We start from the raw sequence: 56543 nt of genomic DNA, 5'->3' as shown, positions 1-56543 counted from the left end.
TTGAGCACGAACGTGTTGCCGCAGGCCACGGCCATCGGGAACATCCACAGCGGCACCATCGCGGGGAAATTGAACGGCGTAATGCCGGCGCAGACGCCCACCGGCTGGTGAATCGAATACGTGTCGACGCCCGTGCCCACCTGCGGCGCGATCTCGCCCTTGAGCAACTGAGGGATGCCCATGGCGAATTCGACGACCTCGATGCCGCGCGTGACTTCGCCGCGAGCGTCGTCGAGCGTCTTGCCATGTTCCTGCGTGATCAGTTGCACGATCGCTTCGCGATGCGTCTCGAGCAGTTCGCGGTACTTCATCATCACGCGGGCGCGCTTCATCGGCGGCGTGGCACGCCAGCCAGGCAAGGCAGCACGTGCGGCCGCCACGGCAGTGGCGACATCCGTCGCGCCACCCAGGGCTACCTGGCGGATCACGTCGCCCGTGGCCGGGTTCGTCACTTCGCCAAAGCGACTTTCGGCTTCCCCCGAAGCGACGCTTGCGCCGCCAATCCAATGCTCGATACGTTCGGTGCTCACTCGTTGATTCATGTCGATGTCCGTGATAACGCTGTCGGTGGGCAAACGTCCGCCCGAAGCGGGCGTTCGCCGTTTCTGTCTGATGGGTGGCGGGACGCCGCGCCGCGGCCGCCCCACCTTGCTGCCGAGGTCGCTTACGCCGTCTCGCGAATGGCTTCCGCCACGATGCCGAACAGCTCGTCGATCTGCGCTTCGCTCACGATGAGCGGCGGCGAGAACGCCAGGATGTCGCCCGTATAACGCACCAGCGCGCCTTTCTCGAAGCACTTGACGAAGATCTCATGCGCGCGGGCGCCCGGCTTGCCGTCGCGGTTGGACAGTTCGATGCCGCCGACCATCCCGAGGTTTCGGATATCGATGACGTTCGGCAGATCGCGCAGACCGTGAATGGCCTTCTCGAAATGCGGCGCGAGCGTTGCCGCGCGCTCGAACAGGCCTTCGTTCTGATACAGATCGAGTGCCGCGCAAGCGGCGGCGGCTGCCAGCGGATGGCCGGAGTACGTATAGCCGTGGAAGAACTCGATGGCGCCCGCATTGCCGGCATCGACGATGGTGTCGTACACGCCCGTCTTCACCGCGACGGCGCCCATCGGAACGGCGGCATTGTTCACGCCCTTGGCCATCGTCATGATGTCCGGCGTCACGCCGAAATACTGGGCGGCGAACGGCTTGCCCAGACGACCGAGGCCGGTGATGACTTCGTCGAAAATCAGCAGAATGCCGTGCTTGTCGCAGATCTCGCGCAGTTTTTGCAGATAGCCGTGCGGCGGTACGAGCACGCCGGTGGAACCGGCGAGCGGCTCGACGATCACGGCGGCGATGGTCGACGCGTCGTGCAGCGTCACCAGTCGCTCGAGTTCGTCGGCCAGATGGGCGCCCCAGGCGGGCTGGCCCTTCGAGAACGCGGTTTCCTTGATGTTGAGCGTGTGCGGCAGATGGTCGACCGCCGGTAGCAGTTGACCCGAATAGGCCTTGCGATTCGGCGAGATGCCGCCCACCGAAATGCCGCCGAAGCCCACGCCGTGGTATCCGCGTTCGCGGCCGATAAGCCGCGTGCGCTGGCCTTCGCCACGCGCACGATGGTAGGCCAGGGCGATCTTCAGGGCGGTGTCGACCGACTCCGAGCCCGAGTTCGTGAAGAAGATGCGATCGAGCCCCTGCGGGGTGATGGCGGCGATCTTGCTCGCAGCCTCGAACGCCTTCGGGTGCCCCATCTGGAAGGTCGGCGCAAAGTCCATCTCACCGGCCTGCTGACGGATCGCCTCGACGATCTCGGTGCGACAGTGACCGGCGTTCACGCACCACAGACCGGCGGTGCCGTCGAGGATGCGGCGATTGTCCGACGACGTGTAATACATGCCCTCGGCCTTCACCAACAGGCGCGGCGAGCTTTTGAACTGTCGATTGTTGGTGAACGGCATCCAGAACGCCGTCATGTCGAGATTCAGGTCTTTCATGTTCATCGCGGGGACTCCCCAGGGCAAGGCTCGATCAGGAGGTTCCGTGACCGGCACGATGGCGCGCCACGGGTGGATGGGATCGATCCTACGAGAGGCCAACCGATACAGACATGTACAGTTACTCGGAAAATGTATATTCTGTATCGGTCAATCACCTCAACTGTATTGGCAACAGCCGATGCGATGGGCGCGTTGCCGTCCTTCCCCTCGTAGGAAGGATGGTGAGCGGGATCTGTCGAGGGCTGGCCTTGTGCTGCCCTTCACTGTCCGATCCCCTCTGTACGCCCGCTCAGGCGCCATTGGCGACATCGACACCCTCACCACGCTGGCGAATACCGCCGCCCCGACACCATGGTCCAACCGCTTGCTTTCTCCCTGAACCGCGCTCAACCGGAAGCCCTCGTCGACCAGATCGTGCGGGAGGTCGAGCGAGCGCTACAGCGGCAAACGCTGCACGCAGGCACGCGTATGCCGTCGATCCGGTCGTTGGCGAAGGCGCATGGCATCAGCACGTTCACGGTGGTGGAGGCGTATGACCGGCTCGTCGCGCGCGGCACGCTCGTGGCCCGGCGCGGCGCGGGCTTCTTTGTCGCCGGCGTGGCCGACGCGCGAGACACGGGGTTGGCCAGTCCCGGCGGCTCGCTGGCCGTGAGCACCACGGCCAGCGAAGTCACCAACGCGTGGCTGCTCTCGGAAATCTTCGCGGATGACGCAATCGCCGTGAAGAGCGGCTGCGGGTGGCTGCCTGACAGTTGGCTCGACGAAGACGGGCTGCATGGCGCGCTACGCTCGCTCTCGAAAGGACCGGGCGCACATTTCGCGCACTACGGACATCCGCGAGGCTATGGGCCGCTGCGCCAGTGGCTGGCGCGGCGTCTGGGCGAGTTGTCCATCGACGCGCCGCCCGAACACATCGTGCTCACGCATGGCGCGACGCAGGCGCTCGATCTGGTCGTTCGCACGCTGCTCAAGCCGGGCGATACGGTATTGGTCGAGGCACCGGCGTACTGCAATCTGCTGGCGGTGTTGCGTCTGGCGGGTCTGAACGTCGTCGGCATTCCGCGCACGGAGGCGGGTCTCGATCTCGCCGCATTGGAGCAAGCGGCACAGACGCACCGTCCGCGCGCGCTGTTCGTGAATCCGGCGTTGCAGAACCCGTTGGGGACGTCGCTCACGCCGGCGACGGCCCATCGCATCCTGCAGTGCGCCGAGCAGCACGGTTTCTGGATTGTCGAAGACGACATCTACCGCGAGCTGGCGCCTGCGGGCACGCCGTCATTGGCGGCGATGGACGGTTTGTCGCGCGTGATCTACGTGTCGAGTTTTTCGAAGACGATTTCGCCGTCGGTCCGCGTGGGCTATCTGGCGTGTTCGCGCGATCTCGCGCATGAAATTGCGCGCAGCAAGATGGTGGCTGGACTCACGTCCTCGGAAATCAACGAGCGCATCGTGCATGCGATTCTCACCGAGGGGCGTCACCGCAAGCACATCGAACGCCTGTCGGACCGGCTGACGCGTTCGCGCGCGCGTCTCATCACGCAGTTGCAGTCGCACGGGGTGACGCTGCTGGCCCAGCCGGAGGGGGGGATGTTCGTCTGCGGCAGCTTGCCGCAGACGTCGCGACCGGCGCGCGAACTGGCTGAAGCCGCGCTGCTCGAGAGCATCATGTTGGCGCCGGGCGAGTTCTTTCTCGCGCACAACGAGCCCTGCCACTGGTTCCGCTTCAACGTTGCGTATTCGGATGACGCGCGGCTGTTCCGCTTTCTCGATCGGGCGGCGGCGGGGAAGTTGGCTGCATGATCCCAAGCAATGGCCGGCGCGATGTCGGCGACGCAAATGCCGGTTTGCCGTCGACGCCCAACTGACCGAGGCTCGCCGCCAACGTCAGCTTTGCCAGATGCCAGCGCGACCGAGACACGGTCATGGCACGCTCCGCATCGGCCAAAACATTCTGCGCACTCATCAATTCTTCGATATTCCCGATGCCCTCCTGATACCGCCCACGTGCGATCTCGTAGGATTGCTTCGCGTCATCGTACAAACGAATTTCAAAGGCACGGCTCAACGATAAGGCGCGCATCTCACGATGGGTTTGCCATATGCGCGAATAGAGATTTCGCTCGGTAGCCCGCGTTTTCGCTCGAACCAGGTCGACCATGGCATCAGCTTCGCGCGCGCGGCGTTTTCTAAGCCCACCGTCGTAGAGCGGGATACTGATCTGAATCCCGATGCGGGCACTTGATCCGGCCCGTTCAACGGCAAACGAACCGGAGCCGATTTCCTGATTTACGCTGCCAACCAATGTCACCGATGGCCCCCAGGCATGCTGGATGGCCTCCCGCCCGGACGCTTCCGCGCGTATTTCTGCATACGCCTCTCGTAATGCAGGATGGTGTTGCCGGAGTTCGGCCATTAGATCCTCTACCGGCGGCAACGGATCAGGGGGATATGCGCCATCGAATTCCTCGCGCGCCAACGCGAACACAGTGTCCATATCGATGCCGATCAACGCGGCCAGCGCACCGCTTCGCTCGACGACCTTTGCCCTCGCGTTCAATCTGACGAGCGCGTGCCGAGCGTACGCGGTACGGGCGCGCAGCACATCGGCCAATGCACCGACACCGGCCTCGAATCGTGCGCACGCCGCCATAGCACTTCGCATCGCCACACTTTCGCCCCTCGACGCCGTCACAAGTTGCGACTGCGCCTCGACGGCTGCGTAGTAGGCGCGGGCGACATCAAAAATTACCTGCTGAAGCCGAACGTCCTGTAGTGCGGTCGCGACGGCCAATCGGCTTCGCGCCTGTTCGAGACGCGCGCTGCGAGAACCAAAATCGAGCAGCAGCCAACTGATGTTGGCTCGCCAGTGGCCGGTACTCCGAACGGCATCGGCTTTACCGCCAAACCCATCGATATCCGATAAGTCGTTGACTCGCGAGACCTGCCCCCCCGCGTGTGCCGATGGCAAATATGCGGCCCGCGCGACGTCGATGCCCGCCGCGCGGGCGGAAACCTCCGCCCACGATTGGCTGACGCGGGGGTCGAACGCCAACGCCTGGCGTACGGCATCGTCGAGCGTCAGCGCGATGCTCGCGGCCGACGCCTCGAAAGCCTTAGTCGTCGGAAGGCAGCTCGCATGAACGGATAGGCTTGCGGCAACACAAAGAAGGCTCGCCACCATCCATTCCACAGTGCGGATCATGCGCTTTCCGCCGAAAATCATGAATCGATCCGCACGCCAGCTACACACGACGGGCCAAGCGATTGACGGCGGTCAGATGCGATGGTCCCTCCACGAATCTCGATGACCCTGTCCACGCTGGCAATGGTTTGAGGCCGATGGGCAATGACCACACGCGTCATGCGAAGCGACCCGATCGCCGTATTCACGCGTCGTTCGTTCTCCACGTCCAGGTGGCTTGTCGCCTCGTCCAACAAAAGAATAGACGGGCGTTTATATAGTGCGCGCGCAAGCAGAATACGTTGCTTCTGCCCACCGGAGAGCACACCTCCCATATCGCCGACCAGTGTGTTGTATCCCATGGGCATTGCTTCGATATCGTCGGCGACACACGCCACGCGAGCACATTCGCGAACCCATCCGGCGTCGGCCTTGGTGTCGAACAGGCAAATGTTGTCTACCAGCGAGCCCGCGAATAGGGTGTCTTCCTGCATGACGGCACCCACTGCCTGACGAAGCCTGTGCACGCCCATCGTATGCAGCGCCATCCCTCCCAACGAAATCGTGCCGGCGCACGGTACGAGAATGCCGAGCATCAAATACATCAACGTCGACTTACCGCTTCCCGATGCGCCAACAATGGCCACCGACTCCCCTGCCGCTACCGAGAAGGAAATGTTTTCCAGAATGAACGGTTCGTGCTCGCTGTGGCGAAAGCTCAGCGTCGCAACGTCGATACTTGCATCGGCAAGCGGCGCATCGCTCGTAACGGCGTCTCCCGAGGTTTCAGGCGCATGCAACGCGATATCGGCAAGGCGGGCAGCCTGCACCCCCAACATCTTGAACTCGGCGAACTTGTCTATGAGAGAGGTCACCTTAGTCTGAAACTGCGTTTTGTACGCAAGCAAGGCAATTAGCGCGCCGACCGTCAGTTCGCCACCAATAACCAGCGCTGCCGCCATCCAGATCACCACGATGTTCTCGACGCCACTGAGAAAGCCATTGGCATGGCGATTCAGGAGTGTCATCTTCTGAATGCGAATATCTGCATTGACTTGTTGCACAAGAAGCGTCAGCCAGTGCAATTGCCTTTCATCTTCCCGCGAAAAAAGCTTGATGGTCCTGATACCTCGAAGTGTCTCCAAAAAATGACTTTGCTGGCGTGAGGCCTGAACCAGATGCGCCTCGGTTGCCCGAAAGATCGGGCGATGTAGCACCAGTCGCAGTAACGCGTAAGCCGCGACGAACGCCAGCACGACAACGCCGAGCACCGGGCTATAGACAAATATCAGGATGAGCGTCAGGCCAGCCATCACCCCATCGAGCCCGGCCTCGACAAAGGACGTCGTCAGTGTTCTCTGGATCTCGTCAATGGCACCGAAGCGAGACAGCACATCTCCCAGGTGTCTCTTGACAAAGTAGCTCACCGGCAGTCGTACCATATGCGCGAACAGATTGGATCGCCATTGCAGGTTCCACGTGACACCGAGCCGCATTAGCGACCAGGAGCGCAGTGCCCCAGTCGCATGCTGGCAAACAAGCATTAATGAGAACCCGATCGCGAGCGTCATCAGGAGATCCCGGTCCGCATTGAGCAGCGCATGGTCAACCACCCACTGAAGGTAGAAGGGCGATACCAGAACGAAGACTTCCAGCGACATGGCGAGCAAGACAAGCTGCGTCATTGAAGTGGTGAGACCGGTGACGTTGCCGAGCAATTGTCCGATGCGTATCCTTTTTCTTTCATCGCACGCCACGAAATCGATGCCTGGCCACAGTTCGAGCGCGACGCCAGTAAAACATTTCGAGACCTCGGAAAGCGCAACGGTCCTGCGCCCCTGGGCCGGATCGTGAATGACCGCCTCTCGTGCGTTGGCACGAACCAGCACGACAAAGTGATCGAAATTCCAGTGCAAAATGCAGGGCAGCTTCAACTTCCCCAGGGCATCAAGCTCCAGACTCACTGCGCGACTCGCAAGCTGCAGACAACGCGCAATACTGACCACGCTCGCGAGCGTGGCGCCCCGCTGAGAAACCGGGAATCGCGAGCGAAGCGACTGCAGGTCTACACATCGGCCGTACCGCCCTGCGATCATTGCCAGGCGCGCTAAACCGCACTCTGCGGCTTCGGCCTGAAGGATCGTGGGTACCGGCTCGCGAGAAAAGAGATCAAAGTCACGCCACTTCGCCATACGCATCTCCCAGGCTCAAATGCTTCTACCCATGCTCTTTAGTGGATGAATTGCCCACTCGTAGAGCCTCCGGGTCTCGCGCATGATGTCCGCATCCAGGACCATTCCGGCACGAAGCGGCAGTGCCTCCCCTTGCTCGGTTTGCGAATCGGCAATACTCACCTTCACGAGGTAGACCGGTACGCGCGTCCCGAACCGTCCTTCGTAAAGATCGACATCAACAATATCGGTGTGGGGTAATGCGGTGCCGGACACGGAGATAACTGTCCCCCGGAAGTGGCCGAACTTCTGATGAGCAAACGCGCGGTAACGCAAACGCACGCGATCTCCGGCGCTAATGAAACCCACGGCGTTGCTGCGCACATACAGATGCGCCTCGAGCGGCACATCCACGGGCACGATCGACACGACTGGCGCCGACGCACCGACGTTCTGTCCCGCATCGGCAACGACAGCCGTTGCAATGCCGCTCACCGGAGAGACGATCGCAAACTCGCGCTTGCCTTCACTCTCTGCGAGCTCCTGCTCGACGGTGGCAAGATCACGAAGCCCTCTCGTCAACTCCCTTTTCTGCGCCAGCGGCATCGCCTCAAGCTTCTGTCTGTCGGCAGTCAACGCCCTCGCCGCCGTCACACGTTCCCGCTGCAACGTGCCGAGGCGCGCGCGATGTTCCAGATACTCCGCATGCTTCTCTTGTGCCCGCTCGCCCGAAACGTAAGACTGCGCAAGCAGGCGCTCGTATCTCTCCTTGCTCACCTTCGCAAGCGCAACCCGCTCGCGTTGGTTCTGCATCAACGCATCCAGTTTGACAACCTCGTCGGCACGCGCCGCGATCGCTGAGCGCTGCTCGTCCTGCGCCAGTAGATGAAGTCGCTTCATCTCGTCGATATCCACCTTTATCGAGGCCAGACGGGCGGTGATCTGCGCCGCAACAGACGCGTGAAGCCCGGCCCCAGTTCGCTGTCTGCGCTCTGCCGATATGATGTACAACACGTCGTCACGACTGACTCGCTGCCCCTCCGAAACGATTCGCGAGACAACGGTTCCGCTTTCCACGGGATAGACCTTCACGATTCCGGAAGCCGGGACAAGGCGCCCCACGACCGTCACCCTGTGGGAATAGGTGCCAAACGCGAGGAGCGCCACCACAGCGCTCGCCAATACAATCGAACCCCCTATAGCAACCTTGACCGGCAGCGATTGGGTCAGAAGCACATCCCCAAGCCATCTCGGGCTTCCCGCCGCTAATGCCTCATTTCGAAACATATGGTTGTTCGTCACTCTGAGACGCGGAATTTGGCGCCGACATCATCTGGCCTGATCGAGGTACGCATCGGCCTCGATAAAGACAAACCGATTTCGCCGCCCGTCATGGAAAATGACACGTCCGGCGAGCAGGTCCATCCCTATCGCCCCAAAACTCACGACGCCCTTCTCTGATATCGTCGGTACGGGAATGACGGGATGTCGCCTGACATATTTTCCGTTGACCGTGATGTCCACCAATCGGGTTTGCCGCTGGCTGCCAACGACATTACCGAGCAAATCCACATTGGTGATCCGCTGCCGCCCAAGCGCGGCACGACGCATCAAGCTGCCCAACAATGTCGTGCCATACGCGCCCGAGTCCACAACGACGGGGACGCGACCGTCCGGCACATCAAGTGGAATCGCCATGACGTGATGAGGATTCGGAATCGTACCCACCGACCGTGTCTCGTACAGCCCACCGGCTTCAGGAGAAAACCGCTCACTCACGAAAAAGCAGTCGTCTTTAAAGTTGAGCACCGACACGTTGTCATTCGCGAGAAACTGCGGGCTGACGATGCCGGAAAATCCATCCGCCATCAACGGCGTCTCCCCAATCAGATAGAACCGTTGGACACTGCTGTTACCCGTCGCGTCTTCTAATGGCATTGAAGTGATTTTCGCCTTTGTGGATGAGGCAATCGCGTCGAGCGTTTCCTCTTCGTCACCTGCCATTTGATGTCCGGCTTCTCCGATCAACCGGGCATCCCAAAGCACATGCACATTCGATCCGGTATCCAAAAGCAAGTTGGCCGGCTTGCCGTTGACCGTCACGGCGATGTAGGGATCCGACTTTTTTTCGGGATCCCCGTAGTCAATGCGCGAAATGAAGACCGGCCGTATCGCGGGCCAAGGCGCGCTGCAACTTTGGGCGTAGGCCGACGCACCCAACCACGAGGTAAACGCCACCAACACAACAAGCGCCGTGCGGCGAACTGAAGCGACGAAACACATGACCGACATTCAATGAATCTCCACAAAATTCCGGGAAATTTCGTTGACGGGGACGCCTCTCAACGCCAGATATTCAGCACCCTTGATATAGGTCGCTTTGAGGCATTCGCAGTAGACGGTGTGCTGGTCGGCTACACCGTCTTTGCACCGGTGTAGCGGCGTGTCCGCTCTTGTTGCAATTTCGCAGACCTCTTGCCACAAACACGAGCGACATGGGGCGGCTGACGAGCGACGTGCCAGCAGTGCGCTGACGGTCGCGTGCCACGCAAGAAACTCGGAAAACGTGACATCCGCAACATTCATGCGCGCGTAAAAAATGTCGGGAATCACGTTTCGCAAGGTATCGTCGTGGCCGATATCACCACCGCTCGACAATGTGAAGACGACACTTTCATTCACTTCACGCCAGATCTCCGACTTGCGCTTCTCGCCAGCCATGATGGCGTCGAGCACTCGATCAATTGAACGAACACGGACGTTCCCCCGCTCATCCTCGGTCCAGCACTGAAAGAGAGTTTCGCAAAACCGCTTCAGCGCCACCACATCCGCCACCTTGGCCGAGTCATGCGACTCGTCAGGCAGCAAGAACTGGAGATTTTCGATGCCGAGTGAGCGCGTCAGCGTGTCGTACACCAATCGTGCGTCGAACTTCGGATTCATTACGCAGATCGCACCAAACCCCGGAATTCGCCCTGCCTCGGCTGCCGCCCTTATCAACGCAATCTTCTCCACTGTGCGGTCGTAGGTGCCGGCACCGTTCTTGTCCACGCGATTCTCGTCGTGATAGACCTTCGGGCCATCAATACTGACACCGACGTAGATGTTCAAGCGCGACAGGAGGGCGATCCATGCTTCGTCGACAAGTAGCGCATTGGTTTGCACCGTGAATTGCACGGCTGCCGCCTCGCGAAGGCCGTCTTGCAGTATCGTGACAACCTCCTCGAACCGCTCGCGCTTCATCATCAAAGGCTCTCCGCCGTGAAGATCGATCTGGAAGGTCGTTGCCTTGAAGTCAGGCGCCGATGATCGGAGGAAATCGACAAACGCGCGGGCCGTCCGACTCGACATGAAAGGCGGATTCGTCGCGTAGTCCTTGTTTTCCTTATTGAAGAAGTAGCAGTACTTGCAATCGATATTGCAACGCTCAGAGAGCTTGAGAATGACTTCGACGTACCGTTTCACGACACCCTCCTATTAATAAACGGGCACGCACCGAATGGCGCGTGCACCGCTGAAAGCGGATAGATTCGTGACTTCAGATGGCACGGCTCCATGTCGCATTGACAAATACGTTGCCGCTTCTGGCCCCGGATATCCGCTCAAGTTCGCAAATCGGAATCTCCTTTATCGAGCTGCTTTCCCGTGCGGCTTTCTGCTTCTCTGTCAGATGCGCAATGAACGTCTGAGTAGTCATAGATCAATCTCCTGAGAGCCCGCGAAAGGATTCGCCTCGTTGATTGCGGGGCGTCAACAAGACGCGCTACGCCATACCATGTGACGATGAAGACAATGAAGCGCGGGAGAGGAGAGTATTGACCGCGGAAGGTCTGACTTGGAATCGGGAAATTCCGAAAAAAACTGGAGGATTGCAACGCAATTTGCGGTGCGTCGCCGACGTCACGGATTAAGCTAGCGCCCTCACACGCCGAACCCAAACCGCTCCCGATACGCCACCGGCGTCACACCGTACTGGCGTTGAAACGCGCGCCGCAGGTTTTGTTCGTCGCCGAAGCCGACGCGTGCGGCGATGCGTTTGAGCGGTGCATCCGAGTCGAGCAATGAAAACCGCGCCGCCTCCAGGCGCATGCGCTCGACCGCCTTGGCCGGCGTCGATCCAGTCCGCGCGAGATAACTCCGGGCAAACGTGCGCGGACTCATGTTCGCCTGCTCGGCCAGCCGCACCACCGACAGATCGCCATCGAGCCGTTCGGACATCCACGCATGCAAGTCCCCGAACGGTGCCCCCGCCGCGACCTGCGCCTGCAACGGCGGACTGAACTGCGATTGCCCGCCCGCGCGCTTGAGAAATACCACCAGTCGACGCGCCGCCTGCAACGCCACGTCCACGCCGCAATCGTCCTCGACCAACGCCAACCCGAGATCGATCCCCGCCGTAATCCCCGCCGACGTCCACACCGGATCCTCACGCACATAAATCGGATCCGACTCGACCCGCGCCTGCGGAAAACACGCCTGCAACATGGCCGTATCGAGCCAGTGCGTCGTTGCGCGACGCCCATTCAACAACCCCGCCGTCCCCAGAATGAATGCCCCCACGCATACCGAACACACGCGCCGCACGCGCGGGGCATAGTCGCGCAACCACTCGCCCACTTCGCCCGGCACCGCCGGACGATGCGCCACCGCGCCGCCCACAGCGATCAACGTGTCGACGGGCATCGCTTCGAGCGCGCGCATCGGTTCGGTGTGCAACGTGATGCCCGACCCCGTCTCCACCGGACCACCATGCTCGGACACCACCACGGTGCGATACGGCGCCGCCTGTTCAAGCGCCGTGAAGTTGCGGATGACGGCGTGAAACGCATCGAGCGGTCCGGCCAGATCCAGCAACACGAACGGCGGCACGATGAGAAATGCAACGAGACGAGGTTGGCTCATGGTCATGAGAACGTTCGAACGTCAGGCCGTCGCTGGCACCGCACGGCGCTTCGCGTCGACGGCGTACCACACGGTCACCAGCGCAGCGAGCGCCAGCAACGGGAAGGTCGCCTGGTTGATGGTGGCCCAACCGAAACGCGCGAGCAGTTGCCCCGCGAACAGACTGGCGAGCGCCGTTCCGGCAAAGGTGATGAATTCGTTGGCGGCCTGCGCACGCGCGCGCTCCACCGGACGATACGACATCGTGAGCAAGGTCGTGCCGCCCACGAACATGAAGTTCCAGCCCACGCCGAGCAACGCCAGCGCCGCATAGAAGTACGGCAGGCTCGTCGACGCGAGCGCCAGCACACTGCACAAGGCGCTCATCGCGATGCCCGCGAGCAACACCGGCACCACGCCCCAGCGCTTGACGAGATGCCCCGAGAAGAACGACGGCGCGTACATCCCCACCAGGTGCCACTCGATGATGTGCGCGCCGTCGTCGATGCTGTGCCCGCACGCCACCGCCGCGATAGGCGTCGCCGTCATGACGAACATCATCACCATGAAACCGATCAGGTTGTTCGCCAGCGCCGCCATGTAAATCGGCTGACGCATGATCTCGCCGAGCGGTCTGGCCGGTAGCGCGCCAGCGTCGCCTGTCGCACTGCTGGCGGCATGCACCGGCAAATTGCGCAGGAAGCCGACGAGCAAGACCAGCGACATCGCCGAGAGGATCATCACGACGAGGTACGATCCCGCGAACGTCACCGGCGCGAGCCAGTTCTTGCTGCCCGCCGCGAGTGCCGGTCCGATCACCGCCGCCAGCACGCCGCCGGTCAGCACGATGGAGATCGCGCGCGGCTTGTCTTCGAGCGGCACAACGTCCGCCGCTGCCAGACGGTAGTAACGCGCGAACGCCTGAAACACCCCCACACACGCCGTACCTGCGCAGAACATCGCGAAGTGGCGCTCGTAGATCGCCATCACCGACACCAGCCCGCCCACCGTGCCGAACAGGGCACCCAACGCGAAGCCAAGCCGTTGACCGACGCGCTGGATCAAGATCGACGCAAAGATCGTTGTGATGGCGGACGCGACGGTAATCAGCGAGAACGGCAGCGTCGCATAGCCTTTGTCCGACGCCAGCATGTAGCCGACGAGCCCCGTCAACGTCAGGTCGACGGACAACGCCGCGGCAAAAAGCGCCTGGCACACGGCCAGCACCGCCGCATAGCGCCGGCCCATCGAGCGATCGGGATGATCGGGACGCTTCTGGCGCTCGTCGCGGTCGAAATCGGTGGGGCGCACGGCGCGCCCGGCAATGGCATCGGTCATGAGTGTCGTGTCGAACAAGTCGGGGAGTCGTCGGGAGCCCTCATCTTGCCGTTGGCCGGTTTGGCACGAATGCCAATCATGCATCAAAAAATGCCAACGCGCCGCCAAGGCCGTCCGTCGTCACCGGGCCACTGCGGCCAGCGGTCTGGCGGGCGACCATGCCACCGACGCGCGCCAATTCGGTGCGCACCAATTCAGCGCGCGGGCGCACCATCGTGCTTCGTTCGGATGACGACACGCTGACGAACGACGTCAACAAGCACGCACCGTTCCGGCGCGCGCGACGCCATTGGTTCGGCTCGCCAGCGCACTCCGCACGGGCCTGCGCATGTCAAGGCAGGTCCGGCACGTCCCCTGGCGCGTACGTGCGCCGTCACCTCGCATGCCCACGCGCTCCCATCGCTGGCACGCCCTTTGCGTTAGTTATCAGGTACCGGATCGACCGGTCTAACCAGGAAAGGGGAAGACGTACCATGAAACGACGCACGCTACTCCAGATGGCGGCCCTCTCGGGCGCCGCATCGCTCACCGGCATGGCGCCCAACTTGTTCGCGCAGGGCAAGTCGCCCATCAAGGTCGGCATCCTGCACTCACTCTCGGGCACGATGGCCATCTCGGAGACGTCGCTCAAGGATGTCGCGCTCATGACGATTGCCGACATCAACGCCAAGGGGGGCGTGATGGGCCGCCCGCTCGAAGCCGTGGTGGTCGACCCGGCGTCGAACTGGCCGCTCTTCGCGGAAAAGGCGCGTCAGTTGCTCACCAAGGACAAGGTCGCCGCCGTGTTCGGCTGCTGGACGTCGGTGTCGCGCAAGTCGGTGCTGCCTGTCTTCGAGGAACTGAACGGCCTGCTCTATTACCCCGTGCAGTACGAAGGCGAGGAGATGTCGAAGAATGTCTTCTACACGGGCGCGGCACCGAACCAGCAGGCGATCCCTGCCGTGGAATACGTGATGAGCAAGGAAGGCGGCGGCGCCAAGCGCTTCTTCCTGCTCGGCACCGACTACGTGTATCCGCGCACGACCAACAAGATCCTGCGCGCCTTCCTGCACTCGAAGGGCGTGGCCGACAAGGACATTCAGGAGGTCTACACGCCGTTCGGTCACAGCGATTACCAGACGATCGTCGCCAACATCAAGCAGTTCGCCCAGGGCGGCAAGACCACGGTCATCTCGACCATCAACGGCGATTCGAACGTGCCGTTCTACAAGGAACTCGGCAACCAGGGCCTGAAGGCCACCGACGTGCCGGTCGTGGCCTTTTCCGTCGGCGAAGAAGAACTGCGCGGCATCGACACGAAGCCGCTCGTGGGACACCTCGCGGCATGGAACTACTTCATGTCGGTGAAGAACCCGACCAACGATGCGTTCAAGAAGGAATGGTTCGCCTACGTCAAGGCCAAGGGCCTGCCCGGCGGCGACAAGCGCGTCACCAACGACCCGATGGAAGCCACCTTCGTCGGCATGCATATGTGGAAGCAGGCCGTCGAGAAGGCACGCAGCGTCGACGTCGACAAGGTGCGCACCGCCATGATCGGCCAGTCCTTCAAGTCGCCGGACGGCTTCGACATGGTCATGGACGGCAATCACCACCTGCACAAACCGGTGATGATCGGCGAGATCCGCTCGGATGGTCAGTTCAATGTCGTGTGGAAGACCAAGTCGACGGTACGTGCGCAGCCGTGGAGCCCGTACATCGCGGGTAACGAAGGCAAGCCCGACAAGGTCTGAGCCTCCTTTCATCCCCTGCGCCGGCGCCGCATGGACGGCCGCCGGCGCGCGCAGAGGTTTTGATGATAACGATAAGACGCTGGACCGCTGCCGCCCTTGTCCTGCTTTCGCTGGGCGCTGCGCTGAGCACTCCCTCGCCGGCTCACGCCGCCGTCACGAACGCCGACCTCACGGCACTCGCAGGCGACGACTTCGACGCCAAGTCGCAAGCCATCGATCACCTCGCGGCCGACGGCTCGCCACAGGCCTCGACGCTTCTCAAGGCGCTGGCCGACGACACGGTCGTGACCGTAGGCGATCGCCTCGCCATCCAGAACGGCGAGACGACCGTCGATCCGATCACGGGCACCCCCCTCAAGGGCGACAACGCCGGATCGATCACGCTCAACAACGTACTGCGCGCCAAGGTCGCCACGGCCGCTGCCGCCGGCGCGTTGCGCTCGCCCGATCATGACGCCCGGGCGCAAGCCATCGAAACGATGTTGCAAAACCCGTCGCCCGCGTTCAAGACCCTCATCGAACAGGCGCGCCAGAAGGAAACCGATCCGGCGCTGCGCAAACGGCTCGACCAGCTCTGGGCGCAAACCGCATTGCATGATGCCGACGCGAAGAAACGTCGCGAAGCCATCGACCTGATTGCCGCCGCGGGCGACCCGCAGATGCGCGATCTGCTGCTGCCCATCGTCGCGAAGCAGGCGGACGGCACCTATGCCGAGCCCGACCCTGCCGTGCGTAGCGCCGCCGACATCGCGCTCACGCAACTGGCCGCGGCGCAGCGCCGCAGCGAATTCTTCGGCACGGTATTCGCCGGCCTGTCGCTCGGCAGCGTGCTGCTGCTCGCCGCGCTCGGCCTGGCCATCACTTATGGCCTGATCGGCGTCATCAACATGGCGCACGGCGAATTCCTGATGGTCGGCGCGTATACCACTTATGTGGTGCAAACGCTCTTTCAACGCTTCCTGCCGGGGGGGTTCGACGCCTATCTCGTGGCTGCGGTGCCCGCCGCCTTTCTCGTGGCCGCGGCCCTCGGCTTCGTACTGGAGCGCACCGTCATCAAGCATCTATACGGCCGGCCGCTCGAAACGCTACTCACGACGTTCGGTATCAGCCTGCTCATGATCCAGGGCGTGCGTACGCTGTTCGGCGCGCAAAACGTCGAAGTGATCAATCCCTCCTGGATGAGTGGCGGCTTCGCCGTCTTGCCCAACCTGATGCTGCCGTACAACCGCATCGCGATCCTGGTATTCGCACTGGTGGTCGTGGCGCTCACGTGGTCGGTGCTCAACCTCACGCGCCTGGGTCTGTTCATTCGCGCCGTCACCCAGAACCGGTCGATGGCCGCCTGCGTCGGCGTAAAGACGGGACGCGTCGACAGCTACGCCTTCGCGTTCGGTGCGGGCATTGCCGGGCTGGGCGGATGCGCGCTATCGCAGATCGGCAACGTCGGCCCGGACCTCGGCCAGAGCTACATCATCGACTCGTTCATGGCCGTGGTGCTGGGCGGCGTGGGACAGCTCGCCGGGACCATCGTCGGGGCATTCGGCCTGGGCATCGCCAACAAGCTGCTCGAACCGGTGTGGGGCGCCGTGCTCGCCAAGATCGCCGTGCTGATCCTGATCGTGCTGTTCATCCAGAAACGCCCGCAGGGCATGTTCGCGCTCAAAGGGCGCAGCGCGGAGGCCTGAATGCAGACGTCGAACTTCCTGCCCGAAGGGATCACCCCTTCGATCTCGCTGGACGTGCCACCGCGCGCCCGGCTGCTGCCGAAACACGTCGCGCCGTTGCTGTTCGCGTTCGTGCTGGCGGTGACGATACTCGTGCCGGTGTGTGCACTGGTGCTGCCGGACACGCATCCGCTGCATCTGTCGGCCTACGCGATGACGCTCGTCGGCAAGATCATGTGCTACGCGATTGCGGCGCTCGCGCTCGACCTGGTGTGGGGCTATTGCGGCATCCTGAGCCTGGGCCACGGCCTGTTCTTCGCGCTCGGCGGATATGCCATGGGCATGTACCTGATGCGCGGCATCGGGCGCGACGGTGTGTATCACAGCAACTTGCCCGACTTCATGGTGTTCCTCGACTGGAAGTCGCTGCCCTGGTACTGGACCGGCACCGAGCACTTCGCCTGGGCGATGTTTCTCGTCGTGGCGTTGCCCGGCGTGGTCGCGTGGCTCTTCGGCTACCTGGCCTTCCGCTCGCGCGTGAAGGGCGTGTACCTGTCGATCATCACGCAGGCGCTCACGTTCGCCGCCATGCTGCTCTTCTATCGCAACGAGACCGGCTTCGGGGGCAACAACGGCTTCACCGACTTCAAGCGCATTCTCGGCTACTCGATCACGTCGGCCAACACGCGCACGGTACTGTTCCTCGTGACGTTCGTGGTGCTGGTCGGTGCGTTCCTGCTGTGCCGCGCGCTGGTCGTCTCGAAGTTCGGCCGCGTGGTCACCGCCATTCGCGACGGCGAGTCGCGCGCCATGTTCCTCGGCTACCGACCGCTGAGCTACAAGCTGTTCGTGTGGACCTTGTCCGCGATGCTGTGCGGCATTGCAGGCGCGCTCTACGTGCCACAGGTCGGCATCATCAACCCGAGCGAGATGGCCCCCGTCAACTCCATCGAGATGGCGATCTGGGTCGCGATCGGCGGGCGCGGTTCGCTCGTCGGCGCCATTGCCGGCGCGTTCCTCGTCAACGGCGCGAAGAGCTTCTTCACCGCGTACTTCGCCGAATACTGGCTGTTCTTCCTCGGCGCGATGTTCGTGCTCGTGCCGTTGCTGCTGCCGCAGGGCGTGATCGGACTCGTCACGCAACGCTCGCGCAAGCGCGCGCGACACGCGCCGGCCGCCGCCGAAGGCGATGCGCCCCACCCCGTCACCGGAGACCGCGCATGAGACCCGACACCGACATCAGTTGGCAGATTGCCGACGCGCCCGACGCGTCCGTCACAGTGAGCGGCGACGCCACGGGGATGTCGCACCTCGTGGTGCCGGGCGAGATCGACACGTCGCACGGCCTCATCCTCTACCTTGAGAACATCTCCGTTTCGTTCGACGGCTTTCGCGCCCTCAACGACCTGTCGCTGGCGATCAAGACCGATGAGCTGCGCTGCATCATCGGCCCGAACGGCGCGGGCAAGACGACGATGATGGATGTCATCACGGGCAAGACCCGTCCCGACGCCGGACGCGCCTTCCTCGGCCAGACACTCGACCTCACCCGGCTCGACGAACCTGCCATCGCGCAGGCGGGCGTCGGCCGCAAGTTCCAGAAGCCGACGGTGTTCGAACATCACAGCGTGTGGGAGAACCTCGAACTCGCATGCGCGGGCGACAAGCGCTGGTTCCGCGCGCTGTGGGACGTGCTCACGCCGACCATGCGCCGCCGCATCGAGGAAGTGCTTACGCTCACGCACCTGGAGCATCAGGCGCATGCGCGGGCGGGACAGTTGTCGCACGGCCAGAAGCAGCGACTCGAGATCGGCATGCTGCTCATGCAGCAACCGCAACTCCTGCTGCTCGACGAACCGGCCGCCGGCATGACCGACGAAGAGACCGCGCAGCTCGCCGAATTGCTCAACCGTCTGCGCGGGCATTGTTCGATGATGGTGGTCGAGCACGACATGGCGTTCGTCGCCGCACTCGCTGGCGAGACGGGACTCGTGACCGTGATGGCCGAAGGACGCGTGCTGGCGGAAGGCACGCTCGACGTCGTGCAGCGCGACGAGCGCGTGATCGAATCGTACCTGGGACGCTGACCATGCTGGAAATTCACGCACTCAATCAGTACTACAGCGGCAGTCACATCCTGCGCAACGTCGAATTCACCGTGCCCGACGGCCAACTCACCGTTCTGCTCGGGCGTAACGGGGTGGGCAAGACCACACTGCTCAAGTGCCTCATGGGCGTAGTGCCCGTGAAATCGGGCAGCATCGCGTGGCGCGGCGCGACGCTCACGTCCGCGCCCCCGTATGCGCGCGTGGCGCACGGCCTGGCGTACGTGCCGCAGGGACGCGAGATCTTCCCGCGTCTGAGCGTCGAGGAGAATCTGTTGATCGGTGCGGCGAGCCGTCCCGCGCGCGAGGCCAAGCGCGGCGTTCCGGATCACATCTACGAGCTGTTCCCCGTGCTGCGCGACATGAAGCAGCGGCGCGGCGGCGACCTGTCCGGCGGACAACAGCAGCAACTCGCGATCGGACGCGCCCTCATGAGCGACCCGCAACTGCTGATTCTCGACGAACCGACCGAAGGCATCCAGCCGTCGATCATCAAGGACATCGGGGCGACGCTGCGGCGCCTCGTCGACGAGCGCGGCATGACGGTGTTGCTGGTCGAGCAGTATTACGATTTCGCGCTCCAGCTCGCGGATCACTATCGCGTGATGAGTCGCGGCGCCATCGTGGCGAGCGGTCTCGGCAAGGACATGGAGGCCGACGGCGTGCGGCATCAGGTGGCCGTGTGAGACGCTTGCGGCGGGTTTCGATGTCGCGCCCGGGCGGCGCGTGCTAGATTTGCGCCATCCCTTGCCGAACGACTTTCATGAATTCCCTGCACACTCCCTGCGTCGGCTGGCACGCCGCACTGACGCTGGGCTTCGCGCGCCAGGATGCGCGCACCGTCCTCGCCACGCGACGCCATCATGGCCCGCTCGTCGTCCAGAAGTCGCTTCATCCGGAAGGCCCCGGCATTTGCCACGCCGTGGTCGTGCATCCGCCCGGCGGGATTGCGGGCGGCGACGCGCTGTCCATCGATATCGATGTCGGCGAGCACGCGCACGCGGTCCTGACCACGCCCGGGGCGACCAAGTGGTACAAGTCGCAAGGCCGGTTCGGGACGCAGGACATCACGCTCACCGTGCGCGACGGCGCGAAGCTCGACTGGCTGCCGCTCGAGAACATCGTGTTCGACCATGCCGACGCTCGCCAGCGCATCACCGTGCGGCTTGGTGAAAACGCGTCCGTCATCGGCTGGGACGCCACCCTGCTCGGCCGTCAGGCCGCCGGTGAACAATGGGCGCACGGCCAATGGCGCTCGACATTCGAACTGCGCGACGCGACGGACCGTCTGCTGTGGGCGGAACAGGCCGTGCTCGGCGCCGACGATGCGCAACGCACCGGCACCGCCGCGCTCGCCGGTTTCCCCGTCTTCGCCGCACTCTGGGCCGTGGGTGCCGCGTGCACGCGCGAGTTGGCCGAATCGCTCGCGGAAAGCCTGCCGTTCAACGACACCCTGCGCGCCGGCATCACTTGCCTGCCGGGCAACGTGCTCGTGCTGCGCGTGCTCGGTCATGACATGGAAGCGGTACGGCAGTTGCTGGTCTCGCATTGGCTGACGCTGCGTCCGCTCGTCCATGGCGTGCCCGCCGAACCGCTGCGACTTTGGGCGACGTGATCTGACGTCCCGCCCATCGCACGCACCATAACGGTGACACGCACGACGCTGCGTCATCCCGTCCGGCGCGATTTCGCACCAAAATTGGGCCAATCTCGCGCCGGTACGCCTTTCTCCCTCGCCATGGCGGAGGCGTATTTCCCTTGCGCGCGCCGGATATCGCCATGCTTCGCGGCCCGCTGCACTGCCGGGCACGATTCCTGCTACGTCACTGTATCGACCGGTCAGACCAGATGAGCCGGCCGCCGGAACACTCCCGTTGCCGGAATGCTTCGCCCCCGATACCCGAGGTTACCGCCATGCTGCCGTTCATTCGTAGTGCCTTCTCACATGACACTGTTGCCGCCACGCTCGGGGCGCGCGCACGGGCGCGTCGCGCCTTCACCACGGTGATGCTCGCCGTCAGCGCCATCTCGGCCTTCGCCGTGGCAATGCCGCGCGCCGCGCATGCCGACGGGCTCGACGACATCGTCAAGCGCGGCACCCTGCGCGTGGCTGTGCCGCAGGACTTCCCGCCGTTCGGCTCCATCGGCGCCGACATGAAGCCGGTCGGCTACGACATCGACGCCGCTGCCTTGCTTGCCAAGGGCATGGGCGTGAAGCTCGAACTGGTGCCGGTGACGAGCGCCAACCGCATCCCCTATCTCACGACGAACAAGGCCGACCTGGTGATCTCCAGCCTCGGCAAGAACGCCGAGCGCGAGAAGGTCATCGACTTCTCGCAGGCGTATGCGCCTTTCTACAACGGGGTGTTCGGACCCAAGGACCTCGCGGTGTCCAAGCCCGCCGACCTGTCGGGCAAAACCGTCGGTGTGACGCGCGGCGCCGTCGAAGACCTCGAACTCTCGAAGATCGCCCCGGCCGACGTCACGATCAAGCGCTTCGAAGACAACAACGGCACGATCTCGGCGTTCCTCTCCGGACAAGTGCAACTGGTGGCCACGGGCAACGTCGTAGCGGCAGCCATTCTTGCCAAGCATCCGCCCAAGCTCCCGGAACCGAAGTTCCTGATCAAGAACTCGCCGTGCTTCGTCGGCCTGAACAAGAACGAGCCGCGGTTGCTCGCCAAGGTCAACGACATTCTCGCCGCGGCGAAGAAGGACGGCGCGCTGAGCAAAGTCTCGCAGAAGTGGCTCGGCATGCCGCTGCCGACAAATCTCTGATCTCGACGCCCGCCCCCCTCGTACTCTTCACCGGCTTCACATGCATTACGTTCTCGATTTTGCCGATCTGCGGCAATACCTGATGCTCTTCGTGCGCGGCGCCGCGCTGACGGTGGTGCTCACGGCCGTGTCAACGGTCGCGGGCGTCATCGTCGGTGCGCTGTGCGCCGTCGCCCGCGAGGAAGGCGCGGCGTGGCTCAAAGCCATCGCCGGCCTGTACGTCGAACTGATCCGCAACACGCCGTTCATCGTGCAGCTCTTCTTCATCTTCTTCGGACTGCCGAGTCTTGGCCTGCATATCGACGAGACGACCGCCGCCATCCTCGCCATGAGCCTGAACCTCGGTGCGTACGCCACCGAGATCATTCGCGCGGGCATGCGTGCCGTGCCGCGCGGACTGGCCGAGGCCGGGATGTCGCTCGCCATGACGCGGGGTCAGATCCTGCGTCATGTGATCTTGCCGCAGGCCTTTGCCAAAGTGTTTCCGGCACTCGCCAGCCAGATCGTGATCGTGATGCTGGGGTCCGCCGTCGTCTCGCAGATCTCCGTGCCTGATCTGTCGTACGCCGCCAACTTCGTGCAGTCGCGCACGTTCCGGGCGTTCGAGAGCTATCTGATCGTCACCGCGCTGTACCTCGTGCTCGCGATTGCACTGCGTCGTGTGCTCATGCGCTGCGCACGCCGCCTCTTTCGCGGCACCGTCAAGGCAGGTGCCCGATGATCGAGTTCTCTACGTGGGACATGCTGCGCGGCCTGATGCTCGCCGCACGCTGGACGCTCGCACTCTCGGCCATCGCCTTCGCCTGCGGCGGGGTCGTCGCGCTGGCGTTGCTGGTCGTGCGCGTTGGACGCGTGCCTTGGGCGGCACGCGCCGTGGCGCTGTATATCGAAGTGTTTCAGGGCACGCCGCTGCTCATGCAGTTGTTCCTGGTGTTTTTCGGCTTACCGCTGCTCGGCCTGGAAGTCTCGCCGTGGCTCGCGGCCTCCGTGTGCCTCACGCTCTATACGAGTGCCTATCTGACGGAAATCTGGCGCGGCTGCGTCGAGGCGATTCCGCACGGCCAATGGGAAGCCTCGTCGAGTCTCGCCATGCGTTACGGCGAGCAACTGCGTCACGTGATCCTGCCGCAAGCGCTGCGCATCGCGATCGCCCCGACGGTCGGCTTCTCGGTGCAGGTCGTCAAGAGCACGGCACTCGCGTCGATCATCGGCTTCGACGAACTCACCAAGACCGGCACCATGCTCACCAACGCGACGTTCCAGCCGTTCACCGTGTACGGCCTCGTCGCACTGCTCTACTTTGCTGCCTGCTATCCGCTATCGCTGTGGGCGCGTCATCTCGAAAGGAAACTCCATGTCGCTCATTGAAGTCAGGGGTATGCAAAAGCGCTTTGGCGACACCCCGGTGCTCAAGGGCATCGACCTGGACGTCGAGCGTGGCCAGGTCGTGTCGATCATCGGCAAGAGCGGGTCAGGCAAGAGCACATTGCTGCGCACGCTCAACGGCCTGGAGCGGTTCGACGCGGGCAGCGTTGCCGTCGAGGGGGTGCACGTCGGCGCGCGCGACACCGATCTGCGCGCCCTGCGTCTGAAAGTCGGCATGGTGTTCCAGCAGTACAACCTGTTTCCGCATCTGTCGGCCGGCGAAAACGTGATGCTCGCGCAAAAGGTGGTGAAGAAGACCCCGAGCGCCGACGCCCGCGACGTGGCCCGCACCATGCTCGCCAAGGTGGGACTCGCCGACAAGTTCGACAGCTATCCATCGCAGCTCTCGGGCGGCCAGCAGCAGCGCGTGGCGATCGCCCGCTCGCTCGCCATGCATCCGGCGGTGATGCTGTGCGACGAGATCACCTCGGCGCTCGATCCCGAACTGGTCGCCGAAGTGCTGGGGGTGCTCGAAGCCCTCGCCGCCGAAGGCATGACGCTGATTCTTGTCACGCACGAGATGCGCTTCGCCCGTCACGTGTCGGATCGCGTGGTGTTCATGCATCAAGGCAAGATCTGGGAGTCCGGCGCGCCGGAAACCCTGTTCACGCAACCGGCGACGCCGGAGTTGCAGCGCTTCCTCTGCCAATGACCATGCCGCTGGCCGACATCGGCCGCCCCATCGTTTCGCACAGCTTTGGTGCGCCCCGCGCGAGCTGCAAAACGCAGTGGCGCGCGCAGGAGCGTGGGCCTATGATGTGCGGCAGCGGCAAGCGCCGCACGCCCCTTTCGCATTGACGTCCCCCCGTTCACGATGAAGCTCACTCCGCGCGAAAAAGACAAATTGCTCATCTTCACCGCCGCCCTGCTCGCCGAACGCCGGCGCGCCCGCGGCCTGAAACTGAACTATCCGGAAGCCGTAGCGCTCATCAGCGCCGCCCTCATGGAAGCCGCGCGCGATGGACGCACGGTGGCCGACCTGATGCATTACGGCACCACGCTGCTCTCGCGTGACGACGTGATGGATGGCGTACCCGAAATGATCCCGGACATTCAGGTCGAAGCCACGTTTCCGGACGGCACCAAGCTCGTCACCGTGCACCACCCGATTCCGTGACAGACACGCGCGGGACATCGCCGCCGTTCGCGCTGTTTGCCGTCGCGTGCCGATTTGTCTGCGCCTCTCCGTCTCTGTCGTCGACAACCTCACATTAAGGACATCTTATGTCAGTGCCCCGTCTCCAGAATGCTTGCGAAACGCATGATGCCCATGACGCCCATGACGCCGACAAAGTGAGCGCGGCGTCCGCCGCGGCTTTCTCCCCCGCCCCCCGTCGCACGCGCCATCGCGCCGCGCGTGTGGCAACCGGCCTCGCGCTGCTCGCCGCCTCGGGCGTGGCGCTCGCGCACCCCGGTCATCCGGGCCATGACGCGGCCAGCAGCTTCGTCGCGGGCTTCGTCCATCCGCTCACGGGCGCCGATCACCTTTGCGCCATGATCGTCGTTGGCCTGTGGAGCGCGCTCACCTCGAAACGCGTCTGGCTCGCCCCGTTGACGTTCGTCGCCATGCTTGCCGCGGGCGGCCTGCTCGGCATGTCGTACGGCGCTGGACTGCCGGGCGTGGAGCCGATGATTGCCGTGTCGCTGCTCGTGCTCGGCTTGATGCTTGCCACGCGCGCGAAACTGCCGGCCGGGGCAGGTGCCGCCGTCGTCGGTGCCTTCGCGATCTTCCACGGCGTCGCGCACGGCGCGGAATTGCCGGCCGAGGCGAGCGCCATGCATTACGTGGCGGGCTTCCTGCTCGCGACCGCCGTGCTGCACAGCGTGGGCATCGTCGCCGGTGTTGCGCTGCGTCACCGCACGGCCTGGTTGCCGCGCGCGCTGGGCGCGGGCGTGCTGGTCTACGGCGCATCGCTGCTCGCTGCGGCAACCTGAGACCGGCCAAGGTCGCGCGCATTCCTCAATTCCTCCAAGAGACGCTCATGATTCCCGGAGAACTGTTGCCCGCCGCAGGCGAAGTCACGCTGAACGAGGGTCGCCCGACGCTCAGCGTGCGTGTTGCCAACACCGGCGATCGCCCGATCCAGATCGGCTCGCACTTTCATTTCTATGAAGTCAACGACGCGCTGCAATTCGACCGCGAAGCAACGCGGGGCTTCCGTCTGAACATTGCGTCCGGCACCGCGGTGCGCTTCGAGCCCGGACAGCAACGCACGGTCGAGCTGGTGGCGTTGGCGGGCGAGCGCCGCGTGTTTGGCTTCGCCGGTCGCGTGATGGGGGCACTATGAAAATTTCACGGCGCGCCTATGCGGAAATGTTCGGCCCCACGACGGGCGACCGGCTGCGACTGGCCGACACGGAACTCATTGTCGAGATCGAGCGCGACTACACGATCTACGGCGAAGAGGTGAAGTTCGGGGGCGGCAAGGTGATTCGCGACGGCATGGGCCAATCGCAGCGCACCCGCGCCGATGTCGTGGATACCGTCATCACCAACGCCGTCATCATCGATCACTGGGGCATTGTCAAAGCCGACATCGGGCTCAAGGACGGCCGGATCTGGGGCATCGGCAAGGCGGGCAATCCGGACATCCAGCCCGGCGTGACCATTCCGCTGGGCGGCGCAACGGAAGTGATCGCCGGCGAAGGCATGATCGTCACCGCAGGCGGCATCGACTCACACATCCACTTCATTTGTCCGCAACAGATCGACGAGGCGCTATCGTCCGGCGTGACCACGCTGCTCGGCGGCGGCACCGGGCCGGCGACCGGCACGAACGCCACCACCTGCACGCCTGGGCCGTGGCATCTGGAGCGCATGCTGCAAGCCGCCGACGGCTGGCCGATCAATCTCGGCTTTCTCGGCAAGGGCAACGTCAGCCAGCCCGCCCCGCTGCTCGAGCAGATCGAGGCCGGCGCGATCGGATTGAAGCTGCACGAGGACTGGGGTTCCACGCCGGCCGCCATCGACGCCTGCCTGTCGGTGGCCGATGCCACCGATACGCAAGTCGCCATCCACACCGACACGCTCAACGAGGGCGGCTTCGTCGAAGCGACCGTCGCGGCCATCAAGGGGCGCACGATCCATACCTACCACACCGAGGGCGCCGGGGGCGGTCACGCGCCGGACATCCTGAAAGTGTGCGGCGAGCCGAACGTGCTGCCGTCGTCCACCAATCCGACACGGCCGTACACCATCAACACGCTCGACGAGCATCTCGACATGTTGATGGTCTGCCATCACCTCGACCCGGCCATTGCGGAAGACATCGCGTTCGCCGAATCGCGTATCCGGCGCGAGACGATCGCCGCCGAAGACATCCTGCATGACCTCGGCGCCCTGTCGATGATCTCGTCGGACTCACAAGCCATGGGGCGCGTGGGCGAAGTCGTCATGCGCACGTGGCAGACGGCGCACAAGATGAAGGTGCAGCGCGGCGCGCTCGGTGGCGACCCGGCACAAGCCGACAACTTCCGCGTCAAGCGGTACGTGGCGAAGTACACCATCAACCCGGCGATCACACATGGCATGGCCCATGAGATCGGCTCGGTGGAAGTCGGCAAATGGGCCGACCTGGTCCTGTGGGAACCGGCGTTCTTCGGCGTGAAGCCGTCGCTGATCCTCAAGGGCGGCATGATTACGACGGCGCTCATGGGTGACCCGAACGCGTCCATCCCGACGCCGCAGCCGGTGCACTATCGCGAAATGTTCGGCGCGCGCGCCGGGGCGCTGGCGCGCACGTCGCTCACGTTTGTGTCGCAGGCGGCGTACGATGGTGACGTGGCCGGCCGCTATGGACTGGCCAAGCGCATCGTGCCGGTGCGTAATATCCGGCAGGTGACCAAGGCCAACATGATCCATAACGACTGGCTGCCGCAGATCAGCGTCGACCCCGAGACCTATCAGGTCATCGCCGACGGCCAACTGCTGACGTGCGAGCCTGCGACCGTGCTGCCAATGGCGCAACGTTACTTCCTTTTCTGACTTATGTCGCAAGCCCCTGAATCGGCCCGCCCGGCGGATAACGCCGTCCCTTCGACGGCGCTGCGCCGCGTCGAGAAACGCCTCGAGGCCGGACGCCTTGCCGCGCCGCTGATGCGGCGTGCCCCGGCGCTCGTGCTGCCGTTCGATGCGCGCAGCAAGAGCCGCCTGCGCGCCACGCTGGACACCGGCGAAGACGTCGCCCTGTTCCTGCCGCGCGGCACCGTTCTGCGCGGCGGCGATGGGCTCGTGGCGGATGACGGCGGCCTCATTCGCGTGGAAGCCGCCCCGGAGACGGTGCTGCTCGTGACAGCCGCCACGCCGCTCGCGCTGACGCGCGCGGCGTACCACCTCGGCAACCGGCATACCCCGGTCGAAGTGGGCGATGGCTATCTCAAGCTCGAATACGATCCGGTGCTGCGCGACATGTTGCTGCGACTCGACGTCGACGTTGCCGAAGCGCTGATGCCGTTCGAACCCGAAGCGGGCGCTTATGGCGGCGGACACAAGCACGGTCACGATGCAACCTTCGCCGAGGACATGGCGCTCGCCCAACGCGTGTTCCACGAGCATCATGGACATGCGCACGACCATGACCATGATCACGGGCACGATCATGATCACGGTCACGTTCACGGCCCGGGGTGCCATCACGATCCCTCGACGGGTCACGTGCATGGCCCCGATTGCGCTCACACGCACGCCCACGACGATCATCACGGTCATGCCCCTTCCCGTACGTCCGACGGCGCCACCGACGGCAATTCGCCTTTCCCTGTGAGTCCGACCGATGACGGCAAGTCTGGCCAGCCCTCTCACTGAACCGGTTGCCGCGGCGCCGTTGCAGTCGCTCGCTGCACTGCTGCATCTCGCCTCCCCGGCACTGCCCATCGGGGCGTTCAGCTATTCGCAAGGCCTCGAGGCCGCGGTTGAGCACGGCATCATTCACGATGCCCCAAGCGCCGAGCGTTGGATTGCCAGCCAGCTCGACGGTGTTTTCACGACGGGCGAGATGGCGCTGCTCGCTCGGCAGTGGCGCCACTGGCGAGCGGGGGACATCGCATCGCTCACCCGTGTGAACGATTGGCTACTCGCGACTCGCGAGGCGGCCGAGCTGCGTGCGGAAACCGAGCAGATGGGCTGGTCGCTCACGCAACTGGCGCTCTCTCTCGAATGGGGGGATCCGGGACAGCGGGAGCACCTGTCCTCGCTACGTCCGATTGCGCTGCCGACGGCCTTCGCCTTTGCGGCGTTGACGCACGGCGCCCCGCTGGCGGACACGCTCGTCGCTTACGCGTTCAGTTGGCTCGAGAACCAGGTGGCCGGCGCGCTCAAGGCCGTGCCGCTCGGACAATTGGCCGCGCAACGTGTGATCGTGGCATTGCGTCCTCGCGTAGTGGCCGCGGCCCATCGAGCGGCATCGTTGCCTGACGACCAGATCAATACGTTCTCCCCGGCGCTCGCCATTCTCGCGTCGCGGCACGAGACACAGTATTCACGCTTGTTCCGTTCGTGAGACGCGATTCGTCGCATCCTCGATTTTCTCCATTTCACGACTTCGTCATCTCCCCCTTTTCTCCGCCACCCACGACATTCGCCATGACGACTTCTGCCAACGCCCGTCGTACCAAGAAGAATCCACCGCTGCGTGTCGGCATCGGAGGCCCGGTCGGCTCCGGCAAGACCACCTTGACCGAGATGCTCTGCAAAGCCATGCGCGAGCGCTACGATCTCGTCGTCATCACCAACGACATCTATACGAAGGAAGACCAGCGTCTGCTCACGGTGGCCGGCGCGCTGGCGCCCGAGCGCATCCTTGGCGTCGAGACGGGCGGTTGCCCGCACACGGCCATCCGCGAAGATGCGTCGATCAACCTCGAAGCCGTCGAGCGCATGCTCGAACGCTTCCCCGACGCCGATGTGGTCTTCATCGAATCGGGCGGTGACAACCTCGCGGCCACGTTCAGCCCCGAACTCTCGGACCTCACGATCTACGTGATCGATGTGGCCGGTGGCGAGAAGATCCCGCGCAAGGGCGGCCCCGGCATCACCAAATCCGATCTCCTCGTCATCAACAAGACCGATCTCGCCCCCTACGTCGGGGCCTCGCTCGACGTCATGCGTTCGGACACGCAGAAGATGCGCGGCATGCGTCCGTTCGTCATGGGGAACATGAGGGAAGGCAAAGGCCTTCAGGAGATCATCAGTTTTATCGAGGCGCGGGGGATGCTGGCTTGAGGTAACGCACGAAGCCGCCGGCCGGGAATACGTCAGTCGTGGAATGGGGAGTCCTTAGGAGGCCAGGGACGACTGACGTTGTGCAATGACAGGATGGTGACTGCGTTCTCCTTCAATCGGTAGATCAGTTTGTAGTGTTTATGGGGCACTAACACCCGGGCGTTCCCTGCATTGTGCGGACGTCCCATCGCCGGGAAACGCCGCAGATTCCTAAGCGCGCGCTCCACGGACACATTCAGGTTCAACGCGGCGCCGGGACTGGCATTCGACAATTGGTTCCAGAGGATGACACGTTCGCGCAGGGCATAGTCCGACCGTCGAATCGTCACACTCACCGCGTATCCAACAGCCTCCGACTATATTCGGCGAACTGGGCACTGACCACCTCGTCAGGGACTGTGCGCCCCGCATCGGCATCCCGAAGCCCCATGAGGATGCCCACAAACTCGTCGACATGGATCTCGCCGGGATCATGCGGGGACTCGAAATACGCTGGGTTAAGGTCGATTGAGCAGCCTGTTTTGACGACTTCGCCGGGCAGCTTGCGGCCGGCGGCCACGTCGGCAAGTCCGCGGATCGTCGCGTCGTAGAGGATCTGCGCTTCTTCTTCGACGCCGAGCGCGTAATGCTCAGAGGACGTGGAGGACTTAGAGGACGTGAAGGACGTGAAGGACGTGGCGGGAATGGCATGCGTCGGCGCTTGGCGCGCGAAGCGATCGGTGCCTTGATCGACAATGGGCATCGTGACTCCTGACGGGGATTTGGGCGGGGGGCCACTCACACGAGTGTTACCAAATTAATCGTCAGGGATGGGTGGAGTCAATCGGGTGGGCTTGTTTCTCGGGCGATTCCTAGCGGGATCGCCCGTCCATCTCATGTCCGCTTCAGACTACCGCTGCGCCACGGAAAACCCATGCTCGCGCAGCAGTTGCAGCACCCCATGCGGGCCGCCGAGATGGAGCGTGCCGATGGCGACGAAAACCGGCTTGCCCGGGTCCGCCAGAAAGAGCATGCGCGCCAGAAAACGTCGATTGCGCGAGTACAGGATGCGCTCGTCAATGGCGTCGGCCAGTGCCACGTTGCGCCGCACTTGCGCCGCCTTGCTCTGCGACCAGTCGAACACCAGCTCGGCATCCCCCGCGCGCCACAGGCGGTGCAATTCCTCCACCTGCGCCGTTGCCGTCTTCGGCGTGAGCACCAACTCCTGCGCCAACAGTTCGTTCTGCTGGGCCGACGTGAGACCGGTGAAGGCATCCATCTGCTCCGCCAGCGATTCGAGACCGACGATGCGGCCGCGATAGATATTCTCCAACTGATTCTCGGTGCCGTACTCCGTCTGGAGATCGGCCCCCATCGAGTCCAGCGTCTCGACGAGCAGCGCCGCCAGCCACGGGCGCATGTGACGAATCTCGGAGAGCATCGCCGGATTGCCCTTGAGACGCGCGCGCAGCTTACGCCACAGCGGCGCCGGGATCAGCCTCGGCAGACAGGCGCGGGGACACATGCCGTACTTCTGGACGTCGTCCTGGGACATCGTCAGGTCGTCGGGCGACAACTCGAACGCCACCACCGCCGACACGCGCAGCGCGTCGACAACGACTTTGCGAAACGGGTAGTCGTCCGGCTTGCCGACATGCAGGGTGCCCATCACGTAGATGGTCATGTCGCCCTTGCGGGCTTCGTAGAACGGGAGATTGGCGCCGGGCGGCGATTCGCCCGGCTCGGGGACGACCAGCGGCAGCGGGCGCAGCGCCACGGCGCGCGGCGTCACCGGCGACGCCGCATCCAGCGTGATGGCGAACGTTATCAGCAGGCAACCGAGCAGCCAGCCAGCCAAAGCAACGCCCCGACTCACATACGTCGCGCGTGGTGGTCCACCCAATCTCGTCATCCCTCAATGTCTTCAACCCGATGGCACGCCACCAGACGCCCGTCGAGCTTGCGCAATGTCGGCACTTCTTCTCGGCAACGGTCTATCGCGTACGGGCAGCGCGGTGCAAACGCACACCCCGGTGGCGGCCGCAACGGCGACGGCAGCTCGCCGATCAGCGGAATCTTCACGCGCCGCTCGGCGGCCTTGATCGCCGGCGTGGCGGACATCAGCGCCTTGGTGTACGGATGCAGCGGCTTGCCGAACACGGCGGCCTTGGGACCGTGTTCGACCGCGCGGCCGAGATACATCACCATGACGTCGTCGGCCACATGCTCGACCACCGCGAGATTATGCGACACGAACACGTAACTCGTCGCGTATCGGTCCTGCAAATCCATGAAAAGATTCAGGATCTGTGCCTGAATTGAGACATCCAGGGCCGAAACCGGCTCGTCCGCGACCACGATGGCCGGCGACAGGATCATCGCCCGCGCAATCGCCACCCGCTGCCGCTGCCCGCCCGAGAACATGTGCGGATAGCGCGCCACATGTTCCGGCCGCAAACCCACGGTGCGCATCATCGCCGCAATCGTCTCGCCTCGCTCGGCGCGGCTCGCCGAGGTATTGATGGCCAGCGGCTCGTCGAGTGCCTGTCCCACCGTCTTGCGCGGGTTGAGCGACGCATACGGGTTCTGGAACACCATCTGGATGCGCGTGCGCAGCGGCGCCAGATCGCCTGCCGACGCCGCCGTGGTCTCGGTCGCGTCGACCATGAGTCTCCCGGACGTCGGCGCCTCGATCAATGTCAACACCCGTGCCAGCGTCGATTTGCCGCACCCCGATTCGCCGACCACGGCCAGCGTGCGGCCGGCAGCCAGCGTGAACGACACGCCGTTGAGCGCCTTGACGGTGGCTTGCGGGCGCATGAAACCCTGGTTCACCGAGTAGAAGCGCGTCAACTCCTGCGCGGCCAGCACCGCGCGCCCGGCATCGTCCGCCGTCGGCGCCGACGGCATCCCCGGCGGTGCCGCGAAAACGGTTTCACTCATGGCGCACCTCCCGTCGTCGGTTCGACCGCCACCGCATGCGGCAGCGGCTTGAAGCATCGCACCTGCGGCGAATCCGCCGCTTCCGGCCCGAGGTAGGGCGTCAGCGCAGGCGGCACCATGCGGCAATGGTCGTCGGCATACGGACACCGCGGCGATAGCAGGCATCCCGCCGGTCGATCGTCGCGCCCCGGCACCACGCCGGGCAACGTGCGCAGTCGCCTGACGCCCCGGTTGTGCTCGGGAATCGCCGCGAGCAACGCTTCCGTGTAGGGATGATGCGGAGCATCGAACAGTGCCGGCACCTGCTGGTCCTCGATCACCTGCCCGGCATACATGACCGTCACCCGGTGCGCAACCTCGGCCACCACGGCGAGATCGTGCGAAATCAGCACGAGCGCCATGCCGTGATCCTTCTGCAACTGCAGCAGCAAGGCCATGATCTGCGCCTGGATGGTCACGTCGAGCGCAGTGGTCGGCTCGTCGGCAATCAACAGCTTCGGGCGGCAGGCAATCGCCATCGCGATCATCACCCGCTGGTTCATCCCGCCGGAGAGTTGATGCGGATACGCCCCGATGCGGGTCGCGGCATCGGGAATCTCGACCTGCTCGAGCAACTCGACCACGCGATCGCGCAACGCACGCCCACGCAGCCCCATGTGACGGCGCAACACCTCGCCGATCTGGTAGCCAACGGTGTAGCTGGGGTTCAGGCTGGAGAGCGCGTCCTGGAAAATCATCGACACGTCACGCCCGACGATGCCGCGCCGCTCGCGCGCCGACGCGCGCAGCAGATCGCGACCGTCGAAGCGCACTTCATCGGCACGCACGCGGCCCGGCGCGTCGACCAGCCCCATGAGCGCGAGCATCGTCACGCTCTTGCCCGAACCGGATTCGCCGACCACGCCAAGAATTTCGCCCTGGGCGACGTCGAGGTCGATGGCCTCGACGGCGCGCGCGCCATCGAAGTCGACCGAAAGATTTCGAATGGAGAGCAGACTCATGCGATTCGTTTCAGTTTGGGGTCGAGTGCATCGCGCAGGCCGTCACCGACCAGATTGATGGCGAGGACCGAGATGACGATCGCAAGTCCCGGCAGCGTCACGATCCACCAGGCACTTTCCATATAGTCGCGCGCGGAGGCGAGCATCGAGCCCCACTCGGCGAGCGGCGGTTGCACGCCCAAGCCGAGAAAGCCGAGCGCCGCCGCATCGAGAATGGCCACCGAGAAACTGAGCGTGGCCTGCACGATGAGCGGCGCCGCGCAGTTCGGCAGCACCGTCGAGAACATCAGCCGCAAGGTGCCCGCCCCCGCCATACGTGAGGCAATGACGTACTCTCGCTGCAACTCGCCGATCGCAGCCGCGCGCGTCAGACGCACATAGGCCGGCAACGTCACGATCGCGATGGCGATGGTCGTGTTGGCGAGGCCCGGGCCGATCACGGCAACCACGGCCACCGCCAGCAACAGCGATGGCAGCGCCATCATCATGTCCATCAGCCGCATGATCGGCGTGTCGAGCCAGCGCGGAAAGAACGCCGCCAGCAGCCCGAGCAGAATGCCCGGAATCAGCGAGAGCACCACCGACGACAGGCCGATCCAGAACGACAGGCGTGCGCCGTAGATCAGTCGCGAAAGTATGTCGCGACCGGCCTCGTCGGTCCCGAGCAGGAACTGAAGGTTACCGCCCTCGAACCACGCGGGCGGAATCTTCACGAAGTCGCGATATTGCTCGATGGGACTGTGCGGTGCGATCCACGGCGCGAAAATCGCCGCCACGAACATCGACAACAGTATGATGGCCGCGGCCGTTGCGCCACGGTTCACCGTGAAGCTGCGCAGGAACTCCCGGAACAAACGCGCACGTGGTGTTGCCGTCACGGCGGCGGGAGGCGGCAGCGTAGCCGGTGTGTCACTCATGATTGACCTCCGTCAGTGCCGGATGCGCGGGTTGACGACGCCATAGAGCACGTCGACCAGCAGGTTGACCAGGATCACGCCCGTCGCGATGAGCAGAATGCCGCCCTGCACCACCGGATAGTCGCGCCGCAGAATGGCGTCGATCAGCCATTTGCCGATACCGGGCCACGAGAACACGTTCTCGGTGAGCACCGCACCGGCGAGCAGCGCGCCGACTTGCAGACCGATCACGGTGATGACCGGAATCAGCGCATTGCGCAGCGCATGCACGACGATCACGCGCCACGGCGAGAGCCCCTTCGCGCGCGCCGTGCGAATGTAGTCCTCGCGCAGCACTTCGAGCATGGCCGAGCGCGTCATGCGGGCGATGACCGCGAGCGGCACGGTGCCGAGCACGATCGTCGGCAGGATCAGGTGACTCACCGCAGAGCTGAATGCCCCTTCTTCGCCTGAGAGCAAGGTGTCGATGAGCATGAAGCCGGTCACGTGCGGCACGTCGTACTCCACCCCGATGCGCCCGGACACTGGGGTCCATTGCAGGTAGACGGAGAACAGCATGATGAGCAGCAGACCCCACCAGAAGATGGGCATGGAATAGCCCGTGAGCGCGGCGCCCATCGTCGTGTGATCGAGCATCTTGCCGCGCCGCAGCGACGCCGCCACGCCCGCGGGCAAGCCCACGGCGAGCGCAAAGATCATCGCGCACAGGGCGAGTTCGAGTGTCGCGGGAAAGCGAGCGAAGAACTCGTGAAGCACGCCTTCGTTGGTGACGATGGAGCGCCCGAGGTCGCCCTGTGCCGCGTGCTTCAGATAGACAAGATATTGCGTGGTGAGCGGTTGATCGAGACCCAGGCGCTTCATCGCCTCGGCATGCATGACGGGGTCGAGATTTCGCTCGCCCACGAGCACTTCGATCGGATCGCCGGGAATCAGGTGAATCAGCGCGAACGCCAGGACAGTGATGCCGATGAATGTCGGGATCACCATGCCCAGTCGTCTCAGGACGAATCTCAGCATAGGAGGGTTCCGTGGGGGCTTCGCGCACCGCCCGCCCCCGGCGCAGGGACGGGCGGCACTGTGCCGCGTGAATCGATCGTGGACAATCCTTTGTCCTGTTGCGACAGGCAGGCTCGGGCGCGGCGGCCAAGCCTGCCTGCGTGATACCGCAATGACGGCGGGCGGCGACCGGTGCCCTGCGTCAGCCGGAACCGTTCGTCATTGCATCACGCCGGACGACCTATTCCAGCGACACGCCGATGAAGCTGTTGCGGCCGAACGGGCTGAGCTTGAAGCCCTTCACGTTCGTGGCCATCGGCTTGTATTGCGTCGAGTGCGCGATGGGCGAGAACGGCAGTTGTTGCGCGAAGATCTCCTGCGCCTGTGTGTAGAGCTTCGTGCGCAACGCCACGTCGGTGGTCTGGCGCGCCTGCTTCACGAGATCGTCGAACGGCTTGTAGCACCACTTGGAGAAGTTGTTGCCGTTGATCGAATCGCAGCCGAGCAGCACGCCGAGCCAGTTGTCCGGATCGCCGTTGTCGCCGGTCCATCCGATGAGCAGCGCATCGTGCTCGCCCGCCTTGGCGCGCTTGATGTACTCACCCCACTCGTACGTGACGATATTGGCCTTCACGCCGATCTTTGCCCAGTCGGCCTGAATCATCTCGGCCATGAGCTTGCCGTTCGGGTTGTACGGACGTTGCACCGGCATCGCCCACAGCGTGATTTCCATGTTCTTCACGCCCGCCTTGTCGAGCAGCGCGCGGGCTTTCTCGGGGTCGTAACTGGCCGACTTGATGTTCTTGTCGTAGGACCATTGCGTCGGCGGCATCGGCGCGCCGTTCGACAACTGACCGGCCGAGCCGTACACGGACTGGAGAATCGCCTTCTTGTTGATCGCCATGTCGAGCGCCCGACGCACCTCCACACGATCGAGCGGCTTCTTCTGCACGTTGTACGCCACGTAGCCGAGGTTGAAGCCGACCTGGTCCGGCATCTTGAGCTTCGACGCCTTGCCCTGCGCCGCGATCTCCGCCTTGAGCGCATCGACATCGGCCGGGCGCGGGTAGGTCGCGACCTGGCATTCGTTGCGCTTGAGCTTCTGAATGCGGACATTGGCGTCGGTCGTGATCGCGAAGATCAGCTTGCTGACCTTCGGGGGCAGACGCGTGTCCCAATACTCCTTGTTGCCATCGAAGCGCAGCGTGGCGTCCTTCGTATAGCTGCGGAAGATGAACGGACCGGTACCCACCGGCTTGAGCGCGATATCGCGAGGATTGTTCGCCGCGAGCAGCTTGTCGGCGTACTCCTTCGAGAGGATCGACGCGAACGGCATCGCGAGGTTCTGGATGAACGGCGCATCGACCTTCTTCAGCACGAAGCGAACGGTGTACGGATCGACGACCTCGATGCGGTCGATGTCGGCCTGCAGGCCCATGTCGACGAAATACGGAAACTCCGTCGGATAGGCCTTGCGGAAGGGCATGTCGCGATCGCCCATGCGATCGAAGGTGAACTTCACGTCCTCGGCGTTGAAGTCACGCGTGGGCTTGAAGTACTCGGTGGTGTGGAACTTGACGCCCTTGCGCAGGTGGAAGGTGTAGATCTTGTTGTCCGGCGAGATGTCCCACGACTCCGCGAGCGAGGGCATCACCCCCGTCTCGCCCGGCTTGAACGCGATCAAGCGGTTGTAGATGGCATCGGCGGGATCGAAATCGGTGCCGGTGGTGAGCTGGCCAGGATCAAAACCGGCCGGGCTGCCCTCGGAGCAATACACGAGGGTCTTGTTCGGGATTTCGACGGCTGCGGCGGGCCGGATCACGGCCGCACCGGCAAGCAAGGTCGCAGCCAAAAGCAAACGCAGGGTGTGGGTCTGTTTCATGGGCTCCTCGGGATCGGGTGTGACGCCCGGCAACGGTCCGTCGCCGGGCCTACGAGGGATATTACTGAAGCTTCCCGCGTGTCACAACACGCCAAATCCCTAGAAAACCGCCCATTTGTGGTGTTTTTGATTAGGAAATCGCTGAATTATGATTAGAATTGACTTCCCACTGCCCCCACCGGTTGGCAAACGAATGGCACAACGCCCTACAGTCCGAGGCGCTGCCACATCGCTTTGGTGGCCGACGCCGCGTTGAGGGTATAGAAGTGCAAACCGGGCACCCCCTGCGCGAGCAATCGCTCGCATAGCGCCGTCACCACGTCGAGCCCGAAGGCCCGGATCGAGTCGCGATCATCACCAAAACCTTCGAGACGCTTGGCAATCCAGCGCGGCACTTCGGCGCCGCACATCTCCGAGAAGCGCATCATCTGCGAATAGTTGGTGATCGGCATGATCCCCGGCACGATCGGCACGTCGACCCCCAGGCGCGAGGCGTCGTCGACGAAACGGAAATACGCGTCCGCATTGAAGAAGTACTGCGTGATGGCCGCGTTCGCGCCCGCCTTCACCTTGTGCGCGAAATGCTCGAGGTCCAGGCGCGGCGACTTCGCCTGCGGATGGTATTCCGGGTAGGCCGCCACCTCGATGTGGAACCACTCGCCGGTCTCGGCGCGAATGAACTCGACCAGTTCCGACGCATAACGAAACTCGCCGATCTCCCCCATCCCCGACGGCAGATCGCCACGCAGCGCCACGATGTGGCGGATGCCGTGCTGGCGATACGTCTGCAGAATCTCGCGGATGTTGTCCCGGGTCGACCCGACGCACGAGAGGTGCGGCGCCGCCTCCACGCCTTCGCGTTGGATTTCGACAACCGTATCAAGCGTACCCTGCTGGGTGGAGCCACCGGCACCGAACGTCACCGAGACGAACTTGGGGCCGAGCGGGAACAGTTGCTGGCGCGTGGCGCGCAGCTTCTCCGCGCCCTCCGCCGTCTTGGGCGGGAAGAATTCGAAACTGAAGGAAGGTTGCGTCATGATCGTTCTATTATCGTGAGAGCCGCTCATGCCGCGCGTGTCGCGTGCACGAAGAACTCCCGGTTGCCGTCACCGCCAGCGATAGGACTGTCGAGCCATGCGGCCACCACCAGTCCCAGCGCCTCACAGGCGGTGCGGATTTTTGTCTCCACTTGCGCATACTGCGCGACATCTCGCACGAGGCCGCCGCGGCCGATGTGCTCGCGTCCCACTTCGAACTGCGGCTTGACCAGCATCAGCAAATCGCCGCGCGCCCCCAGCAGTGGCGCGAGCGCGGGCAGCACCAGCGTGAGCGAGATGAACGACACGTCACCGACGATCAGGTCAAAACCCGCCTCAGGGACGGCCGACATCCGCCGTGCCGGTTCGCCATGCCCGTCGCCCTGCGACGCGGGCTGCGCCAGACGCGCATCGAGTCCCTCACGCGTCAGGTGCCGCGCGTTGATGCCTTCGAGCGACACGAGCCGTGGCTCTCCTGCCAGACGTTGATGCAGTTGCCCGTGGCCGACGTCGATACCAACGACCTGCGCGGCGCCTGCCTGCAAGAGGCAGTCCGCAAAGCCCCCAGTCGACAGCCCGACGTCGAGCGCTACGCGGCCAGTGACGTCGAGATGCCGTTGCGCGAGCGCGCCGGCCAGCTTCAACCCACCGCGCGACACGTAGCGGTCTTCGCCGGGCAGGCCATCGGCGGCCGCACGCACTTCGAGATCGTCGTCGCCCGCCACGACCTCGCTGGCCTTCTTCACGGCCGTCTCGGTGCCCGCGTAATACACGCGTGCGGCATCGATCAGACGTTGCGCGGCGGTGCGCGATGCGGCCAGGCCTCTGGCGACGAGAGCCTGATCGGCACGAAGGGCTTGCGACATGACAGCGGGTTTCCTGCAAAACACGGGGGACGGCGGCGCGTCGACCCTTACACGTTGGTGGCGCGGTCGCCGCCGAACACCAGCGCCGACAGAATCCACGAGATCAGGCTATAGAGCAGCGAGCCGAAGAGCGCCGCCCAGAAACCCGATACTTCGAAGCCCTTGACGACATGCGCGGCCAGCCAGAACAACAGCGCGTTGATCACGAAGATGAACAACCCCAGCGTGAGCACCGTGACCGGCAACGTCAGCACGACGAGCAGCGGCCGGAGAAACGCATTGATCAGGCCAAGCACGATCGCAACGACCAGGGCCGTTCCGATGCCCTTGAGCTGAATGCCAGACACAATGTGCGGCAAGACGAGAAGTGCGATGGCGTTGATGAGCCAAATCAGCAGCAGACGCATGGCAAGCTCCGAAGAACAGACCGGTGCGGGACCGTCCCGGCACCGGCAGTGACAAAACCCAACGCGGCGGCGTTCGGCGCCGCCGCGTCAAACCGTGACGCCTTGCCCGTGCCTTGCAGCGCACCGGCGAGCGTCCGGCGAAACGCGTGATGGATCGGTCGCGATCGATCAATAACGATAGTGCGCCGGCTTGAACGGACCGTTCTTGTCGACGCTGATGTAGTTCGCCTGATCGTCGGTGAGCACTGTCAGTTCGGCACCGATACGCCCCAGGTGCAGACGCGCGACCTTCTCGTCCAGATGCTTCGGCAGCACGTACACGCCGTTCTTGTACTTGTCACCGTGCACGAACAGTTCGATCTGCGCGAGCGTCTGGTTGGTGAACGAGTTGCTCATCACGAACGACGGGTGGCCCGTGGCGCAACCCAGGTTCACGAGGCGGCCTTCTGCCAGCAGGATGATGCGCTTGCCGTCCGGGAAGATGATGTGATCGACCTGCGGCTTGATGTTTTCCCACGTGTACTTGCGGGTCGACGCCACGTTGATTTCCGAATCGAAGTGACCGATGTTGCACACGATGGCCTGGTGCTTCATGGCCGCCATGTGGTCGTGATCGATCACGTGGAAGTTGCCCGTGGCCGTCACGAAGATGTCGGCCTTGTCGGCGGCATAGTCCATCGTGACCACGCGGTAGCCTTCCATCGCGGCCTGCAGCGCGCAGATCGGATCGATTTCCGTGACCCACACCGTGGCGCCCAGACCGCGCAGGCTTTGCGCGCAGCCCTTGCCCACGTCGCCGTAGCCTGCCACGAGGGCGATCTTGCCGGCAATCATCACATCGGTCGCGCGCTTGATACCGTCGACCAGCGACTCACGGCAGCCATACAGGTTGTCGAACTTCGACTTGGTGACCGAGTCGTTCACGTTGATGGCCGGGAACGGCAGCGTGCCGTCCTTTTCCATCTGATACAGACGGTGCACGCCCGTCGTGGTTTCTTCGGTCACGCCCTGGATCTGCGACAGGCGCTTGCTGTACCAGTGCGGATCGATGGCGATATGGCGCTTGATCGAGGCATACAGCGCGACTTCTTCTTCGTTGGTCGGATTGCCCACGACCGACAGGTCCTTCTCGGCCTTGCTGCCCAGGATCAGCAGCAGCGTGGCGTCGCCGCCGTCATCGAGAATCATGTTGGCGAACTCGCCGTTCGGCCATTCGAAGATGCGGTGGCTGTATTCCCAGTATTCGTCGAGCGACTCGCCCTTGAAAGCGAACACAGGGATGCCGGCGGCGGCGATGGCCGCTGCGGCGTGATCCTGCGTCGAGAAGATGTTGCACGAGGCCCAGCGCACATCGGCGCCCAGGGCGACGAGCGTCTCGATGAGCACACCCGTCTGGATCGTCATGTGCAGCGAGCCGGCGATGCGCGCGCCCTTGAGCGGCTGGCTGGCCTTGAATTCGGCACGCGTGGCCATCAGGCCGGGCATTTCGCTCTCGGCGATGGTCAGCTCTTTGCGGCCCCAATCGGCCAGCTTGATATCGGCAATATGGAAATCGGAGAATTTCGAATCGACTACGGCGTTCATCACGCCTCCTTTCTCTAAAAGACTAGATAGTTGGGACGTGAGCGCCGTTCTTGGGGCCCGCACGCCATGCGCTCCGGAAGGGAACCGGCGGCCGGCGGGGCCAATAGGAAGGATCTTGAGCCTGGCAGCACCGTGGCTGTCGCAACGCTCCTCAAGACCCCGGCATTGTAGCAAAACTGACGCGCGGCGTCGGGGCAACGACGACGCCCGATGCGATATTTTTTGCCGCGAAGGCGAGACGGAGACGACTCGCCCCCCGCGCCGCCTGGCGCTTAGATCGGCAGGTGGGCGAGCAGCGGCGCGGCAAACACCATCACGATGCCGTTGATCATCATGACGAGGCTGGCCACCACGCCCTCTTCGCTGCCGATCTGGCGTGCCTTGGCGGTGCCGAAGCCGTGCGCGCCCGCGCCGAACGGCGCGCCGCGTGCCATGCGGGTGCGCAGCGGCAACCACGAGAGCAACGCCTCGCCGAGCAGCATGCCGATGAACCCGGTGATGATGACGAAGAGTCCCACCAGATCGCGCGAACCGCCAACCTTGTCGGAGACCGCGAGCGCGAACGGCGTCGAGATCGAGCGGGCCAGCAGGCTGCGCGCCATCTCGGGCGGCAGCTCGAACAGGCGGGCCAGCACGAAGGAGCTGCCCACGGCCACGATCATCGCCACGAGCACGCCGACGATCAGCGCGAAGGCGTGCCGGCGCATGATGTCGCGGTGCTCGTAGATCGGCACGGCGAACGCGATCGTCGTCGGGCCGAGCAGCCAGACGAGCCAGCGCGAGTCGGAGATATACGTCGTGTACGAAATGTTACCGCCGACCATCACGACGATAAGCAGGACGGGCGCGAGAATGGCCGGGCCGAGCCATACCTTGCCGAAGCGCGCATGAAGACGCTTGGACACGTAGTAGAAAACGACCGTGAGAACGAGCAGCAGGAGCGCCGTATGATTCATGGCAAGACCCGGCAAGCGCTAGCAGGAATGGGCACCGCGGCGATAGCGGCGACGAGGCACGCGCAGCGCATCAGCGACCGTCGTGCGCGTGCGCACGGCGCGCCGGCATGCGAACGAGGGCGCGCTTGAGATGACGCTCGGCACGGCAGGCCAAGTCGACCGCCAGCGCTGTCGAGACCATCACGAGCACGGTGCCGACGCCAATCACGGCGAGCAGTTGCAGGCCTTCGCGGCGCAGCAGATCGGTGTATTGCATGACCGCCGCGACCATCGGCACGAAGAAGAGGATCATTTCGGCCAGGAACCAGTCGGCACCGCGCTTGATCTTCTCCGTCTTCAGGACACCGCTCATGAGCAGCGCCACCACGGCGAGCAGGCCCAGCACGCCGCCGGGCAGCGGGAGATGAAAATGACGCGACGCAGCATCCGCCACCAGGTAGATTCCGGTGAGCAGCGCAATTTGCCAAACCATGTCAACCACGCGCTTACCACGGCGATACATACGGCTGGCGATCATCTTGGTCATGGTGGGGCTCCGGGATGTGGCATCAATATGGAACCCAGTATAGGAAGCACCGCAACATAAATATAATGAATTAGTATTATCAAATCGATTCCAAATTGGAATAATTTAAGTATTAACCCTAGTTCGACATGAGAAAGCCTTATCGGACGGGGCTTTCCGGCTGATGGCACCCACTCGGTGCAAAAGAGAGACCCAGGATGGAACTGCGCGCGTTGCGGGGATTTGTGGAAGTCGTACGACAGCAGAGCTTCACGGCGGCAGCCGAGGCGCTGTTCGTCACCCAGCCGACCGTGAGCAAGATGGTCAAGGCGCTGGAAGACGAATTGGGTACGCCGCTGATGTTGCGTGAGGAGCGCGGCATGGGGCGCAGGCTGCAGTTGACCGATGCGGGACGCGTGGTCTTCGAGCGCGGTCAGGACGTGCTCGCCGCTTACGCCCGGCTACAGCACGAGGTGGCCGATCTCGAGACGGTCGCGCGCGGCGAATTATCGATCGGGATTCCGCCGCTCGGTGGCGACCTGTTCATTCCGGTGATCGGTGCGTTTCATCAGCACTATCCGGATATCGAAATGAAGCTCTTCGAAACCGGCTCGCGCGCCATCGAACAGGCACTGCTGGCCGGCGATATCGAACTGGGCGCCGTGCTGCTGCCGGTCGATCCCACGATACTCGACGTGCTGCCCGTGTGCCATTACGCGTTACGTCTGATTGCGCCGCGCGAATCGCGCTGGGAAGGACGCGCCTCCATCGGCCTGGGCGAGTTGCGCGACGAACCGTTTGTCTTTTACGGCGAAGGGTTTGCCTTGTCCGAACTGGTGATCGCTGCATGCCGTCGTGCAGGCTTCACCCCCAAGATTGCGGGACGTTCGAGCCAGTGGGACTTCATTGCATCGATGGTGGACAATGGCGTCGGCATTGCCTTGCTGCCCGAGCCGTTCTGCGCGCGGCTCGATCCGAAACGATTCGTGATCGCGGACGTGCGTGACCCCGAGATTCCGTGGGATCTGGCGATGGCGTGGCGGCGCGACTCGTATCTGTCGCACGCGGCGCGACGCTGGCTCGCCCTGGCGCGCGACCTTCTCGGCCCAGGCGGCGACGGCGAGGCCAAGGCGGCCATCGCCGGCGGCGCGCGGCAGACATGACGTCCGGCCGTCGTCGACACCCGCCGCGTCGAGGGCGCGCCGGCCCGCCCGATCATGCGTCATCCGACACGATCTGGCGATTGCGGTATCCTTGCCGCTGACATTTTCCCCTTGCCGCCCGAGCGCGGCGCATCGACACACATGCGCATCATTACCGCGAATCTGAACGGCGTTCGATCGGCCGCCAAGAAGGGCTTTTTCGAGTGGTTCGGCAAGCAGGACGCCGATATCCTGTGCGTACAGGAAATCAAGGCGCAGTTGCCTGACATGACACCGGACTTCCTCACGCCGCACGACTACCAGGGCCACTTCCATTACGCGCAGAAAAAGGGCTACAGCGGCGCGGGCGTCTACGTGCGGCGCGAACCGGACGACATCGTCGTCGGCTGGGGCAACGCCGAGTTCGACGCCGAGGGCCGCTACGTCGAAGTGCGTTACGGCAACCTGTCGGTGATCTCGGTGTACATTCCGTCGGGCTCGAGCGGTGAGGAACGACAAACCGCCAAATTCCGTTTCATGGCCGACTTCATGCCGCACCTGCTCGCGCTCAAGGCGGCGGGGCGCGAAGTCGTCCTGTGCGGCGACGTGAACATCGCGCACAAGGAAATCGACATCAAGAACTGGAAGGGCAACCTGAAGAACTCGGGCTTCTTGCCGGAAGAGCGCGCCTGGCTCACGCAGTTGTTCGACGAGCACGGCTATGTCGACGTCTTCCGCACGCTCGACCCGCGCGCCGACCAGTACACCTGGTGGAGCAATCGCGGACAGGCGTATGCGAAGAACGTCGGCTGGCGCATCGACTACCAGATCGCCACGCAGGGCATCGCGGGCAAGGCCAGGGCCACCTCGGTATTCCGCGACATCAAGTTCAGCGACCACGCGCCGCTGACGGTCGACTACGACCACACGCTGTAACGCGAACGCCTGCACGCCGGCACGCACGTGCCGCGCATGCGCCACACCCCGATGAGCGACTGCGACAACGATGGTCGCGGCGGGCGTCCGCCCTTTTTGTCAGCGTGACCCGCTTGCCGCGGGCACGCCATCGCCGCCGTCATCGTCGGCGCCCCAGGGGGCGACCTTCGGCAAGAGCAGCATGCCGGGCACGGCCAGCACCGTACAGATCAGGAAGAACGTCACCCAGCCCACGCCGTCGACGATATAGCCGGTGCCCGCGTTGGCGAACGTGCGCGGCACCGACGCCAGACTCGTGAACAGCGCGAACTGCGTCGCCGTATAACGCGAGTCCGTCGTGCGGGCGATATAGGCGGTAAACGCCGCCGTGCCCAACCCGGCCGTAAACGCCTCGAAGGCAATCACCGCGCCCAGCCCCGTGACCACCGGGCCCGCCTTTGCCAGCCACGCGAAGCCCAACACCGACACCAGTTGCAGCACGCCGAACACCCATAGCCCACGGTTGATGCCCAGCTTGATCAGCCAGATCCCGCCGATGATGCCCCCCGCAACGCTCGCCCACAGGCCCGTCGCCTTGGCGACCACGCCGATCTGCGTCTTCGTGAATCCCAGATCCAGATAAAACGACGTGGCCAGCGACGTCGCCATCGAATCACCCAACTTGTAGAGAAAGATGAACGCGAGCACCAACAACGCCTGCGCCCAGCCGCCGCGCGTGACGAATTCGTGAAACGGCTCGACCACCGCCTCGCGCAACGTCTTCGGCGGCGTGCCGCGAATCTCCGGCTCCTTGACGACGAGCGTCATCACGATGCCCGGCAGCATGAACGCCGCGGTCACGAAGAACACCTGCGACCACGGCAGGTGATCGGCCATGATGAGGGCCAGCGACCCCGGCACGAGTCCCGCCACCTTGTAGGCGTTCACGTGCATCGCGGTGCCGAGACCCTGCTCGCGGTCGGAGAGCAACTCGCGCCGATAGGCATCCAGGCATATGTCGAGACTGGCGCTGAAAAACGCCAGCGCCGCCGCCAGCGCGGCAATCGTCATCAGATCGCGCTGCGGTGAATACGTCCCCATGAGCGCCACCGCACCGGCCACCAGCAGTTGCGTGACGAACATCCAGCCACGCCGCCGCCCCGGCTTCCATCCGAACACGTTGGGCGCGAAGCGGTCCATGAGCGGTGCCCACAGGAACTTCCACGTGTACGGAAACTGGATGAGGGCGAACAGGCCGATGGCCTTGAGGTCCACGTGCTCGCTGCGCAACCACGCCTGCACCAGATTGAGCAGGATGAACAGCGGCAAGCCGGAGGTGAAGCCGAGAATCACGCAGATGAACATCCGCGTGGGGTGAAAGACGCGCCCGTCGTCGGGCGGCAGCGAATCGGTCATGGAAAGGACTGTTGGGGCCAGCCGCCCGCGGTGCACGGCACCCGGCCCCCTCTGTCTTCACCCGCCAGGGGCCAGGCGCTTCGCTGCCCCGTGTGCTGCCGTCGGTTCAGGAACGCTTGACGCGATAGACCGCAAGACTACCACGCCAGTTCGCGCCCACCGACACGAGTCGCCCGTTATGCAACACGGCACGATCGAGAATCTGCACGCCGACGTCCGGGGCGAGCGCCTCGAAGTCCTTGATCGTCAGCACGCGCACGTTCGGCGTGTTATGCCACTGGAACGGCAGGCTCTTCGACACCGGCATGCGTCCCTGCAACACCGACAGCCGGTGCGGCCAATAGCCGAAGTTCGGGAACGACACGATCGCTTCGCGGCCGACCCGCACGGTCTCGCGCAGGATATCGGCCGTGCGGTGAATGGTCTGCAGGGTCTGCGACAGGATGACCGTATCGAAGCTCTGGTCCTCGAAGAGTTTCAGCCCGTCCTCCATGTTTTGCTGGATGACGTTGATGCCCCGCTTGGCCGAGGCCAGCACGCCCGCGTCGTCGATCTCGATGCCGTAGCCGCTCACGTCGAGCTCGTCGATCAGCAGCCGCAGCAACGAACCGTCGCTGCATCCGAGATCGAGCACCTGCGACGACGGTTCGATCCATCGCGCGATGACCCGGAAATCGGGCCGCTCGGCGAGCGATGCCGAAATGCGGCTTCGCGACGCCGCGAGCGCCGCCGCCTGGGCGCTGTTCACCGGTAGCGTGGACTGACTCATACCCCGACCTCCTGGGCGATACGTTCGTAGTAGGCGCGCACCAGGTTGTGATAGCGCGCATCGGTGAGCAGGAAGGCATCGTGTCCGTGCGGCGCGTCGATCTCGGCGTAGCTCACGGTACGACGCGTGTCGAGCAGCGCCTTGACGATCTCGCGCGAGCGCGCGGGGGCAAATCGCCAATCGGTCGCGAACGACACGATCAGGTACTTGGCCGTGGTATGCGACAACGCCTTTGCAAGATCGCCGCCCACCGTGCGGGCCGGGTCGAAGTAATCGAGTGCACGCGTGATCAGCAGATACGTGTTGGCGTCGAAGTACTCGGCGAATTTGTCGCCCTGATAGCGCAGGTACGACTCCACCTCGAACTCCACATCGAAGCTGAAGCGATAGCCGTCGTCCGGCGGATTGCCGTCGCCCTTCACGCCGTCGGCCAAGACCTCGGCACGGCGCAGCGCGCGGCCGAACTTGGTCGCCATGTCCTCGTCGGACAGATAGGTGATGTGTCCGATCATGCGTGCCACGCGCAGCCCGCGACGCGGCACCACGCCGTGTGCGTAATAGTTGCCGCCGTGGAAATCCGGATCGGAGAGGATGGCCGAGCGTGCCACTTCGTTGAAAGCGATGTTCTGCGCGGAAAGCTTTGGCGTGGAGGCGATCACCAGACAGTGCCCAACGCGCTCCGGATACATGATGCTCCACGCCAGCGCCTGCATGCCGCCGAGACTGCCGCCCATCACCGCGGCGAATTTGTGAATACCGAACGCATCGGCCACGCGCGCCTGCGCATTGACCCAGTCTTCGACAGTCACCACGGGGAAGCGGGCGCCGTACGGCTGTCCCGTGGCGTTATCGAGGCTCATCGGCCCGGTCGAGCCGAAGCACGAACCGAGGTTGTTCACGCCGATGACGAAGAAGCGATTCGTGTCGAGCGGCTTGCCAGGCCCGACCATGTTGTCCCACCAGCCGACGTCCTTGGGATTGTCGGCGGCGATGCCGGCCACGTGATGCGACGCGTTGAGCGCGTGACACACCAGCACCGCATTGCTGCGATCGGCATTCAATTCGCCGTAGGTCTCGACCATCAGGTCGTAGCCGGCAAGCGTGCTGCCGTTTTGCAGCGCCAGCGGCTCAGCGAAGTGCATCCGCTGCGGGGTGACGATTCCGATTGAAGATTCCATAAATCCCTTTCCGAAACATGCGGTGGCCGGCGTCCCTGTCGACAAGGGTCGACGGACGGCGTCCTGAAGCGTTCTGTGCGGGAAAAGGGGTCGACGGAAAAACGGCGGCGTGCGCGCACGACCTCTTTAGCCGCATTTTTAATGAATGCCCTCTGTCTGGGAACCCCCTGTCAGAGTCATTCGCGCGCCCGCAAGCGAGTCACCAAATCGGCGCGCCCATCATCGCGTCAAGGCCGGTTGAACGTTCGTCGGCCTCGGCGCGGGTGGCAAAAGTATAACGTAATCTGCGCCGTCGCCGCAGACCGGCGGTCTTAGCGCAGGAGTGCGGCGATCTGGGGCTCGGCCCCCTCGACCGGCGAGCGCTTGAAGCCGCTCTTCGCGAAGCGGTGCCAGCGGCCGAGCACGTAGGACACGAGCAGGTTGGCGCGCGAGTTGGCGTCGAACGTCTCGGGCAGCGTGCCCTGCACGCACGCCAGGCGCAGCACCTGGCGCAGCGACGCCTCGATGCGGTCGAGCAACTGGTTCATGCGCTCCTGCAGGCGCTCGTGCTCGCCGACGAGCGCTTCGCCCGTCAGCACGCGCGTCATGCCGGGGTTCTTCTCGGCGAACCCGAGCAGCATCAGCACGATGGCGCGGGCTTGCGTCACGCCGTCCTGATCCTGCGCGGAGATCTGGTTGATCAGACCGAAGATGGTCTGTTCGATGAACTCGATGAGGCCCTCGAACATCTGGGCCTTGCTCGCGAAATGGCGATAGAGCGCCGCTTCGGAGACCTCGAGACGCGCCGCGAGCGCGGCCGTGGTGATCTTCTCGCCCTTGGGGGTCTCGAGCATGGCGGCGAGGGTCTGCAACACCTGCACCCGGCGCTCACCCGGCTTGGGGCGGGTTGTCTTCACCGGCGCGGGCGCGGCCTCCAGCGCATCGGCGGCGCCGTAACCGGCACCGCTCGAAGAGTTTTCCTGCTGCATCGTCTGGTCGTTATCGTTAGGAATTTGATGATCGGGCGGCTCGGGCGGCGCATCTTGCACCGGCCCCGGTCGCAAGGCGCACCCGTAATGCGCGCAGAGATTGTACTTTGATATCCACATAGTGTGGGCGCCCACTGCGCGGCATGGCATTGCCAAGACTGTTTCTGGCCGGCAGATGCCCCGTGATCCAGACCGTCTTGATACCGAAATGCCGAAGGTGCTTCAGATGGGAGCGTGTGTCTTCGACCAGCCACGTTCGATGCGGCGCGAGGCCCTCGCGCGCCAGCAGCCGGCGCAGCATGATCGCATCTGGTTTGGCGCGCCACGCGCGGCGATCCGCCATGTCCTCGATGCTCACGCAGCGCTCGAAATGCCGACGAATGCCCAGCGCCTCGACAATCGGCAGGGCGTAATGCGCGGGCGCATTGGTCAGGAGAATCTTGCGCCCGGGCAGGCCGGCGAGCAGGCGGGCGATCCCGCGCTCGGCGCGCAGCACCTCGACCAGCGGCGGCAGCTCGTGCACGCGCGCCAGGAACTCGTGCGGATCGATGGCGTGATGCTTGATGAGGCCGAGCAGCACGGCGCCGTACTTCGCCGTATAGTCGGTGCGCAGACGATTGGCCTCGTCGTGCGACAGTCCCAGTCTCTCGACGATATAAGCCGTCATCGCGCGGTTGATGCGCGGAAAGATCGCGTGCGACGCGCGATGCAGTGTGTTGTCCAGATCGAAGAGCCAGACCGGACCGCGCGCGCCGTGTTCGCTGCGGGCGCGGGGCGCCCGGCGGCGCCGGCTCAGAACGTGAGAAGAAGACACAAAGATAGCGGATTCATGCGAGGAGATACGGGGAGATGGCCACCGCGCCCCGACAGCCACCCTTCCTGTCGCAGAACACAGTGCCGCCATGGCTAGGCACGATGCTAGCGCGTGAATCCCGCTTTGACAAACCCGGTGGCGCAGCACCGCATCCCGTGGGGATCGCCCCCCGACGATCCCCACGCCTGAACGACACGCGATGCTGCGCGACCTGGCGTTGTCATGGCGCCTCGATGACGTCTTTCGCGTCATCGCCGGCGCCACCGATCAGAACGTGTGCTGAATGCCCAGCATCGTGCCGAACTGATTACCGCCCGTGGCAACCGAGCCGCCTGCGGCAATCGCCACCGCGCCGTTCTGGCTGTTCGCCACCCAGCCAACCAGGCCATACAGCGACGTGCGCTTCGAGAGCGAGTACGTGGCGCGGCCGATGAGCATCGTCGCGTTGGCACGGCTCTTCAACTGGTAGCGAATGGCCTGCGCGTCGAACGCCCACGTGATCGTCGGCAGATAGCTCACGCCGATGAAGTAGATGTCCGAGCGCAGCGAGGCGGCATCGGCGCTCACGTTACGGTGAATCCAGCCACCGCCCACGCGTCCCGTCGACCATTTGTAGTACGCGTTGATGACCGAGTGCGAGTCGGTGTAACGCGAGCTGGTCAGCGGGGCCGCGGCGCCCGTGTTGCCGCGCATCTGGTCGTACGATGCCGAAATGCCGAAGTTCTGGTAGTCGTAGCCGATCAGGCCCGTGAACTGCTTGCAGGCCTGGTAGTTGCCGGCGACGTTGCCCGCGCAGTTCGTGGCCGACGGACCGCCGGCGGACGAGCCATCGCGCCCGAAGCTATACGTCGCGCCGAGCGTCACGCCGGAGAATTTGCCCATGTAGCCGACCGCGCTGTCGCTACGTGCGCTGGCGATGTACGGATCGACGCTGGCCAGCGAGAAGATCGACGGTCCGATCACGTCGGCGTTGCCGGTCACGTAGAACGTCATGTTGTTCTGACGGCCGAGGAGCACCGTGCCCCAATCGCCCGACAGACCGACGTTCGCCTGACGGCCGAACAGACGTCCGCCGTAGTTCAGGTTGCCGGTGCCCGGCTGGAAGCCGCTTTCCAGCGTGAAGACGGCTTTCAGGCCACCGCCCAGGTCTTCGACGCCCTTGAAGCCGAAGCGCGACGGCACTTTGCCCGTGAGGGTCGGCTCGCCGATGAAGCTGCCGCCCGTGGCGGCGTTGTTGTAGTAAGCGATGCCGGTATCGACGATCCCGTACAACGTCACGTTGCCTTGTGCGTGCGCCAGGCCGGCACCCAGCAGCAGGCCAGCGGCCAATGCATGTTTCACTCTCACTTCTGTCCCCTTGTTTTTAAAATACACAGCAACTACAGACTTCAACCTCCGGACCGGTGACAATCGCGCCGGCCCAGCCTTTTGCAAGACGGCACGTCAGCCGCCTCGGGTACTGCCCTCTGAACCGTCTCCCGAACGGCGCTCTCGGATTGGCTCGCGTGCCTGGATGGCGCGACGTGCGGTGCTGTTTTTCCTCACGCCTCGCGTACGAAAGTGAACCGCGCTTCGCGACGGGCAATGCGCCAGCCCTGCGCGGTCCGCACGAACGTGTCGTCGAATTCCCCCATGACCTGACGCCCCTCTGCCGGGCGTCCAAACGGCCCCGGCGCGACGTGCGCCGACGCGCTCCAGAGCAGCACCGTGCTGCTGCCGATCGCGCGCGTCGGCGACATGACATCGATCAGCACGTTGCCGACAAGATGTCGCGTCAGTCGATCCGCCGGGCGCTCGGCATACGCGGCGGCGATGGCGACGGGGCCAACGAGCGTGTCGCCGTTGGGACGCACGAGCACCCCGGTTTCCGCAAACAGCGCGGCCAGCCCCTGCGGGTCGCGCCGGTCGTTGCAGGCGACGAAGCGCATCACGAGCTCGTGGCAAGCCTGTTTGGCCAGCAGGACGTCGAGCGTTCGCGGGTCGATGCCGGGCATGGCGTCCTGAAGGTTGGCGTCGTGCGTCATGCGCGGCGCCCCCCGGTGGAAGTGGCGCACAACATGGGCCGCGCCAGCCATGTCCGCATGGCATCGGCCACGTCCTGAGGGCGCTCCATCGGACTCATATGGCCGCTGTGTTCAACGACGTGCAACACGCTCTGCGGGATCAGCCCCGCCATGATTTCGTGACGCGCGAGCGGACTCCAAGTGTCTTGCCGTGCGCACAGCACGAGCGTCGGACACCGCACATCGCTCAGCAGGGAGGTTGCGTCCGGTCGGCCGAGCAGTGCATGAATCTGCGCGGCGAACTGATCGGGATCGCTGCGCTCGATCATGTCGAGAATCGTGGCGAACAGCGGCGTGCCGACCTGGTCGGGATGCACCATGCCGGTCGCCCACACCTGCCCCATCGCGCGCATGCCCGCTTCACGCGCGCGCGCGAGCAAAGCGGCACGCCCGGCGCGTTCCTTCTCCGCGGCCTCGCCGTCGGGCAGCGCCTGGTAACCGGTATCGAGCAGCGCGAGATGGGTCACGCGATGCGGCGCGCGGCGCACCACCTCCAGCGCAACGCGTCCGCCCATCGAGTGCCCCGCGAGGGCGAAGCGAGGCTCGGTGGTGCTTGCCAGCACGTGATCGGCCATCGCGTCGAGGGTATCCAGCCTGCCCCACGCGGGAACGCGGCAATCGTATTGCGGTAACGCTGCGGCGGCGGTGGCCCATGCCGCGTGATCGCACAGCAAGCCGGGCAGCATGAGCAATGGAGGACGTTCGGTGTTCATGGCTTCTCTCCCCGCGCCCAAGCGCGATTCGGTATGCACACGTCGCCGTCGAAGAGCCAGCGCGCGGTGCGCAGCAGGCCGGCGCCGGTGACGAGCGTCGCACCGTCGGCCCCCATGCCGAGCGCAAGGCGCACGGTGAATTCCCCGGTCGGATGTTCGATGCCAAGCAGCGGCGCGTCGCTATCCGGCACCACCGCCATGTCGTGGCAGACGGTGCCCGGCAACGCGGCCGCGGTCGCCACGCTCACGGCCGCCAGCACGCCGATGGACGAGTGGCAACGATGTGGAATGAAACAACGTGTCGCGAGGGCGCCTCCGGCCCGCGGCGGCGCGACGAGGCACATCTTCGGCACCGTGCGCGAACGCACGTCGCCGAGATGCATGCGCGGGCCGACGATCCGGCGAATCGCCTCGATCCGCTCGCGCATCGCCTGAAACGCTGGCGCCGTGTCGAGCTGTTCGCAGGACTCCGCGCCAGTGATGCCCAGGTCCGCCGCGCGCATGAGCACGAGCGGCATGCCATTGTCGATGCACGTCACCGCGACACCGTTCACGACCTCCTGACGCTGTCCGGTCGGGAACAGCGCGCCGCAGGATGCGCCTGCCGTGTCGCGAAACATCAACGGAATCGGCGCAGCCGTTCCCGGCACGCCGTCGATGGCCACGTCGCCGTCGTACTTCACCACGCCGCCCGGGGTCTGCACGGTGGCGACCGCCACCTGCCCCGTGTTGACCATGTGAATGCCGACGTCGGTGAGGTCACCCGAGGCGGTCACGAGTCCCCGTTCGATGGCAAACGGCCCTACCCCCGCGAGGAGGTTGCCGCAGTTCTGTCCGTAGTCGACACGCGCTTCGTCGACCACGACCTGGGCAAAGAGATAGTCCACGTCGGCGTCGGGCCGCGTGGCGCGCGAGACGATCGCGACCTTGCTGGTGAGCGGGTTCGCCCCGCCCATGCCGTCGATCTGACGCGCGTCGGGCGAGCCCATCGCCGCGAGCAGCACGGCGTCGCGCGCGGCCCCCTGCTCGGGCAAGTCCTCGGCGAGGAAGTACAACCCCTTCGAGGTGCCGCCCCGCATGACGGCCGCCCGGATACGCGTTTGGGAATGCGTCACGTCGCGATCCTCACTGGCCTTGCAGCTCGTCGAGTGAATCGACGTAGCGCAGGCCTTTCGCGGCAAGACGTTCCCGCATCTTGTAATAGTCCAGCCCGAGCGTGCCGCCCGCGAGCACGCCGCGCTTGTATGCTTCGTCCGCACCGCGCGCCGCCGCCGCCTTGGCCACGGCCTCGGCGCTCGCGAATGGCACCACGACCACGCCATCGTCGTCCGCGACGATCACGTCACCCGGGTTCACGATCTGATTGGCGCAGACCACCGGCACGTTCACCGAGCCGAGTGTCTCCTTGACGGTGCCCTGCGACGAGATCGCCTTCGACCACACCGGAAACCGCATGTCGGTGAGCGTGCCGATGTCGCGACAGCCGGCATCGATGACGAGTCCGGCCACACCGCGCGCCTTCATCGACGTGGCGAGCAGATCGCCGAAGTAGCCGTCGTCGCATGGCGAAGTCACGCCGACGACGACGATGTCGCCCGGCTGCGCCTGTTCTACGGCAACATGCAGCATCCAGTTGTCCGAGGGCGGTGCGAGCACCGTGACCGCGCTGCCAGCGACGGCCGCGCCGGCGTAGATCGGGCGCAGATAGGTGGCCATCAGGCCGAGGCGGCTCTGCGCTTCGTGCACCGTCGCGCTGCCGGCATTGCGCAGCACGTCGAGCGTGGCGGCATCGACACGGGGAATCTGACGAACGACGACGCCGCGGATCATGACAATTGCTCCGTCACGACCGGCGTGAGGCGCATCAGCCCTTCCGCGTACTTGATGTCGCGCGCGGCGGCGATGCCGATGTTGCGCTTGGCCTGCACGCCGCGTTGCAGCGCCACGCGTGTGTAGTAATCCCACAGGTGCTCCTGGCCAGCCATGCATTCGATCGCGGCGCGCTTTTGCTCCCACACCGGCGTGATGTCCACGAAAGTGTTCGGAATCCATTCGCACTGCTCGGTTTGATGCGGCTCGAAGGCGAGCACGGCAGGCGCGCCGATGATCTTCTCGCCCGGCTTGTGGCCCTCGGCCTGGGCAATGACGCGGGCCTCCCGCGTGACGTGCATCGCCAGCGGGTGGTCGAAGTTGTACGGATCTTTCTCCGAATGACTCAGCACGAACGACGGTTGCAGTTCGCGATAGATGTCGACGAGCCGGAAGAGCGTCTCGTCGGACACGCGCATCGGGTAGTCGCCGATATCGAGGAACTCGATTTCCGCGCCGAGAATGTCGGCCGCGCGCTGCGCTTCTTCGCGACGGGCGAGCTTGACCTTCGTTTCGGTCATGTCCGCGCCCTTGCGCCAGAGCTTGGCCGACTCGCCGCGTTCACCGAAGGACAGGCACACGACCTTCATGCGATAGCCCTGCGCGACGTGCGTGGCAATCGTGCCCGCCGCGCGCCAGACGAAGTCCGCCGAATGGGCGCTGACCACGAGGCCGGCCAATCCGCCGGTGTGAGGGTTCTGTGATGTGTTCATGTCTTTGACGTCAATACGTGTTGTGCCGTGCCCGATCAGGCACTTTCCAGCCCGACCAGCGTGCCGAGCAATTCCGGTGACGCAGCCAGTTCGCTGCTGCGTCCCGACCAGACCTCGCGGCCCCGGTCGAGCACCAGCGCGCGGTCCGTCAGTTCCAGTCCCAGTTCCGCGTGCTGCTCCACGAGCACCACCCCCATGCCGCCGTCGGCGCGCAGCTTCCAGAACGCGTCGACCAGTTGATCGACAATCACCGGCGCCAGCCCTTCGAAGGGCTCGTCGAACAACACCACGCGCGGATTGCCGATCAGCGCCCGACCGATGGCGAGCATCTGCTGCTCGCCGCCAGAGAGCTGGTTGCCCAGGTTGCGACGTCGCTGGTGCAGGCGCGGGAACAGGTCGTACACGCGATCGAGCGACCAGGCGTCGCCGGCCGCGCAGGCCTCGCCCATCGCGGACACCTGCAGGTTTTCTTCGACAGACAGCGACTTGAAAATCTCGCGCTCCTGGGGCACCAGCGCCAACCCGGCTCGCGCCCGCGTGTAGGCGGGCCACGCCGAGATATCGTCGTGGCGATATCGCACCGCGCCGCCGTGGCGCGTGGTCAGTCCCAGCAGGCTGAGCAGCAGCGTGCTCTTGCCCACCCCGTTGCGACCGAGAATGGCGAGGGCTTCTCCCGACGCCAGGCGCAGGCTCAGGTCTTCGAGCACGATGGTGTCGCCATACCCGGCGCTGAGTCCGCCGGCTTCGAGCAGGATGTCAGTCATGATGGCGACGCCCCAGGTAAATGTCGCGTACGCGCGGATCGCGGCGCACGTCGTCCTTCTCGCCTTCCATGAGCACCGCGCCTTCGACCAGCACCGTAATGCGGCGCGCGAAGCGGAAGACCAGATCCATGTCGTGTTCGATGACCATCACCGCCACGTCTTCGGGCAAGCGTTCGAGCAGGTCGAACAGCTTGCGGCCCTGCCCTGACGGCACGCCGGCAACGGGTTCGTCGAGCAGCAGTACCTTGGGATCGAGCGCCAGACCGAGCGCGATTTCCACCTGCCGGCGTTGGCCGTAGGCCAGCGCGTTGATGCGCTTGCCCGCGAGATCAAGCATGCCCAGCGCCCGCAGGCGCTCCGCGGCTTCCTCCACAACGGCCGGCCGGCTCGCGAGCGGCTTGCCGATGCGACCGTCGAGGCCGCTGCGCGCCGCGAGCGCGAGCGCAACGTTCTCGGCCACGGTGAGCGTGTCGAACAGCGTGTTGAGCTGGAACGTGCGCGCCAGCCCAAGCTTCACACGCTTGTGCGAGGGCATCGACGTCACGTCCGTGCCGCCCACGCGCACCACACCGGCGTTCGGCTTGAGCACGCCCGTGAGCAGATTCATCAACGTGCTCTTGCCTGCCCCGTTCGGGCCGATCAACGCGTGTCGCGCACCCACGG

At 64.4% G+C, this 56543-nt stretch carries 56 protein-coding genes, 1 pseudogene and 1 riboswitch (2 of these 58 running past the window's edge); of the genes and pseudogenes, 20 read left to right on the top strand and 37 right to left on the bottom strand.

The window, feature by feature from the left end; translation table 11 throughout:
- A protein-coding gene (locus PTE31013_RS01735) for a CoA-acylating methylmalonate-semialdehyde dehydrogenase (RefSeq protein WP_174978395.1) crosses the window boundary here: on the bottom strand, positions 1 to 542 show its beginning. 985 nt of this gene lie to the left of the window's left edge; 542 of the gene's 1527 nt are visible here — the first part of the coding sequence; it begins with the start codon at positions 540 to 542; its stop codon lies off the left edge, out of view.
- 122 nt (positions 543 to 664) lie between these two features.
- On the bottom strand, positions 665 to 1993 hold the full coding sequence (gene aptA / locus PTE31013_RS01730) for an omega-aminotransferase AptA (RefSeq protein WP_150611104.1): 1329 nt from the start codon (positions 1991 to 1993) through the stop codon (positions 665 to 667).
- Between the two features lie 348 nt (positions 1994 to 2341).
- Here aptA and PTE31013_RS01725 point away from each other — a divergent pair, with 348 nt between their 5' ends.
- Positions 2342 to 3790, top strand: a complete 1449-nt coding sequence (locus tag PTE31013_RS01725) for an aminotransferase-like domain-containing protein (RefSeq protein ID WP_150611103.1) — start codon at positions 2342 to 2344, stop codon at positions 3788 to 3790.
- Here PTE31013_RS01725 and PTE31013_RS01720 read toward each other — a convergent pair.
- The 8 genes from PTE31013_RS01720 to PTE31013_RS01690 form a co-directional block, all read right to left on the bottom strand.
- The gene (locus PTE31013_RS01720; protein WP_174978394.1) at positions 3714 to 5192 is read right to left on the bottom strand and encodes a TolC family protein; all 1479 of its coding nucleotides are present in this window, start codon (positions 5190 to 5192) and stop codon (positions 3714 to 3716) included. The genes PTE31013_RS01725 and PTE31013_RS01720 overlap by 77 nt on opposite strands.
- 17 nt (positions 5193 to 5209) lie before the next feature.
- Complete coding sequence (locus PTE31013_RS01715) at positions 5210 to 7363, bottom strand: peptidase domain-containing ABC transporter (protein ID WP_174978393.1); 2154 nt, start codon at positions 7361 to 7363, stop codon at positions 5210 to 5212.
- 15 nt (positions 7364 to 7378) lie between these two features.
- On the bottom strand, positions 7379 to 8629 hold the full coding sequence (locus PTE31013_RS01710) for an HlyD family secretion protein (protein WP_150611100.1): 1251 nt from the start codon (positions 8627 to 8629) through the stop codon (positions 7379 to 7381).
- Positions 8630 to 8671: 42 nt separating this feature from the next.
- On the bottom strand, positions 8672 to 9634 hold the full coding sequence (locus PTE31013_RS01705; RefSeq protein ID WP_150611099.1) for a hypothetical protein: 963 nt from the start codon (positions 9632 to 9634) through the stop codon (positions 8672 to 8674).
- Positions 9635 to 10807, bottom strand: a complete 1173-nt coding sequence (locus PTE31013_RS01700; protein WP_150611098.1) for a radical SAM protein — start codon at positions 10805 to 10807, stop codon at positions 9635 to 9637.
- Between the two features lie 73 nt (positions 10808 to 10880).
- On the bottom strand, positions 10881 to 11039 hold the full coding sequence (locus tag PTE31013_RS24705) for a hypothetical protein (protein ID WP_174978392.1): 159 nt from the start codon (positions 11037 to 11039) through the stop codon (positions 10881 to 10883).
- A 224-nt stretch (positions 11040 to 11263) separates the two neighbouring features.
- The gene (locus PTE31013_RS01695) at positions 11264 to 12244 is read right to left on the bottom strand and encodes a GlxA family transcriptional regulator (protein ID WP_150611097.1); all 981 of its coding nucleotides are present in this window, start codon (positions 12242 to 12244) and stop codon (positions 11264 to 11266) included.
- A 21-nt stretch (positions 12245 to 12265) separates the two neighbouring features.
- Complete coding sequence (locus PTE31013_RS01690) at positions 12266 to 13561, bottom strand: MFS transporter (protein ID WP_425495521.1); 1296 nt, start codon at positions 13559 to 13561, stop codon at positions 12266 to 12268.
- 473 nt (positions 13562 to 14034) lie between these two features.
- Here PTE31013_RS01690 and urtA point away from each other — a divergent pair, with 473 nt between their 5' ends.
- From urtA to ureG, 17 genes and pseudogenes are all read left to right on the top strand, one after another.
- Positions 14035 to 15291 (top strand): urea ABC transporter substrate-binding protein, encoded by a 1257-nt coding sequence (urtA, locus tag PTE31013_RS01685; protein WP_150611095.1) that lies wholly within the window; start codon positions 14035 to 14037, stop codon positions 15289 to 15291.
- A 62-nt stretch (positions 15292 to 15353) separates the two neighbouring features.
- On the top strand, positions 15354 to 16976 hold the full coding sequence (gene urtB / locus PTE31013_RS01680) for an urea ABC transporter permease subunit UrtB (protein WP_150611094.1): 1623 nt from the start codon (positions 15354 to 15356) through the stop codon (positions 16974 to 16976).
- Complete coding sequence (gene urtC / locus PTE31013_RS01675) at positions 16977 to 18179, top strand: urea ABC transporter permease subunit UrtC (RefSeq protein WP_150611093.1); 1203 nt, start codon at positions 16977 to 16979, stop codon at positions 18177 to 18179.
- Complete coding sequence (gene urtD, locus PTE31013_RS01670; RefSeq protein ID WP_150611092.1) at positions 18176 to 19042, top strand: urea ABC transporter ATP-binding protein UrtD; 867 nt, start codon at positions 18176 to 18178, stop codon at positions 19040 to 19042. Before urtC ends, urtD begins: the two co-directional genes overlap by 4 nt.
- 2 nt (positions 19043 to 19044) lie before the next feature.
- Positions 19045 to 19746 carry an urea ABC transporter ATP-binding subunit UrtE gene (gene urtE / locus PTE31013_RS01665; RefSeq protein ID WP_150611091.1) on the top strand — a complete coding sequence of 234 codons (702 nt, stop codon included), beginning with the start codon at positions 19045 to 19047 and terminating at the stop codon, positions 19744 to 19746.
- Positions 19747 to 19823: 77 nt separating this feature from the next.
- Positions 19824 to 20675 (top strand): urease accessory protein UreD, encoded by an 852-nt coding sequence (locus PTE31013_RS01660; RefSeq protein ID WP_150611090.1) that lies wholly within the window; start codon positions 19824 to 19826, stop codon positions 20673 to 20675.
- Positions 20676 to 21067: 392 nt separating this feature from the next.
- Entirely contained in the window at positions 21068 to 21838 is a 771-nt protein-coding gene (locus PTE31013_RS01655; protein ID WP_150611560.1) for a transporter substrate-binding domain-containing protein, read from the top strand.
- A 40-nt stretch (positions 21839 to 21878) separates the two neighbouring features.
- Entirely contained in the window at positions 21879 to 22559 is a 681-nt protein-coding gene (locus tag PTE31013_RS01650) for an amino acid ABC transporter permease (RefSeq protein WP_150611089.1), read from the top strand.
- On the top strand, positions 22556 to 23206 hold the full coding sequence (locus tag PTE31013_RS01645; protein ID WP_150611088.1) for an amino acid ABC transporter permease: 651 nt from the start codon (positions 22556 to 22558) through the stop codon (positions 23204 to 23206). The genes PTE31013_RS01650 and PTE31013_RS01645 overlap by 4 nt, the downstream gene beginning before the upstream one ends.
- Positions 23193 to 23915, top strand: a complete 723-nt coding sequence (locus PTE31013_RS01640) for an amino acid ABC transporter ATP-binding protein (RefSeq protein ID WP_150611087.1) — start codon at positions 23193 to 23195, stop codon at positions 23913 to 23915. The genes PTE31013_RS01645 and PTE31013_RS01640 overlap by 14 nt, the downstream gene beginning before the upstream one ends.
- A gap of 162 nt (positions 23916 to 24077) precedes the next feature.
- Entirely contained in the window at positions 24078 to 24380 is a 303-nt protein-coding gene (locus tag PTE31013_RS01635; protein WP_150611086.1) for an urease subunit gamma, read from the top strand.
- A gap of 242 nt (positions 24381 to 24622) precedes the next feature.
- The gene (locus PTE31013_RS01630) at positions 24623 to 25198 is read left to right on the top strand and encodes a HupE/UreJ family protein (RefSeq protein ID WP_150611559.1); all 576 of its coding nucleotides are present in this window, start codon (positions 24623 to 24625) and stop codon (positions 25196 to 25198) included.
- 47 nt (positions 25199 to 25245) lie between these two features.
- Positions 25246 to 25551, top strand: a complete 306-nt coding sequence (locus PTE31013_RS01625; protein ID WP_150611085.1) for an urease subunit beta — start codon at positions 25246 to 25248, stop codon at positions 25549 to 25551.
- Complete coding sequence (ureC, locus tag PTE31013_RS01620) at positions 25548 to 27248, top strand: urease subunit alpha (RefSeq protein WP_150611084.1); 1701 nt, start codon at positions 25548 to 25550, stop codon at positions 27246 to 27248. Before PTE31013_RS01625 ends, ureC begins: the two co-directional genes overlap by 4 nt.
- Before the next feature lie 60 nt (positions 27249 to 27308).
- Positions 27309 to 27962, top strand: a pseudogene (gene ureE / locus PTE31013_RS01615) (urease accessory protein UreE); the annotation flags it as partial.
- A 73-nt stretch (positions 27963 to 28035) separates the two neighbouring features.
- Entirely contained in the window at positions 28036 to 28761 is a 726-nt protein-coding gene (locus PTE31013_RS01610) for an urease accessory protein UreF (RefSeq protein ID WP_150611082.1), read from the top strand.
- Positions 28762 to 28844: 83 nt separating this feature from the next.
- Positions 28845 to 29483: an urease accessory protein UreG gene (gene ureG, locus PTE31013_RS01605; RefSeq protein WP_150611081.1), complete on the top strand. Its 639-nt coding sequence runs from the start codon at positions 28845 to 28847 to the stop codon at positions 29481 to 29483.
- A 32-nt stretch (positions 29484 to 29515) separates the two neighbouring features.
- Here the strand turns inward: ureG and PTE31013_RS01600 are convergent, their stop codons facing one another.
- From PTE31013_RS01600 to PTE31013_RS01535, 14 genes are all read right to left on the bottom strand, one after another.
- Complete coding sequence (locus tag PTE31013_RS01600; protein WP_150611080.1) at positions 29516 to 29818, bottom strand: type II toxin-antitoxin system RelE/ParE family toxin; 303 nt, start codon at positions 29816 to 29818, stop codon at positions 29516 to 29518.
- Positions 29815 to 30225 carry a hypothetical protein gene (locus tag PTE31013_RS01595; RefSeq protein WP_150611079.1) on the bottom strand — a complete coding sequence of 137 codons (411 nt, stop codon included), beginning with the start codon at positions 30223 to 30225 and terminating at the stop codon, positions 29815 to 29817. The genes PTE31013_RS01600 and PTE31013_RS01595 overlap by 4 nt, the downstream gene beginning before the upstream one ends.
- Positions 30226 to 30372: 147 nt before the next feature.
- Positions 30373 to 31374, bottom strand: coding sequence for a TraB/GumN family protein (locus PTE31013_RS01590; protein WP_425495520.1), 1002 nt, complete (start codon positions 31372 to 31374; stop codon positions 30373 to 30375).
- A complete protein-coding gene (locus PTE31013_RS01585) occupies positions 31371 to 32372 on the bottom strand; it encodes a peptide ABC transporter ATP-binding protein (protein ID WP_150611558.1) in 1002 nt (333 codons plus the stop codon). Before PTE31013_RS01585 ends, PTE31013_RS01590 begins: the two co-directional genes overlap by 4 nt.
- A gap of 29 nt (positions 32373 to 32401) precedes the next feature.
- The gene (locus PTE31013_RS01580; protein WP_150611077.1) at positions 32402 to 33406 is read right to left on the bottom strand and encodes an ABC transporter ATP-binding protein; all 1005 of its coding nucleotides are present in this window, start codon (positions 33404 to 33406) and stop codon (positions 32402 to 32404) included.
- Positions 33403 to 34323, bottom strand: a complete 921-nt coding sequence (locus tag PTE31013_RS01575) for an ABC transporter permease subunit (RefSeq protein ID WP_150611076.1) — start codon at positions 34321 to 34323, stop codon at positions 33403 to 33405. The genes PTE31013_RS01580 and PTE31013_RS01575 overlap by 4 nt, the downstream gene beginning before the upstream one ends.
- A 12-nt stretch (positions 34324 to 34335) precedes the next feature.
- Positions 34336 to 35340, bottom strand: a complete 1005-nt coding sequence (locus PTE31013_RS01570) for an ABC transporter permease subunit (RefSeq protein ID WP_150611075.1) — start codon at positions 35338 to 35340, stop codon at positions 34336 to 34338.
- 220 nt (positions 35341 to 35560) lie between these two features.
- Positions 35561 to 37201: an ABC transporter substrate-binding protein gene (locus tag PTE31013_RS01565; RefSeq protein WP_150611074.1), complete on the bottom strand. Its 1641-nt coding sequence runs from the start codon at positions 37199 to 37201 to the stop codon at positions 35561 to 35563.
- Between the two features lie 206 nt (positions 37202 to 37407).
- Complete coding sequence (metF, locus tag PTE31013_RS01560; RefSeq protein ID WP_150611073.1) at positions 37408 to 38238, bottom strand: methylenetetrahydrofolate reductase [NAD(P)H]; 831 nt, start codon at positions 38236 to 38238, stop codon at positions 37408 to 37410.
- A gap of 26 nt (positions 38239 to 38264) precedes the next feature.
- A complete protein-coding gene (locus PTE31013_RS01555) occupies positions 38265 to 39104 on the bottom strand; it encodes a TlyA family RNA methyltransferase (RefSeq protein WP_150611072.1) in 840 nt (279 codons plus the stop codon).
- A gap of 47 nt (positions 39105 to 39151) precedes the next feature.
- Positions 39152 to 39511 (bottom strand): phage holin family protein, encoded by a 360-nt coding sequence (locus PTE31013_RS01550; RefSeq protein WP_150588632.1) that lies wholly within the window; start codon positions 39509 to 39511, stop codon positions 39152 to 39154.
- A gap of 168 nt (positions 39512 to 39679) precedes the next feature.
- Positions 39680 to 41095, bottom strand: coding sequence for an adenosylhomocysteinase (ahcY, locus tag PTE31013_RS01545; protein WP_150611071.1), 1416 nt, complete (start codon positions 41093 to 41095; stop codon positions 39680 to 39682).
- Positions 41096 to 41127: 32 nt separating this feature from the next.
- Positions 41128 to 41254: riboswitch (S-adenosyl-L-homocysteine riboswitch) on the bottom strand.
- A gap of 113 nt (positions 41255 to 41367) precedes the next feature.
- Positions 41368 to 42051, bottom strand: a complete 684-nt coding sequence (locus PTE31013_RS01540) for an LrgB family protein (protein ID WP_150611070.1) — start codon at positions 42049 to 42051, stop codon at positions 41368 to 41370.
- A gap of 70 nt (positions 42052 to 42121) precedes the next feature.
- Positions 42122 to 42577 carry a CidA/LrgA family protein gene (locus PTE31013_RS01535; RefSeq protein ID WP_150611069.1) on the bottom strand — a complete coding sequence of 152 codons (456 nt, stop codon included), beginning with the start codon at positions 42575 to 42577 and terminating at the stop codon, positions 42122 to 42124.
- Between the two features lie 197 nt (positions 42578 to 42774).
- Between PTE31013_RS01535 and PTE31013_RS01530 the strand changes: the two genes are divergently transcribed.
- The gene (locus tag PTE31013_RS01530; protein ID WP_150611068.1) at positions 42775 to 43719 is read left to right on the top strand and encodes a LysR family transcriptional regulator; all 945 of its coding nucleotides are present in this window, start codon (positions 42775 to 42777) and stop codon (positions 43717 to 43719) included.
- 141 nt (positions 43720 to 43860) lie between these two features.
- Positions 43861 to 44634, top strand: a complete 774-nt coding sequence (locus PTE31013_RS01525; protein ID WP_150611067.1) for an exodeoxyribonuclease III — start codon at positions 43861 to 43863, stop codon at positions 44632 to 44634.
- A gap of 99 nt (positions 44635 to 44733) precedes the next feature.
- On the opposite strand, the gene PTE31013_RS01520 is transcribed toward PTE31013_RS01525, so the two are convergent.
- The 13 genes from PTE31013_RS01520 to PTE31013_RS01460 form a co-directional block, all read right to left on the bottom strand.
- A complete protein-coding gene (locus PTE31013_RS01520) occupies positions 44734 to 46029 on the bottom strand; it encodes an AmpG family muropeptide MFS transporter (protein WP_150611066.1) in 1296 nt (431 codons plus the stop codon).
- Positions 46030 to 46135: 106 nt separating this feature from the next.
- Positions 46136 to 46798: a methionine biosynthesis protein MetW gene (gene metW / locus PTE31013_RS01515; protein ID WP_246173856.1), complete on the bottom strand. Its 663-nt coding sequence runs from the start codon at positions 46796 to 46798 to the stop codon at positions 46136 to 46138.
- Entirely contained in the window at positions 46795 to 47976 is a 1182-nt protein-coding gene (gene metX, locus PTE31013_RS01510; RefSeq protein ID WP_150611065.1) for a homoserine O-succinyltransferase MetX, read from the bottom strand. Before metX ends, metW begins: the two co-directional genes overlap by 4 nt.
- A 311-nt stretch (positions 47977 to 48287) precedes the next feature.
- Entirely contained in the window at positions 48288 to 48944 is a 657-nt protein-coding gene (gene slmA / locus PTE31013_RS01505; RefSeq protein ID WP_150611064.1) for a nucleoid occlusion factor SlmA, read from the bottom strand.
- A gap of 16 nt (positions 48945 to 48960) precedes the next feature.
- Positions 48961 to 49758 carry a pyrimidine 5'-nucleotidase gene (locus tag PTE31013_RS01500; RefSeq protein ID WP_425495529.1) on the bottom strand — a complete coding sequence of 266 codons (798 nt, stop codon included), beginning with the start codon at positions 49756 to 49758 and terminating at the stop codon, positions 48961 to 48963.
- Positions 49759 to 50025: 267 nt separating this feature from the next.
- Positions 50026 to 51099: a porin gene (locus PTE31013_RS01495; RefSeq protein WP_174978421.1), complete on the bottom strand. Its 1074-nt coding sequence runs from the start codon at positions 51097 to 51099 to the stop codon at positions 50026 to 50028.
- Between the two features lie 200 nt (positions 51100 to 51299).
- A complete protein-coding gene (locus tag PTE31013_RS01490) occupies positions 51300 to 51782 on the bottom strand; it encodes a nuclear transport factor 2 family protein (RefSeq protein WP_150611062.1) in 483 nt (160 codons plus the stop codon).
- Positions 51779 to 52534, bottom strand: coding sequence for an alpha/beta fold hydrolase (locus tag PTE31013_RS01485; RefSeq protein ID WP_150611061.1), 756 nt, complete (start codon positions 52532 to 52534; stop codon positions 51779 to 51781). Before PTE31013_RS01485 ends, PTE31013_RS01490 begins: the two co-directional genes overlap by 4 nt.
- On the bottom strand, positions 52531 to 53649 hold the full coding sequence (locus PTE31013_RS01480) for a 4-oxalomesaconate tautomerase (protein ID WP_150611060.1): 1119 nt from the start codon (positions 53647 to 53649) through the stop codon (positions 52531 to 52533). Before PTE31013_RS01480 ends, PTE31013_RS01485 begins: the two co-directional genes overlap by 4 nt.
- A 10-nt stretch (positions 53650 to 53659) precedes the next feature.
- Positions 53660 to 54364 (bottom strand): 4-carboxy-4-hydroxy-2-oxoadipate aldolase/oxaloacetate decarboxylase, encoded by a 705-nt coding sequence (locus tag PTE31013_RS01475; protein ID WP_174978391.1) that lies wholly within the window; start codon positions 54362 to 54364, stop codon positions 53660 to 53662.
- Positions 54361 to 55116 (bottom strand): PIG-L deacetylase family protein, encoded by a 756-nt coding sequence (locus tag PTE31013_RS01470; RefSeq protein ID WP_150611059.1) that lies wholly within the window; start codon positions 55114 to 55116, stop codon positions 54361 to 54363. Before PTE31013_RS01470 ends, PTE31013_RS01475 begins: the two co-directional genes overlap by 4 nt.
- A gap of 35 nt (positions 55117 to 55151) precedes the next feature.
- A complete protein-coding gene (locus PTE31013_RS01465; protein WP_150611058.1) occupies positions 55152 to 55880 on the bottom strand; it encodes an ABC transporter ATP-binding protein in 729 nt (242 codons plus the stop codon).
- Positions 55873 to 56543, bottom strand: partial view of an ABC transporter ATP-binding protein gene (locus PTE31013_RS01460; RefSeq protein ID WP_150611057.1) — the 3' portion only. The gene runs 82 nt beyond the window's last position; the window shows 671 of its 753 coding nt (coding positions 83-753); the start codon falls outside the window, past its right edge — the gene reads right to left on this strand; the stop codon is at positions 55873 to 55875. Before PTE31013_RS01460 ends, PTE31013_RS01465 begins: the two co-directional genes overlap by 8 nt.

The sequence above is a fragment of the Pandoraea terrigena genome (assembly GCF_902459705.1).
In the GTDB taxonomy this organism is placed as follows: domain Bacteria; phylum Pseudomonadota; class Gammaproteobacteria; order Burkholderiales; family Burkholderiaceae; genus Pandoraea; species Pandoraea terrigena.
Note: the sequence above shows the minus strand (reverse complement) of the source record. Positions and strands in the feature narration are given on the sequence as shown.

Coding starts and splice junctions, on each gene's coding strand:
- PTE31013_RS01525 (WP_150611067.1), top strand. CDS start 43,861: ATGCGCATCATTACCGCGAATCTGAACGGCGTTCGATCGGCCGCCAAG.
- PTE31013_RS01710 (WP_150611100.1), bottom strand. CDS start 8,629: ATGTTTCGAAATGAGGCATTAGCGGCGGGAAGCCCGAGATGGCTTGGG.
- PTE31013_RS01485 (WP_150611061.1), bottom strand. CDS start 52,534: ATGAACACCGAACGTCCTCCATTGCTCATGCTGCCCGGCTTGCTGTGC.
- aptA (WP_150611104.1), bottom strand. CDS start 1,993: ATGAACATGAAAGACCTGAATCTCGACATGACGGCGTTCTGGATGCCG.
- urtE (WP_150611091.1), top strand. CDS start 19,045: ATGCTGGAAATTCACGCACTCAATCAGTACTACAGCGGCAGTCACATC.
- PTE31013_RS01555 (WP_150611072.1), bottom strand. CDS start 39,104: ATGTCGCAAGCCCTTCGTGCCGATCAGGCTCTCGTCGCCAGAGGCCTG.
- urtD (WP_150611092.1), top strand. CDS start 18,176: ATGAGACCCGACACCGACATCAGTTGGCAGATTGCCGACGCGCCCGAC.
- slmA (WP_150611064.1), bottom strand. CDS start 48,944: ATGCAGCAGGAAAACTCTTCGAGCGGTGCCGGTTACGGCGCCGCCGAT.
- metW (WP_246173856.1), bottom strand. CDS start 46,798: ATGAGTCAGTCCACGCTACCGGTGAACAGCGCCCAGGCGGCGGCGCTC.
- PTE31013_RS01535 (WP_150611069.1), bottom strand. CDS start 42,577: ATGACCAAGATGATCGCCAGCCGTATGTATCGCCGTGGTAAGCGCGTG.
- PTE31013_RS01475 (WP_174978391.1), bottom strand. CDS start 54,364: ATGATCCGCGGCGTCGTCGTTCGTCAGATTCCCCGTGTCGATGCCGCC.
- PTE31013_RS01585 (WP_150611558.1), bottom strand. CDS start 32,372: ATGCCGTCGGCGCCGACGGCGGACGATGCCGGGCGCGCGGTGCTGGCC.
- PTE31013_RS01570 (WP_150611075.1), bottom strand. CDS start 35,340: ATGCTGAGATTCGTCCTGAGACGACTGGGCATGGTGATCCCGACATTC.
- PTE31013_RS01470 (WP_150611059.1), bottom strand. CDS start 55,116: ATGAACACATCACAGAACCCTCACACCGGCGGATTGGCCGGCCTCGTG.
- PTE31013_RS01690 (WP_425495521.1), bottom strand. CDS start 13,561: ATGACCGATGCCATTGCCGGGCGCGCCGTGCGCCCCACCGATTTCGAC.
- PTE31013_RS01625 (WP_150611085.1), top strand. CDS start 25,246: ATGATTCCCGGAGAACTGTTGCCCGCCGCAGGCGAAGTCACGCTGAAC.
- PTE31013_RS01490 (WP_150611062.1), bottom strand. CDS start 51,782: ATGACGCACGACGCCAACCTTCAGGACGCCATGCCCGGCATCGACCCG.
- PTE31013_RS01565 (WP_150611074.1), bottom strand. CDS start 37,201: ATGAAACAGACCCACACCCTGCGTTTGCTTTTGGCTGCGACCTTGCTT.
- PTE31013_RS01520 (WP_150611066.1), bottom strand. CDS start 46,029: ATGACCGATTCGCTGCCGCCCGACGACGGGCGCGTCTTTCACCCCACG.
- PTE31013_RS01695 (WP_150611097.1), bottom strand. CDS start 12,244: ATGAGCCAACCTCGTCTCGTTGCATTTCTCATCGTGCCGCCGTTCGTG.
- PTE31013_RS01575 (WP_150611076.1), bottom strand. CDS start 34,323: ATGAGTGACACACCGGCTACGCTGCCGCCTCCCGCCGCCGTGACGGCA.
- PTE31013_RS01725 (WP_150611103.1), top strand. CDS start 2,342: ATGGTCCAACCGCTTGCTTTCTCCCTGAACCGCGCTCAACCGGAAGCC.
- urtA (WP_150611095.1), top strand. CDS start 14,035: ATGAAACGACGCACGCTACTCCAGATGGCGGCCCTCTCGGGCGCCGCA.
- PTE31013_RS01610 (WP_150611082.1), top strand. CDS start 28,036: ATGACGGCAAGTCTGGCCAGCCCTCTCACTGAACCGGTTGCCGCGGCG.
- ahcY (WP_150611071.1), bottom strand. CDS start 41,095: ATGAACGCCGTAGTCGATTCGAAATTCTCCGATTTCCATATTGCCGAT.
- PTE31013_RS01660 (WP_150611090.1), top strand. CDS start 19,824: ATGAATTCCCTGCACACTCCCTGCGTCGGCTGGCACGCCGCACTGACG.
- PTE31013_RS01645 (WP_150611088.1), top strand. CDS start 22,556: ATGATCGAGTTCTCTACGTGGGACATGCTGCGCGGCCTGATGCTCGCC.
- PTE31013_RS01655 (WP_150611560.1), top strand. CDS start 21,068: ATGCTCGCCGTCAGCGCCATCTCGGCCTTCGCCGTGGCAATGCCGCGC.
- PTE31013_RS24705 (WP_174978392.1), bottom strand. CDS start 11,039: ATGACTACTCAGACGTTCATTGCGCATCTGACAGAGAAGCAGAAAGCC.
- PTE31013_RS01590 (WP_425495520.1), bottom strand. CDS start 31,374: ATGACGAGATTGGGTGGACCACCACGCGCGACGTATGTGAGTCGGGGC.
- ureG (WP_150611081.1), top strand. CDS start 28,845: ATGACGACTTCTGCCAACGCCCGTCGTACCAAGAAGAATCCACCGCTG.
- PTE31013_RS01635 (WP_150611086.1), top strand. CDS start 24,078: ATGAAGCTCACTCCGCGCGAAAAAGACAAATTGCTCATCTTCACCGCC.
- PTE31013_RS01640 (WP_150611087.1), top strand. CDS start 23,193: ATGTCGCTCATTGAAGTCAGGGGTATGCAAAAGCGCTTTGGCGACACC.
- PTE31013_RS01595 (WP_150611079.1), bottom strand. CDS start 30,225: ATGCCCATTGTCGATCAAGGCACCGATCGCTTCGCGCGCCAAGCGCCG.
- PTE31013_RS01650 (WP_150611089.1), top strand. CDS start 21,879: ATGCATTACGTTCTCGATTTTGCCGATCTGCGGCAATACCTGATGCTC.
- PTE31013_RS01465 (WP_150611058.1), bottom strand. CDS start 55,880: ATGACTGACATCCTGCTCGAAGCCGGCGGACTCAGCGCCGGGTATGGC.
- metF (WP_150611073.1), bottom strand. CDS start 38,238: ATGACGCAACCTTCCTTCAGTTTCGAATTCTTCCCGCCCAAGACGGCG.
- PTE31013_RS01720 (WP_174978394.1), bottom strand. CDS start 5,192: ATGATCCGCACTGTGGAATGGATGGTGGCGAGCCTTCTTTGTGTTGCC.
- metX (WP_150611065.1), bottom strand. CDS start 47,976: ATGGAATCTTCAATCGGAATCGTCACCCCGCAGCGGATGCACTTCGCT.
- PTE31013_RS01715 (WP_174978393.1), bottom strand. CDS start 7,363: ATGGCGAAGTGGCGTGACTTTGATCTCTTTTCTCGCGAGCCGGTACCC.
- PTE31013_RS01530 (WP_150611068.1), top strand. CDS start 42,775: ATGGAACTGCGCGCGTTGCGGGGATTTGTGGAAGTCGTACGACAGCAG.
- urtC (WP_150611093.1), top strand. CDS start 16,977: ATGCAGACGTCGAACTTCCTGCCCGAAGGGATCACCCCTTCGATCTCG.
- urtB (WP_150611094.1), top strand. CDS start 15,354: ATGATAACGATAAGACGCTGGACCGCTGCCGCCCTTGTCCTGCTTTCG.
- PTE31013_RS01580 (WP_150611077.1), bottom strand. CDS start 33,406: ATGAGTCTGCTCTCCATTCGAAATCTTTCGGTCGACTTCGATGGCGCG.
- PTE31013_RS01540 (WP_150611070.1), bottom strand. CDS start 42,051: ATGAATCATACGGCGCTCCTGCTGCTCGTTCTCACGGTCGTTTTCTAC.
- ureC (WP_150611084.1), top strand. CDS start 25,548: ATGAAAATTTCACGGCGCGCCTATGCGGAAATGTTCGGCCCCACGACG.
- PTE31013_RS01705 (WP_150611099.1), bottom strand. CDS start 9,634: ATGTCGGTCATGTGTTTCGTCGCTTCAGTTCGCCGCACGGCGCTTGTT.
- PTE31013_RS01550 (WP_150588632.1), bottom strand. CDS start 39,511: ATGCGTCTGCTGCTGATTTGGCTCATCAACGCCATCGCACTTCTCGTC.